48 protein-coding genes and 2 tRNA genes (1 of these 50 running past the window's edge) are annotated in these 57,671 nt (G+C 61.5%); 29 read left to right on the forward strand and 21 right to left on the reverse strand.

Annotation, left to right across the window (positions count from 1 at the left end; genetic code table 11):
* Together BJD99_RS00015 and BJD99_RS00020 are read left to right on the forward strand one after the other, a co-directional pair.
* On the forward strand, positions 1-352 hold a 352-nt coding region (locus BJD99_RS00015), incomplete at its 5' end, for an integrase core domain-containing protein (RefSeq protein ID WP_143541971.1).
* Between the two features lie 100 nt (positions 353-452).
* On the forward strand, positions 453-1,835 hold the full coding sequence (locus BJD99_RS00020) for a DUF4041 domain-containing protein (protein ID WP_084344559.1): 1,383 nt from the start codon (positions 453-455) through the stop codon (positions 1,833-1,835).
* Between the two features lie 1,183 nt (positions 1,836-3,018).
* On the opposite strand, the gene BJD99_RS00025 is transcribed toward BJD99_RS00020, so the two are convergent.
* Both BJD99_RS00025 and BJD99_RS00030 read right to left on the reverse strand, forming a co-directional pair.
* Positions 3,019-4,536 (reverse strand): acyl-CoA carboxylase subunit beta, encoded by a 1,518-nt coding sequence (locus tag BJD99_RS00025; protein WP_084344561.1) that lies wholly within the window; start codon positions 4,534-4,536, stop codon positions 3,019-3,021.
* Positions 4,537-6,192, reverse strand: coding sequence for a class I adenylate-forming enzyme family protein (locus BJD99_RS00030; protein WP_084344563.1), 1,656 nt, complete (start codon positions 6,190-6,192; stop codon positions 4,537-4,539).
* 134 nt (positions 6,193-6,326) lie between these two features.
* Between BJD99_RS00030 and BJD99_RS00035 the strand changes: the two genes are divergently transcribed.
* Complete coding sequence (locus BJD99_RS00035) at positions 6,327-7,019, forward strand: TetR/AcrR family transcriptional regulator (RefSeq protein ID WP_179142117.1); 693 nt, start codon at positions 6,327-6,329, stop codon at positions 7,017-7,019.
* Positions 7,020-7,278: 259 nt separating this feature from the next.
* Positions 7,279-7,620, forward strand: a complete 342-nt coding sequence (locus tag BJD99_RS00040; protein WP_256895239.1) for a helix-turn-helix domain-containing protein — start codon at positions 7,279-7,281, stop codon at positions 7,618-7,620.
* Between the two features lie 52 nt (positions 7,621-7,672).
* On the opposite strand, the gene BJD99_RS00045 is transcribed toward BJD99_RS00040, so the two are convergent.
* The gene (locus tag BJD99_RS00045; protein WP_306294073.1) at positions 7,673-8,026 is read right to left on the reverse strand and encodes a nitroreductase/quinone reductase family protein; all 354 of its coding nucleotides are present in this window, start codon (positions 8,024-8,026) and stop codon (positions 7,673-7,675) included.
* Positions 8,027-8,187: 161 nt separating this feature from the next.
* On the opposite strand from BJD99_RS00045, the gene BJD99_RS20830 reads away from it, so the two are divergent.
* Together BJD99_RS20830 and BJD99_RS00050 are read left to right on the forward strand one after the other, a co-directional pair.
* Complete coding sequence (locus BJD99_RS20830) at positions 8,188-8,334, forward strand: hypothetical protein (RefSeq protein WP_179142118.1); 147 nt, start codon at positions 8,188-8,190, stop codon at positions 8,332-8,334.
* A gap of 523 nt (positions 8,335-8,857) precedes the next feature.
* Entirely contained in the window at positions 8,858-10,216 is a 1,359-nt protein-coding gene (locus BJD99_RS00050) for an MCE family protein (RefSeq protein WP_084344569.1), read from the forward strand.
* Between the two features lie 122 nt (positions 10,217-10,338).
* Here the strand turns inward: BJD99_RS00050 and BJD99_RS00055 are convergent, their stop codons facing one another.
* From BJD99_RS00055 to BJD99_RS00065, 3 genes are all read right to left on the reverse strand, one after another.
* Complete coding sequence (locus BJD99_RS00055; RefSeq protein WP_143541972.1) at positions 10,339-10,716, reverse strand: hypothetical protein; 378 nt, start codon at positions 10,714-10,716, stop codon at positions 10,339-10,341.
* A gap of 279 nt (positions 10,717-10,995) precedes the next feature.
* Complete coding sequence (locus tag BJD99_RS00060) at positions 10,996-11,226, reverse strand: hypothetical protein (protein ID WP_084344573.1); 231 nt, start codon at positions 11,224-11,226, stop codon at positions 10,996-10,998.
* 262 nt (positions 11,227-11,488) lie between these two features.
* Entirely contained in the window at positions 11,489-11,878 is a 390-nt protein-coding gene (locus tag BJD99_RS00065; RefSeq protein ID WP_218775678.1) for a VOC family protein, read from the reverse strand.
* A gap of 159 nt (positions 11,879-12,037) precedes the next feature.
* Between BJD99_RS00065 and BJD99_RS00070 the strand changes: the two genes are divergently transcribed.
* Both BJD99_RS00070 and BJD99_RS00075 read left to right on the forward strand, forming a co-directional pair.
* The gene (locus BJD99_RS00070) at positions 12,038-12,598 is read left to right on the forward strand and encodes a dihydrofolate reductase family protein (protein WP_084344575.1); all 561 of its coding nucleotides are present in this window, start codon (positions 12,038-12,040) and stop codon (positions 12,596-12,598) included.
* A 135-nt stretch (positions 12,599-12,733) separates the two neighbouring features.
* Positions 12,734-13,762, forward strand: coding sequence for an LLM class flavin-dependent oxidoreductase (locus tag BJD99_RS00075; RefSeq protein WP_084344577.1), 1,029 nt, complete (start codon positions 12,734-12,736; stop codon positions 13,760-13,762).
* Between the two features lie 16 nt (positions 13,763-13,778).
* Here BJD99_RS00075 and BJD99_RS00080 read toward each other — a convergent pair whose 3' ends face one another.
* Positions 13,779-14,444 (reverse strand): phosphoribosyltransferase, encoded by a 666-nt coding sequence (locus BJD99_RS00080; RefSeq protein WP_084344579.1) that lies wholly within the window; start codon positions 14,442-14,444, stop codon positions 13,779-13,781.
* Positions 14,445-14,506: 62 nt separating this feature from the next.
* Positions 14,507-16,132 carry an acyl--CoA ligase family protein gene (locus BJD99_RS00085; protein WP_084344581.1) on the reverse strand — a complete coding sequence of 542 codons (1,626 nt, stop codon included), beginning with the start codon at positions 16,130-16,132 and terminating at the stop codon, positions 14,507-14,509.
* Between the two features lie 265 nt (positions 16,133-16,397).
* On the opposite strand from BJD99_RS00085, the gene BJD99_RS00090 reads away from it, so the two are divergent.
* The 6 genes from BJD99_RS00090 to BJD99_RS00115 all read left to right on the forward strand — a co-directional run bounded on the left by BJD99_RS00090 (position 16,398) and on the right by BJD99_RS00115 (position 25,239).
* Positions 16,398-17,282: a universal stress protein gene (locus BJD99_RS00090; protein ID WP_084344583.1), complete on the forward strand. Its 885-nt coding sequence runs from the start codon at positions 16,398-16,400 to the stop codon at positions 17,280-17,282.
* 96 nt (positions 17,283-17,378) lie between these two features.
* Positions 17,379-20,573 carry an HAD-IA family hydrolase gene (locus BJD99_RS00095; RefSeq protein WP_179142119.1) on the forward strand — a complete coding sequence of 1,065 codons (3,195 nt, stop codon included), beginning with the start codon at positions 17,379-17,381 and terminating at the stop codon, positions 20,571-20,573.
* A 127-nt stretch (positions 20,574-20,700) separates the two neighbouring features.
* Complete coding sequence (modA, locus tag BJD99_RS00100; RefSeq protein WP_256895165.1) at positions 20,701-21,513, forward strand: molybdate ABC transporter substrate-binding protein; 813 nt, start codon at positions 20,701-20,703, stop codon at positions 21,511-21,513.
* 161 nt (positions 21,514-21,674) lie between these two features.
* A complete protein-coding gene (locus BJD99_RS00105) occupies positions 21,675-22,307 on the forward strand; it encodes a TetR/AcrR family transcriptional regulator (RefSeq protein ID WP_256895166.1) in 633 nt (210 codons plus the stop codon).
* Between the two features lie 96 nt (positions 22,308-22,403).
* Entirely contained in the window at positions 22,404-23,849 is a 1,446-nt protein-coding gene (locus tag BJD99_RS00110; protein ID WP_084344589.1) for an NAD(P)/FAD-dependent oxidoreductase, read from the forward strand.
* 193 nt (positions 23,850-24,042) lie between these two features.
* Positions 24,043-25,239, forward strand: coding sequence for an Ig-like domain-containing protein (locus BJD99_RS00115; protein WP_084344816.1), 1,197 nt, complete (start codon positions 24,043-24,045; stop codon positions 25,237-25,239).
* A gap of 41 nt (positions 25,240-25,280) precedes the next feature.
* On the opposite strand, the gene BJD99_RS00120 is transcribed toward BJD99_RS00115, so the two are convergent.
* From BJD99_RS00120 to orn, 3 genes are all read right to left on the reverse strand, one after another.
* Positions 25,281-26,024: a M23 family metallopeptidase gene (locus BJD99_RS00120; RefSeq protein WP_084344591.1), complete on the reverse strand. Its 744-nt coding sequence runs from the start codon at positions 26,022-26,024 to the stop codon at positions 25,281-25,283.
* A 315-nt stretch (positions 26,025-26,339) separates the two neighbouring features.
* Positions 26,340-26,415 (reverse strand) — tRNA-His (locus BJD99_RS00125).
* 86 nt (positions 26,416-26,501) lie between these two features.
* Positions 26,502-27,104: an oligoribonuclease gene (orn, locus tag BJD99_RS00130; protein WP_084344818.1), complete on the reverse strand. Its 603-nt coding sequence runs from the start codon at positions 27,102-27,104 to the stop codon at positions 26,502-26,504.
* Positions 27,105-27,191: 87 nt separating this feature from the next.
* Here orn and BJD99_RS00135 point away from each other — a divergent pair, with 87 nt between their 5' ends.
* Positions 27,192-28,934, forward strand: a complete 1,743-nt coding sequence (locus tag BJD99_RS00135) for a helicase HerA-like domain-containing protein (protein WP_084344593.1) — start codon at positions 27,192-27,194, stop codon at positions 28,932-28,934.
* Between the two features lie 28 nt (positions 28,935-28,962).
* Here the strand turns inward: BJD99_RS00135 and cmrA are convergent, their stop codons facing one another.
* From cmrA to BJD99_RS00150, 3 genes are read right to left on the reverse strand one after another with little or no spacing between them, the layout of a single operon-like run.
* A complete protein-coding gene (cmrA, locus tag BJD99_RS00140; protein WP_084344595.1) occupies positions 28,963-29,766 on the reverse strand; it encodes a mycolate reductase in 804 nt (267 codons plus the stop codon).
* A 36-nt stretch (positions 29,767-29,802) separates the two neighbouring features.
* The gene (locus BJD99_RS00145) at positions 29,803-31,839 is read right to left on the reverse strand and encodes an NADPH-dependent 2,4-dienoyl-CoA reductase (RefSeq protein WP_256895174.1); all 2,037 of its coding nucleotides are present in this window, start codon (positions 31,837-31,839) and stop codon (positions 29,803-29,805) included.
* On the reverse strand, positions 31,836-32,363 hold the full coding sequence (locus tag BJD99_RS00150; protein WP_084344599.1) for a PadR family transcriptional regulator: 528 nt from the start codon (positions 32,361-32,363) through the stop codon (positions 31,836-31,838). Before BJD99_RS00150 ends, BJD99_RS00145 begins: the two co-directional genes overlap by 4 nt.
* Before the next feature lie 131 nt (positions 32,364-32,494).
* Between BJD99_RS00150 and BJD99_RS00155 the strand changes: the two genes are divergently transcribed.
* Complete coding sequence (locus BJD99_RS00155; RefSeq protein WP_084344601.1) at positions 32,495-33,817, forward strand: MFS transporter; 1,323 nt, start codon at positions 32,495-32,497, stop codon at positions 33,815-33,817.
* Here the strand turns inward: BJD99_RS00155 and BJD99_RS00160 are convergent.
* The gene (locus BJD99_RS00160; protein WP_084344603.1) at positions 33,814-34,638 is read right to left on the reverse strand and encodes an alpha/beta fold hydrolase; all 825 of its coding nucleotides are present in this window, start codon (positions 34,636-34,638) and stop codon (positions 33,814-33,816) included. The two genes, BJD99_RS00155 and BJD99_RS00160, sit on opposite strands and share 4 nt — an antisense overlap.
* Positions 34,635-35,276: a TetR family transcriptional regulator gene (locus BJD99_RS00165; RefSeq protein WP_084344820.1), complete on the reverse strand. Its 642-nt coding sequence runs from the start codon at positions 35,274-35,276 to the stop codon at positions 34,635-34,637. The genes BJD99_RS00160 and BJD99_RS00165 overlap by 4 nt, the downstream gene beginning before the upstream one ends.
* Positions 35,277-35,486: 210 nt before the next feature.
* On the opposite strand from BJD99_RS00165, the gene BJD99_RS00170 reads away from it, so the two are divergent.
* From BJD99_RS00170 to BJD99_RS00180, 3 genes are read left to right on the forward strand one after another with little or no spacing between them, the layout of a single operon-like run.
* A complete protein-coding gene (locus BJD99_RS00170) occupies positions 35,487-36,599 on the forward strand; it encodes a ferredoxin reductase (RefSeq protein ID WP_084344605.1) in 1,113 nt (370 codons plus the stop codon).
* A gap of 51 nt (positions 36,600-36,650) precedes the next feature.
* Complete coding sequence (locus BJD99_RS00175; RefSeq protein WP_084344607.1) at positions 36,651-37,835, forward strand: acyl-CoA desaturase; 1,185 nt, start codon at positions 36,651-36,653, stop codon at positions 37,833-37,835.
* 41 nt (positions 37,836-37,876) lie between these two features.
* Positions 37,877-38,104 carry a hypothetical protein gene (locus tag BJD99_RS00180; RefSeq protein WP_084344822.1) on the forward strand — a complete coding sequence of 76 codons (228 nt, stop codon included), beginning with the start codon at positions 37,877-37,879 and terminating at the stop codon, positions 38,102-38,104.
* On the opposite strand, the gene BJD99_RS00185 is transcribed toward BJD99_RS00180, so the two are convergent.
* From BJD99_RS00185 to BJD99_RS00195, 3 genes are all read right to left on the reverse strand, one after another.
* Positions 38,079-39,701, reverse strand: a complete 1,623-nt coding sequence (locus BJD99_RS00185) for an MFS transporter (protein ID WP_084344609.1) — start codon at positions 39,699-39,701, stop codon at positions 38,079-38,081. The genes BJD99_RS00180 and BJD99_RS00185 overlap by 26 nt on opposite strands.
* A gap of 136 nt (positions 39,702-39,837) precedes the next feature.
* Positions 39,838-40,980, reverse strand: coding sequence for a N(5)-(carboxyethyl)ornithine synthase (locus BJD99_RS00190; RefSeq protein WP_084344611.1), 1,143 nt, complete (start codon positions 40,978-40,980; stop codon positions 39,838-39,840).
* Between the two features lie 62 nt (positions 40,981-41,042).
* A tRNA-Arg gene (locus BJD99_RS00195) sits at positions 41,043-41,115 on the reverse strand.
* Between the two features lie 182 nt (positions 41,116-41,297).
* Here BJD99_RS00195 and BJD99_RS00200 point away from each other — a divergent pair.
* Complete coding sequence (locus tag BJD99_RS00200; RefSeq protein ID WP_084344613.1) at positions 41,298-43,367, forward strand: cytochrome c oxidase assembly protein; 2,070 nt, start codon at positions 41,298-41,300, stop codon at positions 43,365-43,367.
* Between the two features lie 12 nt (positions 43,368-43,379).
* On the opposite strand, the gene BJD99_RS00205 is transcribed toward BJD99_RS00200, so the two are convergent.
* On the reverse strand, positions 43,380-43,805 hold the full coding sequence (locus BJD99_RS00205; RefSeq protein WP_084344615.1) for a MarR family winged helix-turn-helix transcriptional regulator: 426 nt from the start codon (positions 43,803-43,805) through the stop codon (positions 43,380-43,382).
* A gap of 160 nt (positions 43,806-43,965) precedes the next feature.
* Between BJD99_RS00205 and BJD99_RS00210 the strand changes: the two genes are divergently transcribed.
* The 9 genes from BJD99_RS00210 to BJD99_RS00250 all read left to right on the forward strand — a co-directional run bounded on the left by BJD99_RS00210 (position 43,966) and on the right by BJD99_RS00250 (position 56,664).
* Positions 43,966-45,708, forward strand: coding sequence for an ABC transporter ATP-binding protein (locus BJD99_RS00210; protein WP_306294076.1), 1,743 nt, complete (start codon positions 43,966-43,968; stop codon positions 45,706-45,708).
* 50 nt (positions 45,709-45,758) lie between these two features.
* On the forward strand, positions 45,759-46,373 hold the full coding sequence (locus BJD99_RS00215; RefSeq protein ID WP_256895184.1) for a YigZ family protein: 615 nt from the start codon (positions 45,759-45,761) through the stop codon (positions 46,371-46,373).
* 194 nt (positions 46,374-46,567) lie between these two features.
* Complete coding sequence (locus tag BJD99_RS00220) at positions 46,568-47,053, forward strand: single-stranded DNA-binding protein (protein WP_084344824.1); 486 nt, start codon at positions 46,568-46,570, stop codon at positions 47,051-47,053.
* Positions 47,054-47,130: 77 nt separating this feature from the next.
* Positions 47,131-48,315, forward strand: a complete 1,185-nt coding sequence (locus BJD99_RS00225) for a lipase family protein (protein WP_256895188.1) — start codon at positions 47,131-47,133, stop codon at positions 48,313-48,315.
* A gap of 58 nt (positions 48,316-48,373) precedes the next feature.
* Positions 48,374-50,053 (forward strand): energy-dependent translational throttle protein EttA, encoded by a 1,680-nt coding sequence (gene ettA, locus BJD99_RS00230; protein ID WP_084344622.1) that lies wholly within the window; start codon positions 48,374-48,376, stop codon positions 50,051-50,053.
* Between the two features lie 3 nt (positions 50,054-50,056).
* Positions 50,057-50,491, forward strand: coding sequence for a thioesterase family protein (locus BJD99_RS00235; RefSeq protein WP_084344624.1), 435 nt, complete (start codon positions 50,057-50,059; stop codon positions 50,489-50,491).
* A 119-nt stretch (positions 50,492-50,610) separates the two neighbouring features.
* Complete coding sequence (locus BJD99_RS00240; RefSeq protein WP_084344626.1) at positions 50,611-55,467, forward strand: NAD-glutamate dehydrogenase; 4,857 nt, start codon at positions 50,611-50,613, stop codon at positions 55,465-55,467.
* Between the two features lie 53 nt (positions 55,468-55,520).
* Entirely contained in the window at positions 55,521-55,985 is a 465-nt protein-coding gene (locus BJD99_RS00245) for a thioesterase family protein (RefSeq protein WP_084344628.1), read from the forward strand.
* Complete coding sequence (locus BJD99_RS00250) at positions 55,978-56,664, forward strand: hypothetical protein (protein WP_084344630.1); 687 nt, start codon at positions 55,978-55,980, stop codon at positions 56,662-56,664. The genes BJD99_RS00245 and BJD99_RS00250 overlap by 8 nt, the downstream gene beginning before the upstream one ends.
* A gap of 31 nt (positions 56,665-56,695) precedes the next feature.
* Here BJD99_RS00250 and BJD99_RS00255 read toward each other — a convergent pair whose 3' ends face one another.
* Positions 56,696-57,671 carry the 3' portion of an alpha-amylase family glycosyl hydrolase gene (locus BJD99_RS00255; RefSeq protein ID WP_084344632.1) on the reverse strand. It continues 608 nt past the right edge of the window, so only the last 976 of its 1,584 coding nucleotides appear in the window; its start codon lies off the right edge, out of view — the gene reads right to left on this strand; its stop codon occupies positions 56,696-56,698.

Consider the following 57,671-nt stretch of genomic DNA (forward strand, 5'->3'; position numbering starts at 1 on the left):
GGCGTTCGCGCTGTGGGGAGGGCCGCCTCAAGTGCTGCGAATGGACAACGGACCGGAGTTCATATCGCATGTGCTGCAACAGTTCTGCCGGAATCGAATCGGAATCTCGTACATCCCGCCGGGCACACCATGGAACAACGGCCACATCGAATCCTTCAACAACCGACTACGAAAGGAATGCCTCAACCGCAATCACTGGACCAGCCTGCTCGAAGCGAGGGTCGTGATCGAAGACTTCAAAGACGACCACAACAATCGCCACCGGCACTCGTCCCTGGGCTACCTGACACCCGCCGAGTACGCTGCCCAATGCACCCACACGCACCAACCCGAGGGCTGCGAGATCGACTGACAACAATCACACCGTGGCTCTAGAACGCGGTGGTCCGACTATCGGGGACCTGCCACAGGGCTTGCGCGAAACCTTCCCGTCGGTCTGGTAGATATGTGCGATGACGACTCCCGCGGGTTGGTATCCGGATCCAGCAGGTCTGCCCCATCATCGTTGGTGGGACGGTTTTCAGTGGACGTCGGCGACCCAGGCGAGCGATCCGGTTTCGCCGGCGCCTCCGAACTCTGTTCTGGCGGGCGACACTCGTAGGTCGGTGTCGTTGTTCAATGGAAAGCGACGGGCGCAAGAACTGCAGGAGCAGGTCGATCGACTGTCTGCCGTGGTGGAACGGGCAGGACTTGGCCGGGTCGTCAGCGCTGATGCTGAACTGGCACGTATCCTGGAGGAAGTGTCAGCGCTCCGCGGTGAGCGCACGGCGTTGGCGGATCAGATCCGCGCTGCGCGTGAAGAACTCGTCGAGACGAAGGCGCAACAGGACTTGCAGTCGGTCGGTTACTACGCGTACCACCATCCGGCGGAGACATCGATTCAACTCAAGGACGAGCTTCTCCGGGTGCAGTCCGAGATCAAGGAGCGGATCAGAACGAAGGCCGCGATCTGGGCGACGACGAACTTTACCTTCAACAATTCGACTGCGCAGGGCCGGAAGTTTGTGACCGAGATGTGGCGGATCATGTTGCGCGCCTACAACGCCGAAGCAGAGAACTGTGTGAAGACAGTCAAAGCCGGCAATCTCGCAGCTGCGAGCCAGCGTCTGATGAAAGCTGCGGAGCAGATCGCGAAGCAGGGGCAGATGATCGATCTCCGGGTCACCGACGGCTACCACCGGCTCCGAGTGCGGGAGCTGGAACTGGCAGCGGATGTGCACATGAAGGTGCAGGAGGAAAAAGCTGCCGAGCGGGAGCGCCGCGAGGAACTACGCGAGCAACGCAAGGTGCAGCAAGAGTTGCAGGCGGCGCGGGCGAAGATCGAGAAGGAGCTCGCTCATTACAGCAACGCTGTCGCTGCCCTGGTCGCGAGTGGGGATGTCGAGGGTGCGGAACGGCTGCGGGTCAAGCTCGCTGACGCGCAGCGTGCGCTCGATGATGTCGATTATCGGGCCGCGAATATTCGGGCTGGGCATGTGTACGTGATCTCGAACATGGGTGCGTTCGGGATCAACATGGTCAAGATCGGAATGACGCGCCGGTTGGAGCCGATGGACCGGGTGCGTGAGCTCGGTGATGCGTCGGTTCCGTTCCGGTTCGATGTGCATGCTCTGTTTTTCGCGGACGATGCCGTGTCGGTGGAAGCGGAACTCCATAGGGTTTTCGCGGATCGGCGGGTGAACCAGGTCAATCAACGGCGTGAATTCTTCTATGCGAATCCAACCGAAGTGCTCGAGGCTTTGCGTCGGAATGTCGGAGAAGTCATCTCCTTCACCGAGGAGCCGGAAGCGGAGGAGTACTTGGTGAGTATCGGAAAGAAGTCGGGGTCGTTCTGAACCGATGCGGCCGTCACTGCTCATGCGTCGTTTGGGAGTCGAAAATAGAGAATGGGACGTTGCCGACGACGGCTTTAGGAACGACGGACCAAAAGGGTTTCACGTTAGCTCCGAATCGAAGAGACTTACGTCGCAGGGCGATAGCTAGCGGAATAGGGGGAGGCGATGATCGCGGTTTGTCGGTGTCACAGGATCCGCTGCCGCTCTCCTATGTAGTGTGATCGCTTGTCCGTTGCGTCCCACCGCGGTCCGTAGTCGTTCAGAGCAGTTCGTAGCGTTCGACAAGGGCGCAGTTCGGTGTCACGAGGGTGTCACAGGTCGGTACGTTCGGGGATGGATGGGTTCGGTCGGTGATGTACGAAAACTGTTGTGAACGAACAAATATCGAGCCCAGTGGAGTTCAGGTGAATCCACTTCTAGGGACTTAAAATCCGCACAGTGTCGGTTCGTGTCCGACTGGGGGCACCAGAGTTCATATGGATCCAGAATCTTGGACCAGAACAGCGCTTTTCGGGTGGCAGCGTGGATGCTGGTGGTCTTCTACGGATCTGAGTGGACAACCGAGACAGCGGATTTCGGATCCGCGTATTCGAGGTCGACGACCCTGGCCACTTCGCCGTATTTCACCAGGTCAGGGCAAGATTGACATGCGCAAGCAGGCTAGCAGCGGAGCCTCGGTGTCACACGGTTGTCACAACTACGCGCGTGCGAGTCCGCGGGAGTTCATCTTGAGCCGCCACCGTCTTCGATATTTGCTTAAAAATACTTTGCGGCAGGAAATCTCGTAGGCATTTCGGCTGCCCACTGGCAATTAGGTGCTCATCCCCCCAGATCCTGGAGATTGGCGACGAAAATTGCATCTACCGCACCATCGCCTCGAAAACCCAAGTTCAGCACAGTTTTCGCTCTGAAACTTGGCGGTGGCGTCCGCTAGGCTGCCGATATGGACAGCCGACCAGGAGAACAACTATGATCTGCGCGGCCAGCACCGCTCCGGTTCCCACTGTGGGGCGTTGCCAACTTGGTTGGAGTACAGTACATTTCGGGTGCAGCAGGGCATCACGCGGGGAGGCAGAGCAGGCAGCGAGGGTCTGTTCGGTGACTTGATCCCATACCCGGGTTCGGATGGCTGCTTCGGTGCGGCGAGTCGGTGGCGGTCAGCGGGTCGTGCATCCCATGCCGCTTAGACTATGTATCCGGTGTGACGGATGGGCTCGACTGCGCCGGTCCGTCGGCCACCGGCAACCCGCAACCCCGCCAGTAACGCGTTGCGTAGCTCACGCGGGTCAATGACATCGTCGTAGGTGAGCATCCCGGCAGCCCGCCACGGTCCCGATGCCTCGTTGTCGACCAACTCTCGGCGCGTTCGGTCATCATCGCGGGCAGTGCGGCCACCGACTTCTGCAGGAATCCCACCGAGCGTGACGCCTGGGAACGCGAGGTTCAAAGTTTGGTTGTCGTACGGGTTCATGCCCATCACGGAGCTGCCGAACCCGAAAGCTTTGCGAACCGTGACGTGGAACTTGGGCACCTGAAGACGGTGCTGGGCAGCGAACATTCGGCTACCGGCGCGCAGAATGCCCGCTCGTTCGGAGGCGCTGCCCGCCATGACTCCGGGGTTGTCGGCAAGGAAGATCACCGGCAGGTGGAACGCGCCGACCATCTCTATGAACCGGGCAGCTTTGTTCGCGGCACCGACGTCTATCGACCCAGCCAGGACCTTCGGCTGATTTGCCACGATCGCGACCGCATGGCCACCGATTCGGCCCAGTGCGGTGATGATCGACGTGGCGTGCGTCGGCTGAATTTCCAACAGTGTGTCCGCGTCGACGAGCAGTTCGAGTGCCGCGACCATGTCGTAGGGGCGCTTCGCGTTCGGGGGGATGAGATCGAGCAGGTTGTCGAGGCTGCGCTCGTCAACGTCGCAATTGCCCTCGGCAGGGCCCGCATGCGGTGGCAGTCCCCATGCATTGGTGGGAAAGTACGACAGATATCGTCGGGCCAAGGCCAATGCCGCTGAGTCCGTCGAAGCCACGTTGTGGGCTACGCCGCTGGTGTCTACGGCGACCTTCGGGCCGCCGAGCGAGTTCTTGTCGATCTGCTCTCCGGTCGAGGCTGCCACTAGCGGGGGTCCGGCGGTGAAGAGTGCACCGTGTCCGGCGACCATGACCACGAAATCCGACAATGGTGCCGTGAGTGCGCCGTGGCCGGCGGACGGCCCGGTCACGATCGCGACGGTCGGTACCAGCCCGGACAGCTCCGCGTGTAGCTGGAGGTCGTTGGGTGACGGCGGATGCGGTTGCAGCGCATTGGTGGCGCGGTGGCCGGCACCTTCGAGCATCATGATCAGCGGGACTCGTTCCTGTTTAGCAAGTCCGGCCAACCGCGCGCGTTTCGCTGCGGCCGCAAGTCCGATCGAGCCGCCGGCCACGGTGAAATCCTCGGCGCCGACAAGTACCGGACGGCCGTCGATCACTCCGCTGCCGGCGATGAACGCATCCGCCGGGACCTCGCCGGCCAACTGGCCGAGTTCGGTGAAGGTTCCGGAATCGACCACTGAGCGCACCCGATCGCGGGCATCCCGGCGGCCCGTCGAGCGATACTTGTCAACCTTGGCTGGGCCGCCCATTGCGGCCCCACGTCCCCGACGATCGTCGAGGTCGGTCAGTAGAGCTTTCCAGTCGTCACGGTTTTCGGACATTCAGAACACCACTTTCTTTCGCATCAATTTTCCGGTTGCGTTGCGCGGCAACGGATCTGTAGTGACACTCCACCGCGAAGGTATTTTGAAATAGGCAATCCGGTCCGCGCAAAATACGCGCAGTTGCACTTCGTCGACCGTCGTTCCCGGATGAGTCACGACAACCGCAACGACTTCTTGTCCGAGGTCCTCGTGCGGATTGCCGAGAACGCAGCACTCGGCAACTGCCGGGTGGTCCTCCAGGCACTGCTCGACCGCCACCGGATAGACGTTTTCCCCTCCTCGGATGATCAAGTCGGACCGGCGTGTAGTCAGTCGCAGTAGACCGTTTTCGATGACACCGATATCGCCTGTGCGCAACCACCGCCCCGGGGCGATCGCGTCGGCAGTGGCATCGGGGTTCTCCCAATAACTGTGCATCACCAGCGGGCTGCGTACGTAGATTTCGCCTTCATCGCCGTCTGGAAGCCTTTCACCCATCGGATCGCGAATCTCGAGTGTCACCGACGGGATGGGTCGACCCACTGTCGTCGGGTCTCGTTCGAGGTCATCGGTCAGCGCAAGGGTGATGCCTGTGCTGGTTTCTGTGAGGCCGTAGCTGTTCACCAGGGCTCGTCGCGCAAATAAGAATCGCGCACGCAACTGCGTGAGGAGGCCAGCCGAGGACGGCGCCGATCCGAGTGAGAATGCGCTCAGTGACGAGAGGTCGTACCGTTCGGAGTCGGTGAGCTGAAGGAGTCGGCTAGCCATCGTGGGTACCGCACCCCAGTTGGTGATGCGTTCACGTTCGATCAACTCGAGCACGCGACTCGCATCGAAGGCGCCTTGATAGGTAACCACAGTGTCACCGGTCACGAGTCGTGGAACTGCGAGGTTGTGCAATCCGGAGATGTGGAACAACGGATTGATCAACAGGTGACGCTTCGGCGCTCGCACAACAGGTTCCGAGGATTCCGACACAGCGGCTGCAACGGCCTCACCGTAGCTGAAGTAGTCGATCACGGCGATGAGATTTCGCTGTGAATGCACGACCCCCTTCGGCATACCCGTCGATCCGCTGGTGAAGACGATCACGGCGGGATCATCCTCATGCACGTCCGTGTGTGGAGGCTGCGCACCGACGTGGGCTGCTGCAAGCCTGGGAATGTCGTTCTCGAAGCTGAGCGTCGGGACTTCGAGGGTGATGTTCTCGAGCAACGCCATGCGTTTGGCATCGGCGACGACAAGAGAGGGTCGGGTGAGCGCGATTCCGTCGTCGAGTTCCCGAGCCACCCACCAGGAGTTCAGTCCTACGCACACGGCTCCGAGACATTGACTCGCCCAGAAGGTAAGCACCCACTCTGGAGTGTTCGCGCCGGCGATCGCGATCCGGTCGCCGCGGCGTATGCCATAGTGCTCTGACAGTTCGATGGCGAGCGAGGCGACCAGGGCGACGTGTTCGGCGAAAGTGATGCGGCGATCGCCGTGCACCAAGTATTCGCGGTCCCCGAACTTTCCTGACTCACCCAACAGCGCGCCGACGGATTTTGTTCGATTTCTCATCACGTGCATGACGGCGCCCAGCACGTCTTCCTCAACGAGCTCGAATGCGCCTTTCGGACCGAGAAGGCGCTCTGCCGCCAGTGCGGCCTGCGTCTGGACTGGTGCCACGGGCATTGGGGTTCCTCTCGATGGCCAAAGTTCGACGGACCACCACTCGCTCGAAGGGTTAGTTGGGTCACAGTCGCGACGATGCGTTAATATACACGTATATTAATTTTGGTCAAGGCCTTCGTTGCTACGCTCGCGATGTGAAGAAGGCAGATCAGTCGCGCCCAGCGCGCAAGCGTGGTGCCCCTCCGAAGGCCGAGCGCGTCGCAACGAGTGAAATCCTTGCGAGTGCAACTGAAATCGTCGTTGAGGACGGCTCCGAATCGCTGTCGATCCGGCGGTTGGCCGATCGGATCGGGATCTCGCCGATGGCGGTGTACAACCATTTTTCGTCGAAGGACGAGCTTCTGGGCGCTGTCATCGACGGGCTCATTGCCGCCATCCCCGCCGAGTATTCCCAAGCTGAAGATTGGGAGGGCAGCTTGCGTACCTTCGCGAGAACTATCCGAGTCGTAGCTCTCGAATCGCCTGAATGGATTCGGATTCTCCTGCAGACACGCACAACGTCCGCCGGACTCGACCGGATGGAGGCGACGCTACGTACGCTGCAGCAAAAGGGTCTCCCGGCCCAATATTCGGTCGCGGCATACAACGCTATTTACGTGTTCGCGTTCGGCTATGCGAATCTGGACGCGGCGCGAACCCGTCGAGCAGATGTGGCCCAAGACAGCTTTTGGTCCACAAACTTTTCCGGGCTGTCACCCACTAGATATCCGACACTCACCGCATCCGCACCCGAACTCGACAGCATCTCAGCGACCGTGGAATTCGAACGCGCCCTCGACAGGTTGATCAATTCTTTGGTCGCGGAGTATTCCCGGCCCACAACCTGATTGGGGACAAAAAATAGACATCGAACGGAACTCTCGAGTTGTCGAGATCGCCTGATCTGGAATGATCCAGTCCTGTCGACGTAGGCAATCTCAACTGATTGTTGCAACACAGTGCCACGACGTGTCGTCCTGAATCGCGCAGAAGTAGCCGCTGAGTTCCATGCCATGCGAGATTCGGGTGCTTCAGTGATCCAGGCATCCACCGCTTGCCGGCGTCAGCCGCACCACCGGCAAGCGGTGGATAGATCAGAAGGCCGGAATCGTCCGCGGGGCCAAACGGGCCCGGCCCGAACCCAGCGGACGATTCCTCTCGCAAGCCGAACGAGAGGAAATCGCGATCGGCACCGCGATGGGACTAACCCAAACCGACATCGCCGACCTGATCGGACGTCACAAATCCGTCGTCTCCCGCGAACTCAAACGCAACACCAACCTCGGCGGCACCTACCGATCAGTGTCCGCACACCAGCGAGCGGACACACGCGCCCGCCGACCCAAGGCCGCGAAACTCGCCGACCGCAACAGTGAGCTCCGCACCGAAGTGGTCAGTCGACTCCGCAAAAAGTGTTCAACACAACGGATCTCGCCGACACTGAATTAATGATGTCAGATGTGGCGAAGCCGAGTAACTGAATTCCGGTCCGGTTCATACTTCAGCGAAAGTTGCACGGACCGATATCGCAGTGGTCTGCAACGCTCGGAACGTCGCACCGACCAGCTTTGCAAGATAGGGATTCTCGGCAAAAGTGCGCGCCTGTGCGTAGACATCGTCGTCGGCGTCGAATTCTGCTGTCCGTCCGCCACGCCTCTCCTACCCAGAGGGCCACCGTGGAATCAGCTGTGATGTTCGCGCCCCAGCCCGAGCGGGTGCCGTGTTGGGAGATGAGCCACGCGCCGGCGTCGTCGAACGATGCGGAGATCGGTACTCGACGGGTCTTTCCGGTCTTTCGGCCAGTGGTCTCGTTGTCGGTCATGATCGCTACACGCACTCCGAGTCTAGTGAGCATTGCGACCGCTGGGTTCGCCAGATAGCGGCCGATCAGGCGCTCCCGAAGGCACTTTCGCGCAGACGCAGACGCAGACGCGATTGTATTGTTCGTCGATCTCCTACTGCGGAAGGCCCCGAGGCTGTTGCTCTCGGGTATTGTTCCGGCCGCTGATCTACGCCATGAAAGCCGCTTCGCTGGAAGGCTTTCAGCTCGCCTCGTACATCACAGTAGGTGCCTCGTTGGCGTGTGCACTTGCCGTCGGCTTCTTCTTGCCTTGGTCGCGGCCCGAAGGCGACGGTGTGCTGCTGGCATGGCGATCCAAGTAGTGAACCGCATCCTCGACTCTTTGGTAACGCCCAGGGCTAGGTGTGAGATCAACCCGGTCGGCTGATGGAACGACCTGCACCGCGCGACGCGGGCGCTGGATCCCACCGGGAAGGGTAAGGCACGACGTGCAATGAGTTGAAAGCCAGCGCTCAATGCGTTCGCGATCACCTTCGACAGACGCATCACCCCGAACGGTAACTAACCGGCGCCAAGGTCGGACCCACCGTTAATCTGGCACTCCCTTCAAGCGAGGTCCTTGCGGGATGCATGACGGTGTGGATCCCATTGCCCTTTGATCTCAGGCACAATCAAACATCCTGAAAGGACAGATCGGTCGATAGGCAGTCGGAAAGCGTGTCGGTGCGCGGTATCGCGACGCACACGGGGGTGAGCCCTGTTGCAACTCGGTTTCTTTGCTGGGCCGCATTGTGCTCTGCGTGATGGAGGGGACACCGCAGTCGGTGTTACTTTGGGTTACATTAAGATTTCGGTCATGAATGATTTCTCGGTAGGCGCTCTCGAATGATCGACTCTCCGTCGCTGCTCAAACGGCGCCTGCTTGGGCTCGCGTTGATGCTGATGATCATCTTGTTCGTGGGATGGTCGATCACCTCGTACAACAAGACGTTCAAGAAGGTCGTCAGTATCGATCTCGTGACCGATTCGGTCGGCAACGCCTTGCCGTCCAACGCAGACGTCAAGGTTCGTGGCCTCATCGTCGGTGAGGTGCGTTCGGCGTCCACCGAAGCCGGAGTCGTCACCGCACATGTGGCGATCGATCCGGACAAGGCGGAGTTGATCCCGTCGAACACCACAGCTCGGCTGCTTCCGAAGACGTTGTTCGGTGAGCGGTACGTATCGCTGATAGTCCCGCCAGGTGATACAGCGTCGCCGATTACCAACGGCACCGTGTTGAGGCAGGACGCCAGCGGCAATGCGATCGAGGTCGGGCAATTGCTCGACAATCTGCTTCCGTTGCTCGAAGCGATTCCGCCGCAGGACCTGGCGAGTACGCTCGGTGCGTTGACGCAGGGGTTGAGCGGGCGCGGTGAACAGCTCGGCTTCACGATCGACCGGCTGGAAAACATCTTCAAAGGCTTGAACACCGAACTCCCGAACATTCAGCAGGGTCTGCGTGGCCTCGCCGACTTCTCCGAGACCTATTCCGATGCGGCTCCGCAGCTGATCGACGCTCTCGACAATCTCAGCGTCACCGGAAACACGTTGGTAGAACAGCGTCCTGCGGTGGATACGTTGATTTCCTCGTTGACGTCGACCAGTTCGAGTACAGCCGATTTCCTCCAGGCCAACTCGTCGAATCTGATCAATATTGCTGCCGATTCGAGGGAGGCACTGGGATTGCTGGCAGAGTATTCGCCGTCGTTCGGATGCACATTCGCGCAGTTCGTTCCAATTGTGGCGCGCGCGCAGGAGGTCATCGGTGTCGGTGACGAATATCGAGGCATCAACGTCTCGATGCCGTTGGTCAACCCTAGAGGAAAATATCTGCCCAATCAGGATGAACCCCGATTGTTCGACGACCGTGGACCGCACTGTTACACCCCGGCGGACACTGTCGCGGGAGAGTTCTTCCCCCAGTACCCGGGTGGTTCGGCGAACGACGGTTCCTACCAGGTTCCATCGAGAAATTCAGGGCCGCAGGATGTTCCGGAGCTACCGTCCCCTCAGTACTCAGTAGTCCCCGAAGCAGCGAGGACAGGCGAGGTGACTGCCGCGAGTTACGAGGGTTCCGATTTCGAGCGCGACACCCTGGCCGTGATCTACGGCCAGGCAGGGGGAGTGGCCCCGGATGAGATTCCCTCGTGGACGACGACTTTGGGAGCACCGGCATTGAGGGGGAATCAAGTGTCTGTGAGGTGAGCGGAATGCCCATCGCCAGAGGTGAAGGCGGGAAGCAAACAGACGATACAAACTTTACTTCGGCATCTCGGGCGCCCTATTTCGCGACAGGATCGGCGATATGATCGCGCCTGCCGTCGCCGTCATTGCTCAGATATGAGAGCCGATATCGATCGAGCCACCGGAACCGTCCTGGGCGCGGTGGATCGGTTGGGCGCGTCGCCTCGCCGGCCCCCTGACCGGCGCCGCGGCGACGAAGCGTGATCGTCCATCACCTGCTCCTTGCGCAGGCCACGCAACGCCTCGATCCGCTGGTTGGGTACAAATACTCGCTCGGTCAGTGACAGGTCCCAGTTGCTGCCGCGGACGTCGGGTTGCAGACGACGTGACCGCTCCAGCAGGTAGATGACGGGGCCCGTGCGATCGAGATCGAGTGCACGGAGAGCAGCCCCCACCAGCGAGTTTGCTGGTTCGGCCCGCAACACCGGGCAGGGCAAGCTGCGGAACTCGAAGGATTGCACGCCGGTGTCTTGCCGTGAGGCCGGTTTATGGACTGGTTGACTTGTTCGCCGGGTGTGCCGGTACCGTCGATGATCTGGTTTCAGAAAATTTCGGACTTTCTGCCAGCGACTGCAGCTCTGATCGCTGCGCCACTTACGCCCTGTTCGATCAATCCTAGATCACAGCTGGGATGACAGGGTGGACAACGCGTTGCGTCACAGAGGGGAGTTCGGTCTGCTGATCACCGAGCGGATGGAAAGCTCGAAGCCCGCAAGTAGCTCGAGCCTTCCCGTCGCCAGTTAGGGGAAGAAGGCAATCGGCGGAGTTCCAGTGCCGCACGCCGTGTTTCCGATGGCGGCGGATCCGCACTGAGTGAAGGCGGCCAGGACAGTCGACCAGGCAGGAAGTGCACCATAGAACGGCCCGCCCATTTCGGCACTGCCGGTGCCTATCGGTGCTGCGATGGCTGCGGCGGGAGAGCCGAGCGCAACCGCTCCGGTGATGAGGAATACTGCGGCGAATCTTTCCATGTGAATAACCGATCGATTGGCGGATCACGCGACCCGATGCGCAGGCTATCTCACCATTCTCGCAGTTGGTGGATGACGCACGAGAAGCCCGCTACACGCAGCTATGCCCGTGATGATCACGCCCGGTCTGCCGAAGTTCCCAATGAGCCAATCGATTTCGCTCTCTCGCGACAGTGGAATGAACTTGGCTGGCCTGGGTCAAGGGTTGCCAAAGGGGGCGTCTGATCGAGAACGTGCAGCAGGCAAGGATGCTGGTGCCGCTCTACTCGAATGTCCAGGGAGCCAACACCACCAGCCACCCGTCCGGGTCCTCGAACAACACGGCACCGCGGTCCGTCCAATATGGGTTGGCGGCTACAACCGGGGTCTGACCGTGATCGGCGAAACGCTTGCATGCGGCCGCCAAGGCTTCCGGTCCACTGAGGTAGAGAACCAGCTGATTCTCAGGGTTCCGCTCAGGAATACGTGGAGATTCGCCGAACTGCAGTAACTCCATGTGAACGGGGGCGCCCGGCAAACCGAATACGACTCCGTCGTATCCGCTGTGATTTCGCCACTGCGCCAGAACCCGTAGTCCGACAATGTCGCGGTAGAAAACGAGTACCTCTTCGTAGTTGGCGGTGGGACGCGCAAAATCGAACTGCGCCGACATCAAGATGAGCGGGCCAGGGCGGAGCCATTTGCGTACTATCCCACGGGTCGTTGGCGAGCACAGGGGCAAACGATTTTCAGGCTGCGATGAAGAGTCGGTTGAGAACTGGCGATGTGCGGATCCCGATGAGTTTTGCCCGCCGGTGCAGTCTTCAGTTGCATGGGAAAACTCAGCTATAGCTTCAACGTATCGGTGGATGGGTATATCGCCGACGCCCAAGGCAGCATCGACTGGTCCGATCCGAGCGAAGAACTGCATCAATACTGGAACGATCTCGAGCGGGAGACTGCCTTGTCGTTCTATGGGCGGCGGCTCTACGAATTGATGTCCGCGTTCTGGCCGACCGCCGACAAGTCCCCGGACGCTAGCCCGACTATCGTCGACTTCGCCCACATCTGGTGCAACATGCCCAAGGTCGTGTTCTCGCGCACCCTGGAGTCCGTCGACTGGAACTCTCGCCTCGAACGCGGCGACCCGGTCGAGGTGGTGAGGAAGCTGAAAGCCGAAACCGACGGCAGGTTGGAGGTGGCCGGCGCGACCCTGGCTGCACCTATCGTGCAGGCGGGACTGGTGGACGAGTACCGGATCGTGATCTCGCCCATCGCAGTCGGCGGCGGAATACCGTTCTTTCCGACCCTGCCGTCCTGGATCTCGCTGCGACTGGTGGAGAACCGCACCTTCCCCGGAGGCGCGGTCTTGCTGCGCTACGAGGCGAAGTAGCTGAAAACTCCGTCGTCATCGGGTGAACCGTGCGACAACCGATCTGGCCCGCGACCCGGAACTCCTTCATCGGGAGTGGTTGAATCGTCTCCAATGCTGGGTGGATCCGTCCGCCCTGAATCGAGAGGTCGCATCATGCATGTTGGCGTTGACAGCTTCGTCTCCTCTGTGACAGATCCGACGGACGGTCGGGTGATCGGGCCGGCCGAGCGGATGGGGCACCTGCTGGAAGAAATCGCCCTTGCTGACCAGGTCGGGCTGTACTCGTTTGGGATCGGCGAGCATCACCGCAGCGAGTACTACGACTCGGCACCGTCGATCATTTTGGCCGCCGCGGCCGCTCGAACAGAACGGATCCGCCTCGGTAGTGCGGTCAAGGTGCTCAGCGCAGATGATCCTGTCCGGGTGTTCCAAGAGTTCGCCACTCTGGATCTGATTTCGAAGGGCCGGATCGACCTGGTCGTAGGACGCGGGTCCTTCACCGAGTCCTTTCCGCTGTTCGGGCTCGATTTCGCCGACTACGACTCTCTCTTTACCGAGAAGTTGGAACTATTACTGCAGATCCGCGACAACGTCGAGGTCACGTGGTCCGGTCGGCATCGCCCACCATTGGTCCAGCAGAGCATCTACCCCCGGCCGGTGCAGGATCCTTTGCCGATCTGGGTCGGCGTCGGTGGAACCCCTGAGTCGTTCGCGCGCGCAGGCATGCTGGGATTGCCTTTGATGATCGCGATCATCGGAGGTGAGCCGCGCCAGTTCGCCCCGCTCGTAGACCTGTACCGACGCGCAGGAGCCCAGGCCGGTCATGCCCCGGAGAAGCTGCAGGTGGGGCTGCACGTATTCGGCTTCGTCGCCGAGACCACGAAGGTGGCAGCAGACACAATTTTCCCCGGCTGGAACGAAATGTTCACCAAAATCTCCCGAGAGCGCGGTTTCGCCCGGCCGACCCGCCAGCAGTTCGACGCCACATCCGGGCCCGACGGTGCCTTCTTCATGGGAGACCCGCAGACGGTGGCCGAAAAGATCCTGCGGGTCGGGGAACAGTTGGGCGGCGTCGACCGGTTGTCGCTGCAGATGACGAACCCGCGGCTCGCCCATGGTGACTTGCTCCGCGGGATCGAGTTACTCGGCACCGAGGTCGCCCCTCTGGTGGCGAAAGCCTGACTTTCCGGGCCACACATCACTGATCGCGCTGATGTCGGGCGGACGCGTCGGCGAGGGTGGCGCGGACTTCGTCGTCGGTGGTTTGCTCGAATTGTGTGTACGACGCTCCCACCCCGAAGAACCGGGCAGGTGTGGAGACGCACACGAACTCGTCGACCAATTCTTGGAACAGACCGCGGCTCGACGCCGGAGCCACGGGAACGGCCGCAACGACGTGGGTGGCGCCGTAGCGATGCACAACCTCGAGCGCCACTCGCATGGTTGCTCCGGTAGCGACACCATCGTCGACGAGGATCACCGACCTCCCGTCGATCCGAGCAGGCGGTGCGTTTCCGCGGTAGAGCTGTTCACGACGCTTCAGCTCGCGGGTTTCGTCGGCGACCACCTGTTGCAGCTCAAGCGATTTCACCTTCTCGAAGCGGATCACGTCTTCGTTGATCACCATGGCTCCACCGCCGGCTATGGCTCCCATCGCCAGCTCGGGGTGCCTGGGTACGCCGAGCTTGCGGACGACGAGAACGTCCAACTGCGCGTGCAATGCCGTAGCGACTTCGGCGGCGACCGGAACTCCGCCTCGCGGCAAGGCGAGCACCAGCACGTCGTCGGGGAACTCATTGGGGTCGAGGAGGACCGACAACGCCTGCCCGGCGTCGGCTCGGTCGCGGAACGTTCTCGTCCCCATGCCGAACAGTTACCCACGGCATCGAGGCACAAACGCGTCGTACCCGCGGTTCTTTCCGGCGTTCAGGCCGTGGACTTCCTGAGCTCGAATTTCAGTATCTTGCCCGTCGGCGTACGGGGGAGGTCCAGTGGAAAAACGATCTCGTCGGGGACTTTGAACTTCGCGAGACGGCCGCGGGTGTACTCGATCAATTCTTCGGCGCTGACGTCGGCATCCTTCTTCTTGATCACGAATGCTTTGGGGCGTTCTCCCCACTTCGGGTGCGGGACGCCGATGACGGCGGCTTCCAGAACCGCTGGGTGGGACATGAGGGCTTGCTCGATCTCCACGGTCGAAATGTTCTCGCCGCCCGAAATGACGATGTCCTTGGCGCGATCTTTGACCTGGATGTAGCCGTCCGGGTGCATTACCCCGAGGTCGCCGCTGTGGAACCAGCCGCCCGCGAACGCTTCCGCTGTGGCTTTCGGATCCCGGTAATAACCGAGCATGACGTTGTTGCCACGAAGGACGATTTCACCCATCGTCTGTCCGTCGGCCGCGACGTCGTTCATTTCGGGATCGACGACGCGTGCGTCCTCGGCTTGAATCATCCCGACGCCCTGTCTGGACATCAGCTCGGCGCGCTCGTCGGACTTCAGGTCGCGCCAATCGTCCTGAACTTCGCAGATCGTGTACGGCCCGTAGACCTCGGTCAGCCCGTACACGTGGACGACGGTGATTCCGAGTCCTTCGAGTTTGGCGATGATGCTCGGCGCTGGTGGCGCTCCGGCGGTGGTGATGTGCAGGGCGTCCACGTGATGTGCTTGGGGTGCTTCGGCGATGGTCGAACAGACAACCGGCGCGCCGCACAGGTGCGTGACGCCGACATTGTCGATGGCATCCCACACTGCGTCGGCGCGAACCGCGCGCAGACAGACGTGGGTCGCGGCGGCCTGAGTGACGGCCCAGGGTGTGCACCATCCGTTGCAATGAAACATCGGGAGGGTCCACAGATACTTGGTCGAGCCGGTGAAACCGTTGTGGAACGTCTCGCCGAGCGAATTGAGGTAGGCGCCACGATGGGTGTACATCACGCCCTTGGGCTTGCCTGTGGTTCCGGAGGTGTAATTGATTGCTATGACTTGCTGTTCGTCCTCTACGCCCCACACCAACGGCGGTGCATCGACCAGGTTGCCGGCCTCGGCGAGAAGGTCTGAATACTGCCCGGTGACAACACCTTCCGGAACGGTGGGGGGAGCGATCGTGGAGTCGGGGATCTCGATTATTTCCTGCAGCGACGGCACTGCAGCGATGGCACCGGAGGCGGATCCGACCAACTCCGAATCGACGAACAAGATCTTGGTGCCGGAGTGGTCGAGGATGTAGTCGAGTTCGCTGCCTGTCAGGCGCGAGTTGAGTGCAACGAGGACGCCACCTGCCAGGGGAACGGCGAAGTGCGCAAACAGCATTTCCGGGGTGTTGGGACTGAGGTATGCGATGCGGTCGCCGGGCTCGATGCGGCTCGACAGGACGCGGGCGAGACGGTCGACCTCGTCACCGAATTGTTTGTAGGTATAGCGGCGGTCGCCGTGAATCACAGCCACCCGATTCGGGAATACGCTCGCCGAACGAGCCAAGAAACGCAACGGGCTCAACGGTGTGTTGTTGGCGGACGACAGTTCGGTGGACGACAGTGTCGAATCGAGCATCGGGTGAGACCTTTCGAAAAGCGATAGTCTTTCTGACGCGCACTACAGGTTACCGTTGACGCTATCCACAGCAGGGAGAACGCCGCTACCCCCGAAAGTGGGTATTGGGCGGTGTACAAGAGGGATCGTGAAATCCGTCGTCGACGGTTTCCGCAACGCCGATACATCAAAGGACTTTGTGCTCTCGTCTGCGTAACTCACCCGTGCAATCGTGGTGATCATAGGCGGTGAGTCGCCGCACCCTTTTATCTGTCGGGAGGCTGACATGGTCTTGGCGAATCATCAGGAAATCGTTGTCGGAGTTGATGGTTCACCCACCAGTATGGCCGCGGCTCTGTGGGCCGCAGCCATGGCGGACCGTTTGGATTCTCCGCTGCACATCGCGTGCGCGGTGCAGGAACCGACGTTCTACATGGCCGAGTCCGTCATGGTGATACCCGAGGAAGTGTGGGAGCAGCAGCGTCGTACCGCCGAGGAGATTGTCGACGAGGCAGCGAAAGCCATCCTCGAGCGACATCCGTACCTCAGCGTGGCCACACATGTCGACGCTGTGCCGCCCGCTGAAATGCTGGTCGACCTGTCGGCTTCGGCACGGTTGATGGTGGTCGGTAGCTCCGGGACAGGCCTTGTGCTGTCGACTTTGCTGGGAAGCACCGCCAAGGTGGTGGCCGACACGGCAGCGTGCCCTGTCGTCGTGTGGCGTGAAGGTACTGGAGACCCGAACTCGCCGATCGTGGTCGGAATCGACGGCAGCGCCACGAGTGCCGCTGCGATAGCGATGGCCTTCGAAATAGCCTCGCGGCTGGAGGTGCCACTCATTGCTGCGCATGTGTGGAGTGCTGCATCCCAGGCGGGAGGCGTCACATTGCCGCTCCTCATCGACTGGGCGGCCATCGAAAAGGAGGAGTCGGTCCTCCTCGCCGAAAGCCTCGCGGGGTGGGTGGCGAAGTACCCGGACGTCGTAGTCGAACGTGTTCTCCGACAGAGCAACCCCGCGCACACTCTCGTCGACCTGTCCGAGCACGCCCAACTCGTTGTGGTGGGAAGCAGAGGACGAGGTCCGGTGCGAAGCGCCCTACTGGGATCTACCAGTAGCAATCTCACACACCACGCGCGCTGCCCAGTCATGATCTGCCGCGTGCACTCGTGAAACCTCGTGGTGCATCTCCGTTGGTATTCCGCGCGGAAAAAGCAGGCACCCCATAGAGTTCCGCATGGCGACCGTCGATTCGGGCATCGAGTCGCCGTGAGAATCCAGGGACGCCGGATCGATGCTGTGTTGTTCGATCTGGACGGGGTCGTCACCGACACGGCCGGGATTCACGAGCGGGCATGGAAAAGCATGTTCGACGCAGTGCTCGCTGCGGCTGGACAGGGGGATCGCCCGTTCACGCACGAGGACTACCGGGTCTATATCGATGGGCGGGATCGACTCGATGCTGTTCGCGGATTCACGCGCGCACGTGGTCTGGCTCTCCCCGAGACTCACAACCCCGAGACTCCCCACAGTGATATGGCACTGGGGAGCATTCGCGCGTTGGCTGATCGAAAGAATGAAGACTATCTCCGCACGTTGACCTCCGAAGGTGTTCGTACGATTCCTGGAACGATCGATGTGCTTCGTCAACTGCGGCTTGCAGGCATTCCGACAGCAGTGGTGTCGGCCAGCAGGAACGCGGGGGAGGTGATGGCCCTTGCCGGCGTCGGGGGACTGTTCGATGTGCGGGTCGACGGCACCGATGCACTGCGTCGAGGCCTGGCAGGTAAGCCCGCGCCGGACTTGTTTCTCGAAGCAGCCCGCAGGCTCGGAGTTGCACCCGAGTTTTCTGCCGTCGTGGAGGATGCGGTGGCCGGTATTCAAGGCGCGCAAGCCGGAAAGTTCGGACTGATCATCGGACTTCAACGGGCATCTGCGGCAGTCGAGTTGGATGCGGAGGTGGTTGTCGGCGATCTCACTGAACTCGATATCGACATCGGTTCGGACAGTCCCGCTGAATACAACGGTGCTTGTGAGTTGTGTTCCACCGACGCGGAATCGAAGTGGGTGTTGCATTACCGCGGCGCGATAGCCTCGAATGAGGGAATCCGTGAGAGCCTCTGCACCCTGGGGAATGGATACTTCGCGACCCGTGGTGCCCTGCCCGAGACAAGCGCCGACGGCGTGCACTACCCGGGTACGTATCTCGCCGGATGCTACAACAGACTCACCTCGACGATCAGCGGCGTCGACTACGAGGACGAATCAATTGTCAATTGGCCGAACTGGCTGGGCACCACATTCAATATCGACGACGGTGAATGGCTCAGCAGCGACAAGCATCTTCTGCAACACCACCACATCGCCTTGGATATGAGAGAAGGCGTTCTTCGACGCGAAAGCCTCCTCGAAGATTCGCAAGGACGTCGCACCTGGCTTCGGCAGATACGGTTCGTGTCCATGGCATCGCCGCACCTGGCGGCGCTCGATACCAGACTCGAGCCGGAGAACTACACCGGAACGATCACCGTGCGCGCGACCTTGGACGGCGATGTCACCAACGGCAACGTAGCCGAGTTTCGTGCTTTGAACAACGCTCACCTGACTGAATGCGAAACAGGTTCTGCGGCAAAGAATCAGGTATGGCTCCAGGCGCATACTCGGCAATCGCGGATCGCACTCACGCTCGCTGCCCGAATGGATTCTGCCGCTCCAGTCCTCGGCGCAACCAGCACCCCGACGAGCGTCTTTCAGGAAACCTCGGCTGACGTCACACAAGCCGTCGGCGTGCAAGTAGCATCGATCGTCGCACTGTATTGCTCCCGTGATCGAGCCATCTCCGATCCGCTCAGCGCTGCACTGTCGTGCCTCGACGAATCGGGATCTTTCCCCGCGCTTCTCGACGACCACCGACGGCAATGGAAACGGTTGTGGCATCGATACGATCTCGAGGTCGAATGCTCCGACGACGAGACCGTCCGAGCGGTTCGACTTCAGCTCTTTCATGTCGTCCAGTGCCTGTCTCCGCACACTGTGGATCTCGACGTCGGGATTCCGGCGCGCGGCCTTCATGGGGAGGCCTATCGCGGGCACATTTTCTGGGACGAGTTGTTCGTACTGCCGCTACTGAATCTGCGCATTCCAGAGTTGTCGAGATCTCTGTTGCTCTATCGCTATCGACGACTGTCCGAGGCGAAGCGCCGGGCACGTGAAATCGGCTGTAGCGGTGCCTTGTTCCCGTGGCAGAGTGGCAGCGACGGTCGCGAGGAGACGCCGCACGTGCTGTTCAATCCACGATCAGGACGATGGATGCCCGATCACTCCAATCGGCAATTCCATGTCGGTTTGTCGGTTGCCTACAACGCGTGGCACTACTGGGAAGTGACAGCAGACTTCGGTTTCCTGGCCTCGTACGGAGCCGAGATGTTGGTCGAAAATGCACGATTCTGGACCAGCCTTGCAGTGTGGGACGCCGACGACGATCGGTTCGATATTCGGGGCGTCATGGGACCCGACGAATTCCACGATGGATACCCCGGTCATCCCGGTGAGGGAATCGACAATTCGACCTACGTGAACGTGATGGCCTCGTGGAGCATTCGACGCGCGCTGGACGCTTATGCAATCGTCGGGCGTGACGGCGGTGTCGGCCTGTGGACTGGGCTCGATGTCAGCTCGTCGGAACTTCACGCATGGCACAACCTGGCATGCAGGCTGCGCGTGGAGTTTCTCGACAACGGATTGCTTGCACAATTTCATGGGTACGGGGAACTCCGCGAACTCGACCTCGATGACTACCGACAACGGTACGGAAACATCGGCCGGCTCGATCTGATCCTCGAAGCCGAGAATGATTCCTGCGCTCACTACAAGGTGTCCAAGCAGGCCGATGTTCTGATGCTGCTGTACCTGTTCACCGCGGAGGAGCTCACCGAACTGCTTTCGGGGATGGGGTACGACTTCGAGCCGAGCACGATTCCGGCAACCGTCGACTACTACCTTGCTCGAACGACCCATGGTTCGACTTTGAGCAGAGTCGCGCACTCCTGGGTGCTCGCACGAGGTAACCGTCGAGACTCCTGGGACATGCTGCGGGAGTCGTGCACGGCCGATCTTGCCGACAGTCAACAGGGAACGACCCGGGAGGGAATCCACCTGGGCGCAATGGCGGGCAGTGTGGACATCCTGCAGCGCTGCTATACCGGAATCGAAGTGCGAGGCGACACCCTGAGGCTCCATCCGCAATTGCCGATCGAGCTGCAATCACTCGAACTCGATCTCCGCTATCGCGACCACTGGGTTCATATTCGGTGCGACGGTGCAGCGACCACTGTCACGACGAACCCCAGCAGTGCACCGGCGATTCGGATCAGCATCGACGGGCATGAATTTGTGATGAACGGTGGTGAATCGGTTTCTACCACTGCCGCCCTCATCTCGGAAACAGCGAAAGCTGTGACGTGAAGTGCTCTGGCCAATCTACGTCTGCGAAGCAACCCCAAGCTTTTCTCCGCGGATGCTGCTCTAAGGTAGGTGTTGGTCCGCGTATGCGCATTGGCGGACTATGAACAAGCCTATCGAGGGAGCGAAAGTGAAGAAGAGTTACGGGCGACTCGGAACAGTCCTCGCCATGTCTGCATTACTGGCTGCGGGCTGCTCGAGTGGTGGTGGTGATTCCACGGCGCCGGAGTCTGGATCCACTGCTTCAGATCCGGCAGGGCAGGACATCAGCGGTGACCTCACCGTCTTCGCAGCAGCGTCGCTGAAGGCGACCTTCACTCAACTCGGCACCATGTTCGAAGCAGCCCATCCCGGGGCCGACGTTGCGTTCAACTTTGCCGGTTCCTCGGATCTGGTCACGCAGTTGACGCAGGGCGCACCGGGAGACGTTTTTGCTTCCGCGGATACCGCAAACATGACCAAGGCGCTCGATGCGAACCTGATCTCCGGCGACCCCGAGAACTTCGCGACGAACACGCTGATCATCGTCACCCCGCCCGGGAATCCGAAGGGCATCGCTTCCTTCGCCGACCTCGCAGACAAGGACAACAAAGTTGTCGTCTGTGCACCTCAGGTGCCATGTGGCGCTGCGACTACGAAGGTGGAGAAGGCGACCGGAGTAGACATTGCCCCGGTGAGCGAGGAGTCGTCCGTCACCGACGTCCTCGGCAAGGTCACCTCCGGTCAGGCCGACGCAGGTCTGGTCTACGTGACCGACGCGTCGGGCGCGGGTGAGAAGGTCACCTCGGTCGCCTTCGAAGAGTCGTCCGGTGCAGTCAACACGTACCCGATTGCGGTGCTGTCGGATTCGCAGAACAGTGCGGCGGCGAAGGCGTTCGAAGCCCTGGTCATGAGCGCCGAGGGGCAAGAGGTTTTGGCTGACGCTGGATTCGCTGCGCCCTGACGACAGTGAGATCGCAAGCAATCGAGACTACAGTCGCGCGGGTGACCTACTCCGGTAAGACACGTGCTTGAATATTGGTAGTGGGGTAGTTCACTCGAAGGTGTGTCCGGTTCGAAAAGCAATGGTAGCGAAGGGTAGACCCCGAGATGACGAGTAGCGGCGTGCGTTCAGCGCGCACGGCGGGGACGCGTGAGTCGATCTTGCTGATGGCAGAACGACTGTATGCCGAGCATGGACTTCATTCGGTGTCCAACAGGCAGGTGAGCGAGGCTGCGGGGCAAGGCAACAACGCGGCGGTCGGATACCACTTCGGTACGAAGGCGGACCTCGTACGCGCGATCGTCGAACGCCACTCGGGCGTGATCGAGGAGAATCGGACCACGCTCGTGCTTCGAAACGGGGATTCGGAAAGGCTTCGAGATTGGGTCTCGTGCCTCATCGCGCCGTACACCGATCACTTGGCGACGTTGGGCCAACCCAGCTGGTATGCACGATGCGCAGTCCAAATCATGACCGATCCGACGCTGCGGCCACTGATGTACGAAACGGCAGGGGTTTCTTCCTCGTTGAGGAAGACCCTCGTCGGCCTTCATCGATGCCTACCGGATCTGCCGGCTGAGGTGCGCCGAGCGCGTAGTGACATGGCCCGAAATATGATGATGCATATCTGCGCCGAGAAAGAACTCGAATTCGCACAGCATCCCGAGCGTCCACCGAACTGGGCCGACTGCGGAACCGATCTGATCGACGCCACGGTGGGCATCTGGCAGGCCCCGGTATCGCCGCGACGCTGACAGAATGAAAAGCGACACGTCGAAGTTCCCGGATCCGGGGGAGCCCGAACCACACGATGGAGTTCTTGCCATGACTATGCTCGCGAACATTTCCTGATGACCACGACAGTCGACGTCCTCATCATCGGCGCAGGCCTGTCCGGAATCGGTGCCGCGCATCATCTTCGGTCCACCCTGCCACACAAGAGCTATGCCGTTCTCGAGAGTCGTGGGGCGATCGGCGGAACGTGGGATCTGTTCAGGTATCCGGGGATTCGATCCGACTCGGACATGTACACCCTCGGCTACAACTTTCGCCCCTGGGTGGGCGACAAATCCATCGCCGACGGCGCATCCATCCGCGAGTACATCGAGGACACGGCGCGTGAAGCGGGTATCGACCGACACATTCGGTTTCATCACACAGTGGTGTCGGCCGAATGGTCCACTGCGACCTCGACATGGACGGTCGAGGCGAAGGTGGGTGAATCAGGCGAAGTTGCCGTGTTCACCGCCTCGTTCTTGATGTGTTGCAGCGGATACTACGACTACAGCAAGGGGTTCACGCCGGATTTCGAGGGCCTCGAAGACTTCGGCGGAACCGTCGTGCATCCGCAGTTGTGGCCGGAGGATTTGGACTACGCCGGCAAGAAGATCGTCGTGATCGGTAGCGGTGCCACGGCTATCACCCTGGCGCCGACCCTTGCCCGTGACGCCGAGCACGTGACGCTGCTCCAGCGCTCACCCAGCTACATCATGTCGTTGCCGTCGAAGGATCCGATTGCGCTGGCGTTGCGCAAGTACTTGCCGTCACGTGTGGCCTATGGGGTCACTCGAATGAAGAACGCCGTCACCTCGATCGGGATGTACGTGCTGTGTCAGCGCTACCCGAATTTCATGAAGGGACGGATTCGCAAGCTTCAGGAGGGCTGGTTGCCCGAAGGCTACGATCTCGACACCCACTTCACACCGAAATACGATCCCTGGGATCAACGGCTCTGCCTCGTTCCCGACAGTGATCTGTTCACGGCCATCGGAGAGGGAAAGGTAGACGTCGTCACCGACCACATCGAGCGCTTCACCGAGAACGGGATCGCGCTGACGTCCGGGGAGAATCTCGACGCCGACATCGTCATCACTGCGACGGGTCTCAATCTCGTCGCCCTCGGCAACGTCGCCCTGCGGGTCGACGGCAAGCAGATCGACATCACCGAGTCGATGGCCTACAAGGGCATGATGCTCACCGATGTGCCGAACTTCGCCTTCGTCATCGGGTACACCAATGCCTCCTGGACGCTCAAGGCCGATCTGGTGTGCGACTACATCGTGCGGCTCCTCGCACACATGGACGCCAACGGCTACCGGGAGGTCCGCCTCGAACGTGATGCAACCGTCGGGGAGGAACCGTTTCTGGATTTCGCTGCCGGCTACGTTCTGCGTTCGGTCGACACCTTTCCCAAGCAAGGTTCGGTTGCACCGTGGCGCCTGCGGATGAACTATTTCAGAGACCTTCCCTCGTTGCGTTACGGCACACTCGTCGACGACAACATGCGAATGCGCTGACTGGTGATTCGTCACCGATCTCACCGGTGCGATCGGTGAGGTAACACGAAGCCGATACCGCGCGATTGGTATTCGAACGTTACTCGAGCTGCGGCATTTCGATTGGATAGCCAAGCTGTGACCTGGAAGCATTCAATTGTGTCTGCCGGGCCGAGTACGTGCCCCGAATCGGTGTGTGGAAGTGGAGCGTGTGATGAGGTTCTCTCGCGGAATTGGGACCGCCGCGGTCTCGATGTTGACTGCAACTATCGTCCTGTCCGGATGCACGACGTCGAACACAGGTTCGACGGACGCACTCGCTCCGATCGACTCCAACCCGATTGCCGAACTCATGAAGCCCAAGGTGAGCTCCAGCGTGGCCGATGGTGCAGTCGGATTCTCTCCCGCAGATCCGGTGACCGTCTCTGTCGCCGACGGCAAGCTCGCGAACGTCACGGTGATGGATTCGGACGGCGTGCCGATCGAAGGCGTCCTTTCTGCCGACGGCCTGACCTGGTCCAACACCGAGCAGCTCCAGTACAGCAGCCGTTATCGCGTGCAAGCAGATGCGTACGGAATCGGTGGTGCGACCCGCACGGTCAACAACTTCACGACCAATCAGCCCGGCAACTTCACCAAGGCATACGTATTGCCGAACGAGGGTGCGGTCGTCGGAATCGGTCAGCCCGTCGCGGTGCAGTTCGACGAGCCGATCGCCGACAAGCTCGCTGCGCAGAACGCCATCCAAGTCACGACGACGCCTCCCGTCGAAGGCGCGTTCTATTGGGTCAACAGCAAAGAGGTTCGGTGGCGTCCGCAGAACTACTGGGCGTCCGGCACTCGCATCGATGTCGCCGTCAACGTCTTCGGCCGTGATCTCGGTGACGGCATCTACGGCCAGGAGAACTCGTCGACGTCGTTCACGATCGGTGACGCCGTGGTCGCGACCGCAGACGACAACACCAAGCAGGTCACTTTCTCGGTCAACGGACAGAACGTCATGACGATGCCCACCTCGATGGGGAAGGACAGTACCCCCACCGACAACGGCGTTTACATCATCGGCGACCGATTCGATCACCTGGTCATGGACTCGTCGACCTATGGAGTGCCGGTGAATTCGTCTTCCGGTTACCGCACGCCCGTCGACTGGGCGACCCGTATGTCCTACAGCGGTATCTTCTTCCACTCTGCGCCCTGGTCAGTGGGCCAACAGGGGAGCTCCAACACCAGTCACGGTTGCCTCAACCTCAGTCCCGCGAACGCGAAGTGGGTCTACGACAACACCAAGCGTGGAGACATCGTCGTCGTGCAGAACACGCTCGGCGGCACACTGTCCGGTACCGACGGGCTCGGCGACTGGAACATCCCCTGGGGTGACTGGAAGGCCGGCAACGCCAACTCCATGTGACAGGGGCGCCCTTGACCAGGCGTCACCCCCACCCGATGGGCTCAGCGTGCATCCAGGCTTTGGTACCTCGCTGGATCTACTCCCAGCGTTTTCAGGTAGCCGACCGGTTCGATGCTCGAGCCGTTGTTTCTGACCTCGTAATGAAGATGGGGTCCGGTCGAGTTACCGGTGCTGCCGACCTCACCGATCTGATCGCCGGGCGCAACGGTGTCGCCGACGCCGACGTTCATCGCGGATTGATGCCCGTAATAGGTCACCGTGTTTCCGCTCTTGACCCGCACGAGATTGCCGTAACCGTCTCCCGCGTCACCTGCTTGTTCGACGGTTCCGCCGTTCACGGCGTAGATCGGGGTGCCCGACGGGGCAGCGAAGTCCACACCCTGGTGGAATTGGCCACCGTTGCCGGTCGGGTTGTTCCTGCTGCCGTAGTTGGAAGAGAGTTCGTAGCTGCGCGCGGGCAATGGCAGCATCGCCCCGCCCAAGCCGACCGACGGCGGCGCGAGAACGACTTCAGGAGCGGACGGCGTGCTCGCATCGGGTGCGGGCCCGAAGTCGGAATCGAGAATCACCGCAGCGACCTCGTTGATCAGCACGCCGGTGGCGTCGAGGACGGCTGAGAGGATTGCTGCTCGCTGCTGAGCGTCGGGTTGAGGGATGGGGAGTACAGGCAGGTCGATGGTCGGCTGCGCCGTGGCCACGGCCGGATCGATCAGACCTGCGGAACCGATGCACAACGCCGCCGACAACACCGAACCCGCGATCGCTCTGTGAACTTTTCGACCCACTGCAACTGCCTCCTAGTCTCTGCCCGGCTGGTATTCCCTGATGGGCTTCGAACGACGGGTGGCGCGTTTCGGGGGCGCGTCGAATCAACGGTGCAAGTCACAGCTTTCACGTTGGTACTTTTCTTCCCCAAAAGTGCCATTTGCAACCGTACGTCACATGAACCCCATGCGACACTCGAAAGTTGAATTACAACAACGTAATTCGCTACTCGTTCGATGCACTTCCGCCGCGACTTCGTGACGTGCGCCGAGAGCAGGGGTGCAGAACGCACAAGAAAGCCGGCCTCCGTGTGGAGACCGGCTTTCTTGCTTCTATGGGGTGAGTGACGGGACTCGAACCCGCGACACCCAGGATCACAACCTGGTGCTCTACCAGCTGAACTACACCCACCATAGCTACCGGACCGAACCCTCGCGGGTTCTGTTTCAGCAGCGATGACAATACTAGCGGTTCGAATCGTTGGTTGCCAATCGGTATCAGGACTGCGTGTCGAGTCCCTCTACAACTGCAGCAATATCGCTGGTAGAGGGCCCAGGAGGCGCCACGAACACGGTCTGGCGGTAGTACTTCAGTTCCTTGATGGACTCTTCGATGTCTGCCAACGCGCGGTGGGCCAGACCTTTGGTCGGCTGACCGAAGTAGATGCGCGGGTACCACCGACGGGCGAGTTCCTTTATAGAACTGACATCGATCATTCGGTAGTGGAGGTAGGTATCGAGGTCACCCATATCGCGTGCGATGAAGCCGCGATCGGTGCCGATCGAATTTCCGGCCAAGGGCACTGTCCCGGCAACGGGGACATGCTCGCGGATGTACGCGAGTACCTGACGCTGCGCCTCTTCCAGCGTGACCGAAGATGCACGCACCTCCTCGGTCAATCCGGATTTGGCATGCATCTTCTTCACCACGTCCGGCATCCCGGCCAGCGCGTCGTCGTCGGCATGAATGACGATGTCGACACCGTCGCCCAGTACGTTCAATTCGCTGTCGGTGACGAGCGCCGCAATCTCGATGAGCTTGTCCTTCGACAAGTCCAGCCCGGTCATTTCACAATCGATCCACACAAGTTTGTCCTGCACCAGACACACCCTAGTGCGGGCCTCGTCACCACTAAGGTTTGCGGTGGTGATCAACTGCGAGATGAGCTGTGTCAAGGAGGACGGAAGATGACGGTCGATCCGAATTCGGCGGGCGGTGGGTTGCCGTCGACGCCTGCAGAGAAGGCGAAGGCAGCCAAAGCCGTCGCACTCGAAGCAGCCCGAATCGCTCGCGAGGCTGCCGCAGCAGCGGATGCCGCCGAAAAGGAAGCGATCGACGCGGAGGCAGCAGCAGGCGCGACCGGGACATCCCCGTCGGGGGGCGTGACCTCCTCGATCGCGGCGGGCTACGCATCGCACGGCGCAGTGCTCGAGCTGGGATCGGTGATGCTCGACGGCGTCAGCGACCCGTCCGCTCGCATCGCGATTCCTCTGGCGACACTCAATCGTCATGGCCTTGTCGCCGGCGCCACGGGTACCGGCAAGACGAAGACCCTTCAGGGCATCGCCGAACAGCTCTCCGCCGCGGGAGTTCCAGTGGTGATGGCCGACGTGAAAGGTGATCTCTCGGGATTGTCGGCACCGGGAGCAGACAACGAGAAGATACGCAGCCGTGCCGTCGACTGCGGGGAATCGGACTGGATACCCACCGGCTACCCCGTGGAGTTCCTCTCCCTCGGAACCGGTGGCATCGGTGTCCCGGTCCGTGCAACGATCACAGCTTTCGGGCCGATCTTGCTCAGTAAAGTGCTGGAACTGAACAAGACTCAGGAGTCCACCCTGGGGCTCATTTTTCACTGGGCCGACAAACAGGGGTTGGCGCTGCTCGATCTCAAGGATCTGCGATCGGTCATCACACACCTCACCTCGGCCGAAGGCAAGGCCGATCTGAAGGGCATCGGTGGAGTCTCGACGGCGACTGCCGGAGTCATCCTGCGCGAGCTCGTCAATCTCGAGGCCGACGGCGGCGACACCTTCTTCGGTGAACCCGAACTTCAGACCGAGGACCTGCTGCGTGTCGACGGCGACGGCAAAGGGATTGTGACCCTGTTCGAACTGGGTGCCCAGGCGTCGCGACCGGTCATGTTCTCCACATTTTTGATGTGGGTTCTCGCCGACTTGTTCCAGACGTTGCCCGAAGTGGGGGACATCGACAAGCCCAAACTGGTCTTTATTTTCGACGAGGCGCACCTGCTGTTTGCCGACGCGTCCAAGGCGTTCCTCGAACAGGTCGAACAGACCGTCAAGCTGATCAGATCCAAGGGTGTCGGCGTGATCTTCTGCACCCAACTACCGACGGACATTCCCAACGAGGTCCTGTCTCAGCTCGGGGCACGAATTCAGCATGCGTTGCGCGCGTTCACACCAGACGATCAGAAGGCTTTGAACAAGACTGTCCGGACCTATCCCACCACCGACGTCTACGACCTCGAGAAGGCCCTCACTTCACTCGGTACCGGCGAAGCGATTGTGACTGTGCTTTCCGAGAAAGGTGCCCCGACGCCGGTGGCATGGACAAAGATTCGTCCACCGCGTTCACTGATGGACACTATCGGCAACGACGCGATCTCGGCCTCCGCCGCAGCCAGCACGCTGAGCTCGAAATACGGTGCGACGATCGACCGCGACTCCGCCTACGAACGCTTGCAAGCGCGCGTGTCCGACGCCCCGAACACGGACCCGGTCCTGGACATACCGCCGCTCCCGGTGGACCTACCGGACTTGCCGCGCGTGGAACCGCAAGGGCCGTCGGCTGCCGAGCGCATCATGGACAATCCGGCGGTGAAGAGCTTCCTACGATCTGCGGCGTCCGCGGCAGGCCGCGAGATATCGCGGAGCATCTTCGGTACCGGGCGGCGGCGTAAGCGCTGACGTCCGGCATCGTTGTCGGCGCTGCCCTCTACCCGCCGAGCTTCTTGTAGAAGCCTCCGATGATCGGAGCGGAAATAGCACGAGGGCTGTATTGGCCTGCAACGGACATGGCCTTGCTGAGGACTCCCGGCACTACGCGCATTTTGTTCGTGGCGAGCGAATCGAGCGACAACTTCGCGGTGTAGGTGCTGTCGATCCACAGGAAATCCGGGACGAGCTTGTCGACGATGGACGCGTCGGCGGGATCGGGTGTTTCGGTGCGGACGGGTCCGGGGGCCAGAAGCGTGACGTGCACTCCGCTGTCCTTGAGTTCGAGGCGCAGGGATTCGGAGAACGTGTTGACGAAGGCCTTCGAGGCCGCATAGGTGGCGTTGTTCGGTATTGCCATGTTGCCCGCGGCTGAACCGGTCATGAGAATCCCGCCGCTTCCGCGCGCGATCATTCCGGGCAGGACGGCGAGCGTAAGATCATGCACCGCAACGGTGTTGAGCTCGACCTGATCGCGCTCGTACTGAGGGTCCAGCTGCGCAAGAGGGCCGAATGTCGCTATTCCTGCGTTGTTGCACAGGATGCTGATCGGCCGTCCGGACAGCTCGGTCGACAGGGACGCACGAGCAACACGATCCGCGAGATCGACGACGCGAACCTCGACCGTCACGCCGTGATCGGCGCGAAGTTTCGTTGCGAGGGCTTCGAGCAACTCACCCCGACGAGCAACGACGACAAGCGAGTGCCCTCGCCTCGCCAACTCGGTGGCCAGGGCCTCTCCGATTCCGGAGGAGGCGCCGGTGACGACGGCGCGGGCATCAGGGGAAGGACTGGGCAGGCTCACGGTGAGACAGGCTAGCGCAGCGACGTCCTCGCCCGATCAGATACTCATCGCAAGCCGGGTGGCCTGCTCGATTGCGCGTTTGGCGTCGAGTTCGGTGGCGAGGTCCGCGCCCCCGATGACGTGCGTCTTCATAGCCGATGCGGCCAATTCGTCTACCAGGTCACGGACTGACTCCTGGCCTGCGCAGACAACGATGGAATCCACCTCGAGAATGCGAGGCCGTTCGTGCTTCTCACCGAAGGAAATATGTAGCCCGTCGTCGTCGATACGTTCGTAGTTGACGCCCGAGAGTTCGTGCACGCCCTTGGCCTTCAATGCTGCGCGGTGGACCCAGCCGGTCGTCTTGCCCAGTCCGGCCCCGATCTTTCCGCTCTTACGTTGCAGCAGATACACCTCGCGGGGAGACGCGGCCGGAATCGGGGTCGTCAGCGCACCGGGCGCGGCCTCGGGTTCGGTCACGCCCCACTCCTGCTTCCACTCCTTCACATCGAGCGTCGGCGAAGCGTCGGTGGTCAGGAACTCCGATATGTCGACGCCGATACCGCCTGCACCGATCACGGCCACCCTCTTACCGACGGGCATGCCCTCTTCGACGACCTCGGCGTAGGACAGGACCGACGGATGGTCGATGCCCGGGATGGACGGGATTCGCGGGACCACGCCGGTGGCTATGACCACGTCGTCGTAGCCACCGGCGAGGAGTTCGGCTCCGGTGACTGTGCGGCCGAGGTGTATCGCAACGTTCTGCTCGTGGAGTGAGGTGGTGAAGTACCGAATCGTCTCGGCGAACTCTTCTTTGCCGGGGATGAGCGCGGCGATGCCGAATTGCCCGCCGAGTTGCGGGCGTGACTCGAAGAGACTGACTTCGTGGCCACGTCGCGCCGATTCGAGAGCCGCGGACAACCCTGCGGGCCCGGCCCCGACGACGGCGATTTTCTTCGTCCTTCGTGCGGGGAGCAACTGCAATTCGACCTCGCGCCCGGCTCGGGGATTGACCAGGCACGAGACTGTCTTGCGAGCGAACGCGTGGTCGAGGCACGCTTGGTTGCACGCGATGCACGTGTTGATGCTGCCGGGAGCGTCGGCTTCGGCCTTGCGCACCCAGAACGGGTCGGCGAGCATCGGCCTGGCCATCGAGATCAGCTCGGCGTCCCCGCGCGCGAGAATCGCTTCGGCTGTCTCCGGCATGTTGATGCGATTGGATGCGGCCACCGGGATTCCGACGTGTTTGTCGAGTTTTCCCGTGATGTCGACGAATGCGGCGCGCGGTACCGAGGTGACAATGGTCGGGACCCGCGATTCGTGCCATCCGATATCGGTACTGATCATGTCGACGCCGACCCGCTCGAGCTCCTGCGCGAGTGCGACGATGTCGTCCCAGCTCTGCCCGCGCTCGACCAGATCGGCCATCGACAGGCGGAACACGACCAGGAAGTCCGCACCCACTGCAGCGCGTATCTTCTTTGCTATCTCCACAGCAATCCGTCGGCGATTCTCCGGGCTGCCGCCCCATTCGTCGCCGCGACGATTGGTTCGCTCGGAGAGGAACTGGTTGATGAAATAGCCTTCGCCGCCCATGATTTCGACCCCGTCGTACCCCGCCGACTGTGCCAGTCTCGCGCAGCGTACGTAGTTGCGGATCTGCCATCGAACCCCGCGAGAGGATAGTCTTCTCGGTCGAAATGGGTTGATAGGAGCCTTGATCGACGACGCCGATACGGAGAAGGGCTGGTAAGAATAGCGGCCGGCGTGCAGGATTTGCAGGGCGATCTTCCCACCTTCACGATGCACTGCGTCGGTGATGCGTCGGTGCCGTCGGGCTTCGATCCGGTTGGTGAGTTTGGCCCCGAACGGCAACAGCCAGCCGGTTCGGTTCGGTGCATATCCACCGGTGATGATCAGTGCGACGCCACCTCTGGCGCGCTCGGCGAAATACTCGGCGAGCCGGGCGGTGTCGCGACCGCGGTCCTCGAGCCCGGTATGCATCGATCCCATGATGACGCGGTTCTTCAACGTCGTCGTGCCGACCTTCAACGGAGACAACAGGATTGGATACCGACCGGTTGTGCTCACAGCTTCTCCAACACTTCTTCGCACCATTCGGCAAAGCCTTCCTCGACTCGAATTCCACCGCGGAGCACCAGGTACTGGTGCAAGGCCGCTCCGGCAAGACCTGCAGGAGCGGGAAAATCACGTTTTTCGATCAATCGATACAACTGCAGGCGCTCGAGATGCACGTCGCGATGGCGTCGTACCTCCACCTTCAATGCCGCGATGTCACCGAGGGCGGCGCCGCGGATCTTCACAGCCAACTCGTCTCGGAGAACCGCCGGGTCGGTCGGCTCGGCGATCCACCTGTCGAGTTCCGCCTTACCTTCGGCACTGACGGAATAGACCTTCTTGTCAGGTCGTCCTTGCTGAGCCACCGCGGTGCATACCACCCAACCGGCGCCGTCCATTCGCGTCAGTACTCGGTAGATCTGCTGATGCGTCGCACTCCAGAAGAAGCCGATCGACTTGTCGAATCGGCGCGCGAGTTCGTACCCCGACCCCGACAGCTCGGTGAGGGAAACGAGGAGTGCGTGTTCGAGTGCCACGCAGCAAAGTATGTATGCAACGAAGTGCTTATGCAACTAGGTGCATAACGGGCGCTCTCGGTCGGAAGTCGCACGTCGACTCGATACCCGAGTGGGACGCCCGACGAGGATTGCTCGCCTAGGCTTCCGCTATGAGTGAACAGGCGAATGCCGCCGTCGTCGGCGTCGCGACGACCCAAAAGCAGGTATTCGCCTGGGGGATATGGGATTGGGGATCGGCCGCGTTCAATGCCGTGATCCTGACCTTCGTGTTCTCGGTCTACCTGACCGACGCGGTCGGCGATGACTTGCCGGGTTCCATTTCGGCGACGTCGTGGTTCAGTTGGTCGATCGGCCTGGCTGGGGTCGTCATTGCCGTCCTGGCCCCGATCTCCGGGCAGCGGTTCGACGCCCGAGGGCGAAGAAAGCGGTCCCTCGGAATCCTGACAGGTCTGACCGTCCTCAGCATGGTGGGCCTGTTCTTCGTGAAGGACGACTACCACTATCTGTGGCTCGGTTTGGTACTGCTGGCTTTCGGTTCGATTCTCTTCGAACTTGCCAGCGTTCCGTACAACTCGATGCTTCGCCAGGTCTCGACGCCGCAGAACATCGGCCGGGTCTCCGGATTCGGTTGGTCCATGGGTTATTTCGGTGGCATCGTGCTGCTGCTGATCTGCTACTTCGGTTTCATCACCGGCGACGGAGACACTCGAGGACTGTTCGGTCTGACGACCGACGGCGGGCTGAACATCCGTTTCGTTGCCCTTCTTGCGGCCGTATGGTTCGCCGTATCGGCCATTCCGGTTTTCCTGGCGGTGCCGGAACTGCCGCCGACGGGTGCAGATCCGGACGCCGCCAAGGCAGGAATTGCCGAGTCCTACAAGGTGCTGTTTCGGGATCTCGGCGAACTGTGGACGGTGGATCGGCGCAGTGTCTATTTTCTTGCCGCAAGTGCGTTGTTCCGGGACGGTCTGGCCGGGGTCTTCACCTTCGGTGCGGTTCTCGCAGTGAGCGTGTACGGCATCGGGACGGCCGATGTGTTGTTGTTCGGCGTCGCGGCCAACGTGGTCGCCGGACTCGGGGCGATCAGTGCTGGACGGTTCGACGACAGGGTAGGCCCGAAAACGGTCATCGTCGTCTCGCTCGCGTCGATGATCTTCGCGGGCGTCGTGCTGCTCTTCGTGTCCGGGCCATTGATGTTCTGGGTTTTCGGTCTCGTCCTGTGCCTGTTCGTCGGACCAGCGCAGTCTTCCTCCCGCACATACCTGGCGCGACTGGCCCCGCCAGGGCGGGAAGGACAATTCTTCGGCCTCTACGCTACGACGGGCCGAGCAGTGTCGTTCCTTGCGCCGACCTTGTTCGGACTCTTCGTATGGCTATTCGACTCGGACCGTGCGGGGATCGGTGGTCTGCTCGTGGTTCTCGCGCTCGGCCTCGGGGCGCTACTGGCAGTGAAGGCGCCGGACAAGGTCTAACTAGAGACGATGCGTGCACGGATCTCGTCCGCGAGCCGCTCGGGAGCTTCCTCGGGTACCCAGTGCGAGATGCCGTCCAGTTCGACGAAGGTGTAGTCGGCGTCGACGAACTCTGCGCAACGTTCCGCCGCGGCGCGGCCGATCGCAGAATCGTGATTGCTCCACACATATGTGGTGGGGACCTGGACGGATTCGAGACGACCGAAGTCGCTCGTCATCGCGCGGTACCAATTGAGGGCTGCAGTCAGAGCGCCCGGTCCGCTGAGGTGCTCGACATAGCTGTCGACAGCACAGCTGCTGCCGAACATGGCACGCAATCGAGCGGCGTCGTGCTCCAGGAGTACTTGTTCGGCTTTTCCCTCGATGCGAAGCAATTGCATATAGCTCGAGCGCGCCTTCTGATCCTCGTCTTCGCGCAGAGCCCAACCGAACGCGGCCGTGTGCGGCACCGAGACCGCAGTGAGGGAACGTACGCGCTCGGGATGTCGGGCGGCCAGCTGCCATGCCACGGCCGCACCCCAGTCGTGGCCGACGATGTGTGCCGACTCGAGATCGACCGCGTCGAGCAACCCGAGAACATCGGCGACAAGTTTGTCCGAGGTGTATTCCGCGACATCCGACGGCCTCGCTCCGGGGGAGTACCCGCGCTGGTCGGGGGCGAGTGTCCGGATGCCAGCGGTGTGCAGGCGAGGGGTTACCTCTTTCCAGGAGAGCGATGACTGCGGAAACCCATGCAGCAGGACGACAGGTGTTCCATCGTCGGGACCCTCGACCCGGACGTCGAAGACGAGGTCGTCGATCGTGATGGTCTCCATGGTCATCGGTTTCCTTCCGCTCGGTGTCGCGGATTCCACGATCCCATGCCGAGCACGATGAGCCGGACTTGCTGCTCGGTGCGGCGCACCAGTTCTTGTTCTTTCTGGCTGCCTGGGCGGTCGATCTCCAACAGGCCTACCGTCGCGGTCAACATAGTGGAGACGATAAGGTCCGCGGCCATCTCCAAGTCGGCAACATCCCAGGTCGAAAGACCTGGCATGCGGGCGAGGTCGACGGTCAGCTCGCTGACGAACATCCGCAGTTCGGTCGCGAATGCTTGTCGTACTGCGGTGACGCCGCCGTATCGTTCGCGCGAGAGGAACCGGAACTGCTCCTCGTGGCTGCGCATCTGCCTAACCAGGATCGCGAACGACTCGGCCGCATTCTTGACGCTCGGATCCTTCCGCGCATCGCGCAACATCTGTCGCAGCATTCGCATCGAATCCTCTACCAGGGCGACACCCAAATCGTCCATCGATGCGAAGTGGCGATAGAACGCAGTCGGAACGATCCCCGCAGATCGAGCAACCTCACGCAGACTCACGCTTGCGAAGGAGCGATCTCTCAGCAGTTCGAGAGTGCCGTCCATGAGCGCCTGCTTGGTGCGTTCCTTGCGTTCGGCTCGGGTGCCCGGTTCCGTCACGGGTTCGAGTTTATGACTGTCCACTGAGCGAGTACTCCCGGTCCTGAGCTCGACTGGCGCGGTAGCTGTGATGTACGTCATATCTTTGACGGTTTGTTCGTGCCGTCACATTGACGTTGACAGCTCGGGGTGCGGATCTGCCACACTGATTCTAGTGCACAGCCGTACACTGAAACGGTTCCGCCGTTTCGACCGCTATCGGGAGGCGAGATGACACTTCATCAGAAATCGCGAAGACCGCGACTGCCGGGCACCTTCTCTCTGTTGTCCTTGTTCGAGGCGATGGCGACACCGCACGCCCTCGATCGCTATCTCGAACTGGTCGACCCGATGACCACGGTCCGCGATCTTCGAGCTGAAATCACCGCGGTACATCGCTCCACCCGTGACACAGTGACCTTGACGATGCGCCCGACGCAGCAATGGCGTGGGTTCGAGGCAGGTCAATTCGTGCAGGTCGGGGTCGTCATCGACGGTGTCCGCCACACTCGCTGCTACTCGCCGAGCTGCTCCCAGTATCGCGATGACGGTCGAATCGAACTGACTGTGAAGGCGCATCCGGAGGGGCTGGTTTCCCAGTATCTGCATTCGAACGCGCGTGAGGGGCTGGTTGTCAGTCTTTCTCAGGCGGACGGGACATTTCATCTCCCGCGGCCTCGGCCGGCCGGCGTGCTTCTCATCAGCGGCGGCAGCGGAATCACCCCCGTGCTGTCGATGTTGAGGACGCTGCTGGACGAGGGGTACAGCGGCGACCTCACCTTTTTGCACTACGCGTACACCGAAAGCGACGTCTCTCATCGACGTGAACTCGACGCCATTGCAGCAGCACACGAGAACATTGGCATCGTGTTCGCTTACACCGATCAGGAGCAAGGCGGCGATCTGAACGGCTTCTTCGGCGCCGAGCACCTCAGATCCGCCGCACCGTGGTACGCCGGCGCCGAGACGTACATGTGCGGCCCGCCCGGACTGATGCGTGGCGTCGAAAACGTGTATGCCGACCTGGGTCTCACCGAACGCCTCCACCTCGAAGAATTTGCGCCACCCTTGGCCGTCGTCACCGGCGACGTCGGAGGCGAGGTGTCCTTCACCGAGAGCGGCAAGGTCGGTGACAACTCCGGTCTGACACTGCTCGAGCAGGCCGAAGAGGTGGGCCTGACCCCCGCATACGGATGTCGGATGGGGATTTGCTTCACCTGCACCTCGGTCAAGACATCCGGATGTACCCAGAACATCAAAACCGGTGAGACGGACAGTGAACCGGACAAGAAGATCCAGCTGTGCGTCTCGGTGCCAGTCGGTGATGTCGCCATCGAGATCTGAGCTGTTCACCGCGCATGCCGCTACACATCGATCCGAAACGGAGAGTGTTCAATGTTCGGAATTCCATCACCATCGTTGTCCCTGTTGCCATTCATGAGTACTTCGGACTCGCCCCACCAGCAACCCGTGCCCACAACGCTCTCCTACGCACAAGTCCAAGAGCTCGGCCGCGAGCTGGACGAGATGCGAGCTCGCACCGTCGCGAAGCTCGGTAGCGAGGACCGGGAGTACATCTACAAGGTCATCAAGGCGCAGCGCGGGCTCGAAATCACTGGCCGCGCCCTGATGTATCTACCGTTCCTGCCGCCGGCATGGCTGGCCGGAGTCGGTGCACTGGGGCTGTCGAAGATTCTCGACAACATGGAGATCGGGCACAACGTCATGCACGGTCAGTACGACTGGATGCGTGAGCCGGAGTTCAACTCACAGGTCTTCGAATGGGACACGGTATGCCCGGCCGATCAGTGGAAGCACTCGCACAACTACATGCACCACACCTTCACCAATATCGTCGGCAAGGACCGCGATATCGGATACAGCCTGCTTCGCATGGACGAGGGGCAGAAGTGGAATCCGTACTATCTCGGTAACCCGGTGTATGCGTTCTTCCTGATGCTGCTCTTCGAATGGGGCGTGATGCTCCACGATCTGGAGATCGAGAACGTTGTCCAGGGCAAGCGCAAGTGGCACGACGTCAAGCCCTTGCTTGCGGGCATGTGGCGTAAAGCGGGCAAACAGGTCCTCAAGGACTACGTCATCTTCCCAGCGCTGAGCGGGCCATTCTTTGCCTCCACGGTCGTGGGCAACCTCGGGGCGAACCTGATGCGGAACCTGTGGACCTACTCGATCATCTTCTGTGGACACTTTCCCACCGGGGTACAGACCTTCACCGAGGACGAGACGTCCGACGAGTCGCAGGGTGAGTGGTACGTCCGTCAGATGCTCGGGTCCGCGAACATCGAGGGCAGTCCGCTGTTCCACATCATGTCCGGCAATCTGTCGCACCAGATCGAGCACCACCTTTTCCCCGATCTACCTGCGCACCGATACCCGGAGTTGGCCCCGGAGGTCGAAGCGCTCTGCGAAAAGTACGGACTCCCGTACAACTCCGGTGGGTTCTTCAACCAGATCGGGTCCGTCTGGGGCAAGATTTTCAAGCTCGCTCTGCCCAATTCACTCACCGGTTCGAAACCGACAGTCGGTGTTATCGTCGAGCGCAAGAAGGTCGCTGCATAGTGACCGGAGTCGAATCTCGACCGAATCAGGGGTGGCCAGAGGTGGTAGGGAAGTTCGAGCGCAACAAGGACACAGTTCAAGAATTGACGGAGTCCGCAGCCACGCACGTCGGCAAGATCGCGGTCATCATCGCCGGGGCAGTGCGCGATGTGACTCGCGAGATCGGCGACTGGGTATCCGACGGTGTCGAAATGCGTGAGGCTGCACGCAAGGCCCGAGATGATTCACCGGGCGGCACCGTCATCAACGGAGAGTTCGAGAGCCGCTGAGGGTCGCCTCCCTACGTGAGACCTGAAGTACACGTAGGGAGGCGACCAGGCCGAAGACGAGGAATACGAGCGCGGCAAACAATGCCCACTGAGTCGCGGAAGCGAAAGCCTCGGACAACTGCCGGACGATCTCGTCGGGAGCGTGGCTTTCGCGCAATCCGCTGATCGCGCCACCCGCGGATTCTCGAGTGGCATCGGCGAACTTCTCCGCCGGACCTTCGATCCCGCCGAGATAGTGGGCCAGCCCCACCGACAGCACGGCGCCGACTACCGCAGAACCGAGCGCCGAGCCAACTTGCCGGACGGTGCTCTGCGTGGCAGAACCTTGCCCCGACAGGTCCACCGGGATATCGGCCAGGACGGTGCTGGTGAGTTGCGCGGATGCCAGGCCGAGGCCCACGCCGTAGATCACCAGCACAGCTCCGATCGTGACGGGGGAGGTGTCTGCGCTGAGGACCACAGCGAGGACCAGCACGCCGATGATCTCGAGCGCGACGCCGACAACGACCGTGCCGGCCGCGCCGATCAGGGCAGCCAGGTGCCGTGCCATGGTGCCGGAGAGAAATGCGCCGGCTGCCATTGTCGCGAGTACGAACCCCGCTCCGAGGGTGCCGAGACCGATGGCGTTGATAAGGAACAGTGGCAGCGCGAAGATCAGGCCGAACTCGCCGACCGCAATCATCATCGCGGCTACGTTCCCCCAGCTGAAGGTGGGGGTGAAGAAGATGTGCAGATCCAGCAGCGCCGACCGAGCGACCCTGGCACGGTGTCGTTCCCAGAAGACGAACAGCGTCAGCGCGACGGCGGCTACGAGCAACAAGACCGGCACGATCGAGATGGGCTTGTCCGTCGACCATGTCATGCCGAAAAGACTCAGGTCTTGGATGGGCTGCCACCAACCGAGGGAACTGCCTTCGATTATCGCGAAGACCAGCGCACCGAAACCGATCGCGCTGAGCAACAGCCCATCCATGTCGAAGCCGGGGCGGTTGTCACTGGAGCGGGTCTCTGGGACGACGACCACCGCCGCGATTATCAAGACAACGCCGATGGGGACGTTGACGTAGAAGATCCATTGCCAGCTGAACGTGCTGGTGAGCCAGCCTCCGAGCAGCGGACCGATTGCGGCGGCGCCGGCCATGACCGCACCCCAGACACCGAACGCGGCGGCCCGATCCTTGCCTCGAAAAGTCGCGTTGACCGTAGAAAGTGTGGATGGAAGTATGCACGCTCCGCCGACGCCCTGAAGTGCACGCGCTGAGATGAGCATCTCCGCGCTGCCGGACTTCGCGGCCCACAAGCTGCCGGCCAGAAACAGAGCGATACCGACGATAAAAATGTTGCGCCTGCCCAGGCGGTCACCAAGATTGCCGGTGGTCAGCAGTAGTGCGGCGAACACAATCGAGTAGAGCGAGTTCACCCACTGTGCGTCGGTGATATTCAGGCCCAGGTCGTCGATGATCGTCGGGAGGGAGACTGCGACGATCGTGCCGTCCATGACGACCATCGCCAGGCCCAACGCGAGGACGACGAGCCCCCACCACTTCGATACGCGTGGAGCAGCAGGCGCCGCAACGGCCGTTTCGCTTTTCTTCACGGTGTCACACTATGTCTCGCAGCAATAGCCGCGCATCAACCGAAAGTTGTAACCCTGACGCGCGTTCGACGTGGTTGGGGCTCGACACCACGACCACACCTCCCGCGCATCGGTCCGCGAAGATCGCGGGAAAAGGCTACACAGCGGGGTGTGGGTACTCCGGACTGCGATGTTGGAACGCAAGGATGTTGGGGTTGGCAATTACGCCCTCGCGAATCTCGATTGCCTTCCTTATCGTTTCGTCACTGTCCCACGACGTCGGCCCGTCCAAGACGATACGAAGATAGGGGAGAAGCGATTCGCTGACTTCCCAGGTAGCAGAGTCCCAAAGATAAGACGGACTGTGGTCGACTGCGTAGTACCGGACGTTGTCGCCGACGGTGAACATGGGTTCGGTGAACGATGTCGGCCGGGCCCATTCGAACCCCATTCCCTCGTCGCACGACACGTCGACAACGAGCGTTCCCGGATTGATCGACGGTAAGTCGTCGTTCATCAGGAATGTCAACGGCGCGTTGGTGTCCTGCAGTACGCAGTTGACGATGATGTCGTGATCGCCGAGGAACCCGGACAGTGGCACCCTGCCGGTTTCGGTCAGGGCGCGGCTGCGGCGCGGATTGTTGCCGTCCAAGTCGAAATTGACGATGCGTGCGGAATGAATGGGTGAACTGACAGCGGTTACTCCGCGCTGGGTGAGGACGTCCACATCGTGAATGCCATGCGCGTTGAGTGCCGTGACAGCGCCGCGAGCAGTTGCTCCGAAACCTATGACTGCGGCGCGAAGTCGGCGGCCGTAGTCCCCGGTGACCCCGACGAGCTGCATCGCATGAAGGACGGAGCAGTATCCGGCGAGCTCATTGTTCTTGTGGAAGACGTGAAGGTTGAACCAACCCTCCGAGGTCCAATGATTCATCGCCTCGAACGCGATGAGGGTGAGCTTCCGATCGATAGCGATCTGCGTCAACTTCTCGTCCTGCACGCAGTGCGGCCACCCCCATAGAACTTGACCGTGTCGCAGCGTCTCGAGGTCCTCGGCAAGTGGCTTGGGGAGCAGAATCACGTCGCATTCGGCGACGAGTTCTTCACGAGTACGAATGCCTGCGACGAGAGTGTCGAGATGGGCGTCGGAGATTCCGAACGGCTCGCCGTACCCAGCCTCGAAGTACATTCGAGCTCTGAGGTCGGCGGCGATGCGATCGAGGTGGAGTGGGTGGATCGGAAGTCGGCGTTCGTTCGGCTTACTCGACCGTGACGTGACGCCGAGGGTGAGCTGGTGCACTGTGGCCCCTTCGGTTGACCTCAGTCAACCACAATCCGACATGCTCACTCCGCGTCTGAAAGTGCCCCCGGCAGGATTCGAACCTGCGACCAATGGATTAGAAGGCCATTGCTCTATCCCCTGAGCTACGGAGGCGTGGCGCGGACAGCGGAAAAGGCATCCGTCCGAGCACGGTGCATGAGTCTACATTCCGTGTAGCAACGTGATCCGCATGGAGGGGTTTGCCTCGTGGTGCAGGCCACACGATCTACGACGGCTCGTAGGAGTTGCGGGCGCTGGCTTTCCCGCCGCGGCATGGACCTCCTACTCTGGAGGGCATGGCAGCACCGGAAGTGGATCGGACCGAAACCTCGAGCACGGCTGGAGCCGACGCTGATAGTGGGGCCAGGTCCAAAGATTCCCCGGGGTCGGCGACGACGTCCGTGTTCGTTGCCGCAGGCGCGATAGCCGGCATTGTCGCGGCGCTGGTGGTGACCCTGTCTGCATCGGACGCGTTGGTCCTGCTCGGCATCCCGGATCCAGGCCCGGCCACGGTCTACGGACTTCCTGCGGTACGCGCGATCGGTGAGGTCGCTGTGTCCATTGCCATCGGCTCCTTCTTGCTCGCGGCGTTCTTGGTTCCGCCGCAGAAGAACGGGGTGCTCGACGTCGGTGGCTATCGGGCGGTCCGCACTGGATCTGTGGCAGCGATCGTCTGGGCCGCGTGCGCACTGGTGCTCGTTCCGCTGACCCTGTCCGATACTTCGGGTCAACCGTTCACCACGGCGATCCAACCGAGCAACCTGTGGGTCGCGCTCGAACAGGTCGAGATCGCCAGTGCATGGCGCTGGACGGCGATCCTGGCGGTGCTCCTGGCAATCGCATCGCGGGCAGTGTTGAAGTGGTCGTGGACACCGCTACTTCTCGTGTTTGCGCTCGGTACGTTGATGCCGATCGCTGCCACCGGCCATTCGTCTTCGGGCGGATCGCACGACTATGCAACCAACAGCCTGATCCTGCATCTCGTTGCGGCGACGCTCTGGGCGGGCGGACTTTTCGCAGTATTGACTCACGCACGGCGTAAGGGCGCGCACACCGACGTCGCGACTCGAAGGTTCTCGACGATCGCAACCGTGTGTTTCGTGGTGATGGCCGTCAGTGGTGTCATCAACGCACTCGTTCGAGTATCGGTCTCGAACCTGTTCGATTCGACGTACGGCCTGCTGGTCCTCGGGAAGATCACGGCGTTGACGGTGCTTGGATTCTTCGGGTGGATCCAGCGGCGTAGGTCGCTTCCCGCTCTGGCTGCCGATCCCGAGTCTCGTGGAGCGCTCATCCGATTCGCGGGCGGTGAGGTACTCGTCTTCGCTGCGACGATCGGCCTTGCCGTCGGACTCGGTCGCACACCTCCGCCTGCGGACATCGATCCGAATCTTTCGCTTACCGAGGCCGCGCTGGGTTACAACCTGGGCGGACCACCGACCTTCGCGCGTCTGGCATTCGACTGGCGATTCGATCTGATCTTCGGTACCGCGTCGATACTGCTCGCCGTGATGTATCTGCTCGGCGTCCGTCGGCTGCGGAAACGAGGAGACACGTGGCCGATGGGCCGCACTGTTGCGTTCATGCTCGGCTGCCTGACCTTGTTGATCGCAACGTCTTCCGGGGTCGGCAAGTACTCGTCTGCGGTATTCAGTGTGCACATGGGTGGGCACATGGCGCTGTCGATGCTTGCCCCGGTTCTGCTGGCGCTCGGTGGCGCGCTGACACTGGCGTTACGCGCTCTGCCGGCAGCAGGGAAAAACGGAATTCCTGGGTTGCGGGAATGGCTGTTGATCGGTCTGCACAGCAAAGTCTCCCGATTCCTCACCCAACCGATAGTTGCCGCAGTGCTGTTCGTCGGCGGCTTCTACGTGCTCTACCTAGGTGGGATCTTCGGTGCTGTCCTCGACAACCACACAGCTCACTTGTTGATGAACGCACACTTCATCCTCAGCGGCTACCTCTTCTACTGGGTGGTCATCGGAGTCGATCCGTCGCCGAGGCCGATTCAACCCATCACCAAGCTCGCGATGGTGTTCGGGTCGCTGCCGTTCCACGCGTTCTTCGGTGTGGCGCTGATGAGCCAGGCCACGGTGATGGGTGGCTGGTTCTACCGCTCCCTCGGACTCGACTGGAACGCAGATCTGCTCGGCGACCAGCAATTGGGCGGCGGCATAGCCTGGGCGACGGGCGAAATACCGCTCGTCCTCGTCATGCTCTCGCTGCTCATCCAGTGGTCCCGCAGTGACACCCGAAACGCGACGCGTTCCGATCGTGCCGCCGAACGCGATCACGACGCCGATCTGGCGGCCCACAACGCCATGTTCGCCGAGCTCGCGAAGCGTGATCGCGAAAGCGGACTCTGATTTTTCTCGAGCTCACCAGGCCGCGGTGATCTTGTCGAGGATCCGAGCCAACTGCTCGCGTTCTTCGGCATCGAGCGTGTCGAACAGTTCGGTGGCGACAGCCCGACGTGCGGAGTCGATCGCGCCGAGCTGGGTGCGCCCGGAGTCTGTCAAAGAGACCAGTACGGCGCGTCGGTCCTGCGGGTCCGGTTCACGGATCACCAGCGCCGCGGCTTCGAGCGAGTCGACGATGTCCGTCGCCGAGCGTGCCACGATGCGCAACCGGTCGGCGAGAGCGCGTAAGCGCATCGGCTGCCCTTCGCGGGCAAGGACGTGAAGGGCGCGAGATTGCGACGGATTCAGACCGAACGGCTCGAGCGCATTCATGTGGGTGTGGCGTATCCGCCGTGCGACTGCCATGAACGAATCGGCGATGGTCGGGCTGTCTCCCGTAGGCATGACCGAAGCATAGCCTCATTGCCGACAACCTCATAATGAGGTAGCCTCTGCATTATGTCGTTCATCGAACCTGGAGGTCTTCTTGGTACGCCCACTCACGAAATCTGCGGTAACCGCTCCTGACACCGGGCCGCTCACCGATCCAGCCCCCGTCGGCCGCGTGCTCGCACTCTTCCGTCCCTACCGAGCACGTATCGCTGTCGTCACCGCGATCATCGTCTTCAGTGCAGTCATCGCACTGGCCTCACCTCTACTTCTCCGCGAATTGCTCGACCATGCCATTCCTGATCGCGACGTCACCCTCGTCACGCTGATCGCCGTCGGCATGATCGCAGTCGCCATCGTCACCAACACGCTCGGCGTCGTGCAGACCTGGATGTCCAACGGCGTCGGCCAGAAGCTCATGCACGACCTGCGTGTCTCCGTCTACGCACATTTGCAGAAGCAGTCACTCGGCTTCTTCGCCCGTACCCGCACCGGCGAAGTGCAGTCTCGGATCGCCAACGACATCGGTGGAATGCAATCCGTTGTCACCAATACCGCGACGTCGATAGCCCAGAACGCCACCACCGTGGCAGCGACCGTCGTCGCACTATTTCTCCTCGACTGGCGTCTGGCGCTGTTTTCGCTGGTGATCCTGCCCGTCTTCGTCCGAATAGCACGTCGTATCGGCAACGAGCGCCGAAAGATCTCGGTCACCAGACAGAGACTGCTCGGAGAACTCTCCGTGCAGATCGAAGAATCCCTGTCTGTCAGTGGCATTCTGCTCGGCAAGACCACCGGATCCGCGCACGTGCTGACCGATCGGTTCGCCAGCCGGTCCGACGAAGTCGCCGATGTCGAACTCAAAGCGATGATGGCCGGTAAATGGCGAATGGCCAGCATGCAGATCAGCTTCGCGATCATGCCCGCCCTCGTGTACTGGTTCGCCGGCGTGACCATTGGAAACGGAAGCGCACTGACCGTGGGCACGCTCGTCGCGTTCACCACGTTGCAGACCCAACTCTTCCGACCGACCATGCAGCTGCTCGGCACGGGTGTCGAAGTGCAGAGCTCGTTGGCGTTGTTCGGCCGGGTATTCGAGTATCTCGACCTGCCGATCGACATCGCCGAACCGAAGGACCCCAAGGTTCTGTCGAGACAGGACGTACGCGGCGACGTCGCATTCGACCATGTGAGCTTCTCCTACACCGAGGCCTCACAGCCGACATTGACCGACATCGACGTCGAGGTCCCAGCAGGGAGCACATTGGCCCTGGTCGGATCGACAGGCTCGGGTAAAACCACACTCGGGTACCTCGCTGCGAGGCTTCACGACCCGACGTCCGGACGGATCACCATCGACGGCGTCGACCTTCGGGATCTGCAGACCACGACCGTGGCCGAACTCGTCGGCGTCGTATCGCAGGAGACGTACCTGTTCCATGCGTCGATCCGCGAGAATCTCCGGTTCGCCAAACCTGAGGCAACCGATGCCGAGATCGAACACGCGGCCCGGATAGCCCAGATCCACGACTTCATCACCGCACTGGACGAGGGATACGACACGCTGGTGGGGGAGCGTGGATACCGATTCTCCGGTGGGGAGAAGCAGCGACTCGCCATCGCCAGGACCGTCCTGCGCAACCCGCCGATTCTCGTACTCGACGAGGCGACCAGCGCGCTCGACACTCGGACCGAGCGTGCGCTACAAGACGCCCTCGACGAACTCATGGCGGGACGCACCACGATCCTCATCGCGCACCGGCTCTCGACCGTACGATCCGCGGACCGCATCGCAGTTCTCGGCAGCGGTCGAATCCTCGAATCCGGTACCCACGACGAGCTGATGGCATCGGAGAGTCACTATGCCGAACTCGTCCACGCATCGAAAGCCGCGAACTCGGAGCAAATTGCGGCGTAACCCGTCCGCGACCCCCGACTGCGAAGGCGAGGAATGCATTGTTTTTCACTGTGGAACGTCGCGTCGACGCCCTGATCGAGGTCAAACGATCGAAATTCCTCGCGGTGGTCGAACGCGCAGCGTCGGAAGAAGCAGCGCGAGCAGTGATCGCTACAGCCCGTTCGGCCAATCCTGTTGCTCGACATCACTGTTCGGCATTCATCGTCGGTGACGTGCCGGGCAATCTGATCCTTCGGACGAACGACGACGGGGAACCGAGCGGTACTGCGGGTGGCCCGATGCTCGACGTCCTCCTCGGGCGTGAGATGACCAATGTCGTTGCCGTCGTGACTCGTTGGTTCGGTGGCGTCAAACTCGGCACCGGCGGGCTGGCCCGGGCCTACGGAGATGCGGTCACGCACGCACTCGAGAACGCCCGACTCCTGCGGCGCGAGCGCCGTGAACTGTTGCAGGTCCAACTGGACTACACAGAGGTCGGCCGAGTCGAATCGGAACTTCGGGTGCGGGGCATCGGCATCGTGTCCATCGACTATCGCTCTCGCGCGGTGATGACGGTTCAAGTCGAGGACGTCGACGCCGTGATCGGCATGCTGGCCGGGCTGACCGGCGGAACGGCCCGTCCCGAGGTCGTCGGGCACACATATGCAGAGTCCGCGCTCCTCTAACACGCTCGACCGACACACTGACGCCCGAAACCCCGTCGTAAACGGCTGTTGTCCACAACCCGGGCACCTATCCACAGATGTCGATTCCCACCACATTTCGCCCGCAGCTCACGGCAAAGTCGGTGTCCTCGGATCGGCGCCCGCCGAACCGGATCGTCGAACAGACAGATGACCGAACAGCAAGGGGACGGACGATGTACGAGGCGCAATGTGCGGTTGTAGGGACAGTCATCACCAATCCGATCAAGAGACAGACAGCGTCCGGTGACGAAGTACTGAACTTCCGGATGGCCAGCAATGTGCGACGGCAGGACCGAGCTACCGGTGAATGGGGCGACGGCGGCACGCTCTATCTCGGTGTCACCTGCTGGCGACGGCTCGTCAAGGGCGTCGGCGGATCGCTGATGAAGGGCGACCCGGTGGTGGCCTACGGACAGCTCAGGACGAACGAATACACCACCCGAGACGGCGCCGAACGGTCCGACCTCGAGATGACGGCCAGCGCCGTCGGCCCTGACCTCGCCCGCTGCATCGTCACGATCGAGCGCGCACGACCCGTGGCGGTACCGCAGGAGGAACCGGACGAGACACACGACGAAGGAATCGACACCTTCGACGAGCACGAAGACCTCGACGAAGATGCCGTTTCCGAGCCGATCGAACACGCCGCGGCGGTGTAGCCGAACATCACCCGTGTCGGGCCCGAGCGAAACCCATTCGGGCCCGACAGTTCGTCGTCGATCGCTATCGTTACCGCATGCGGACCGACACACGAGCGTGGACGCGACTGGTATTTCCTATGTTGCTCTCGATCCTGCTGGGCATCGGCGCCGGGGGAGTCGCAACTGCGGACCCGGGGAGGACACAGAATATCGTCGACACCGCGCCGGGAACGGTGGACTTCGTTCAGCCGCTCGCCGCGGAAGCCGGGCTGCCCGGCACAGCCCGAGCCCACCTCCTCACCTACTGGACCATGGGGCCGACGGGTGCGCCCGCGCTCAGTTCAGGAACCGTGTTCGTACCGAACGGTCGAGCCCCCGCTGGTGGATGGCCGGTCATCTCGTGGGCACACGGAACCGTCGGTGTCGGAGATCGCTGCGCGCCGTCGCGCAATCCGTATGAGGGCCGCCAGCTGCAGTATCTGAGCCACTGGATCTCCGAGGGATATGCCGTCGTTGCAACCGACTACGCGGGCCTGGGTACCCCCGGGCCGCACGCCTACCTCGAGAAGACATCGGCCGCACGCAGCGTCATCGACATCGTTCGTGCAGCACGGTCCGTCGAATCGGCACTGTCGGATCGATGGTTGGCGATCGGGCAGTCCCAGGGCGGCCACGCAGTACTGCAAGCCGCTCATATCGCGACGAGTTATGCGCCCGAACTCGACTATCGCGGAGTCGTGGCCACGGGAGCGCCGTCGAACCTCGAGTATGCGTTTCAAGTCGGTGGGCCGTGGATTCCGGACCTCGGTTTGGACGGGTTGAACGTGTTCGCCGCTTACGTCCTCGCGGGGCTACGTGAATCGAGGCCCGATCTCGATGTCGACAGCTACCTGACGGACTTCGGGCGCTCCGAAGTAGACAACGTCGAGGCGAACTGCCCGGGGGACCTGCGGCTGCACCACGCATCAGTGGGTGCGATGCTCTCGCGTCCGGTGGCGGGAACCGAGATGTTCGACGCTTTGTCGGAGTATCTCTCGGTACCGGTCGAAGGCTACGACAGGCCGATCTTCCTCGCTCAGGGACTGATCGACACCATGGTGCCTTCCCCGCTGTCGGTTCCACTGGTCGCCGGACTCATCGCGCACGGCGAGGACGTCACGTACGTTCCGTACCTGTATTCGGGCGGTGAATTCGTCGGCCACGAAGGGTCGATGATCGCCTCCATGATCGACTCGACGCCTTTCGTGCACCGTCTGCTCGACCATGCACGAATGGGCTAGCTTCCTCTCGGATCGGGCGATGGTGCCCAGACCCGTTCGCACCGATAGGCTTGCGCACATGGCGGAATTCATTTACACCATGAAGAAGGTGCGCAAGGCGCACGGCGACAAGGTCATCCTCGACGACGTAACGATGAGCTTCTACCCAGGAGCGAAGATCGGCGTCGTCGGCCCCAACGGTGCCGGCAAGTCCAGCATCCTCAAGATCATGGCCGGGATCGACCAGCCCGGCAACGGTGAGGCGTTCCTAGCTCCCGGGGCTTCGGTCGGCATCCTCATGCAGGAGCCGGTTCTCGACGACACCAAGACTGTCCGTGAAAACGTCGAGGATGGCCTCGGCGAGACGATGGTGCAGCTCAAGCGCTACAACGAGATCGCCGAGCTCATGGCGACCGACTACTCCGACGAACTCATGGAGGAGATGGGCGAGCTGCAGGAAAAGCTCGACCACGCTGACGCCTGGGAAATCGACTCTCAGCTCGAGCAGGCGATGGATGCTCTCCGTTGCCCGCCGCCCGAGTCGCCCGTCACCAACCTTTCCGGTGGTGAGAAGCGTCGCGTTGCGCTGTGCAAGCTACTGCTCAGCAAGCCCGATCTGCTCCTCCTCGACGAACCTACCAACCACCTCGACGCCGAGTCGGTTCTGTGGCTGGAGCAGCATCTCGCTGCATATCCCGGCGCTATCCTCGCCGTCACTCACGATCGTTACTTCCTCGATCATGTGGCGCAGTGGATCTGTGAGGTCGACCGCGGCCGCCTCTACCCGTACGAGGGCAACTACTCCACGTACCTGGAGCAGAAGGCCGCTCGCCTCGAGGTTTCCGGCAAGAAGGACCAGAAGCTACAAAAGCGACTCAAGGACGAACTGGCCTGGGTCCGCTCCGGCGCCAAGGCTCGTCAGGCGAAGAGCAAAGCTCGTCTGGATCGCTACGAAGAGATGGCCATCGAGGCGGAGAAGACTCGTAAGCTCGACTTCGACGAGATCCAGATTCCGGCCCCTCCGCGGCTGGGCGACGTCGTGGTCGAGGTCAAGAACCTCGACAAGGGCTTCGACGGTCGCGTGCTGATCAAGGACCTCTCGTTCACGCTTCCGCGTAACGGAATCGTCGGCGTCATCGGCCCCAACGGTGTCGGTAAGACGACGCTGTTCAAGACCATCGTCGGTCTCGAAGAGCCGGACGGCGGTGAGGTGAAGATCGGTCAGACGGTCAAGCTGAGCTACGTCGACCAGAACCGCAGCGGCATCGACCCGAAGAAGACGGTCTGGGAGACCGTGTCCGACGGACTCGACTTCATCGTGGTCGGCCAGACCGAATTCCCTTCGCGCGCCTACATCAGCTCGTTCGGATTCAAGGGTCACGATCAGCAGAAGGCGGCCGGAGTTCTCTCCGGTGGTGAGCGCAACCGGCTGAACCTGGCAATGACGCTCAAGCAGGGCGGCAACTTGATCCTGCTCGATGAGCCGACCAACGACCTCGACGTCGAGACGCTCGGTTCGCTGGAGAACGCTCTCGAAGAGTTCCCCGGTTGCGCCGTCGTGATCTCGCACGATCGCTGGTTCCTGGACCGGACCTGCACGCACATCCTGGCCTGGGAAGGCGGCTTCGGTGACAACGAGGCGGCTTGGTACTGGTACGAAGGCAACTTCGAAGGCTACGAGGCCAACAAGATCGAGCGACTCGGCGCCGACGCCGCGCGTCCGCACCGCGTCACGCACCGCAAACTGACAAGGGACTGACGCTTGTCCGGGAAAACCTTCGAGTACAACCTTCAGGTTCGCTGGAGCGACTCGGATCGACTCGGGCACGTCAACAACACGCGATTCGTCGAATATCTGCAAGAAGCCCGCGCGCACTTCCTCACTGAGTGCATGCAGGCTGCGGAAGGGGCGCGGGGAGGGTCGGTCGTGAGGAAACTTACGGTCGACTTCCTGCGCCCGATCTTCGACGACTCTGGGCCGTTGCAGATCGAGGTGTCGATCTCCCGTATCGGCCGAACCTCTTTCGCCATTCGGCATCTCGTTCGTGACGTCGAGGGCGCCCTGTGTGCCGATGCGGAAGCTGTCATGGTCATGTTCGACCTGAAGGAACAGGCTCCACGTCCGATAACGGATCGGGAGCGGGCCGTATTCAGCGACTACCTCGACGCGCCCGAAGATCGGTTCGAATCCGAGTAGGTCACTCCGAATCCGATTAGCCCACAAGGGCACCGCCTCGACTTGTTCCCCGATAGGCTCGTGTTGCGGGGCGGCTGTACGGCCGCGCCGGCGATCCTCACAAGGGAGTGGTTCAACACATGCCTGACGCGGCGGGAACAACGGACATCGACTGGTCGAGCGGACTGCCCGCAGAGTTGGTGACTACCTTGTCCGAAGTGAAGGCAGTTTATTTCGCGCACGTCGACACCGATGAGCGCACCGGCCCCGCTGCCGAGGCCGAGGACGCGATCGTCCGTATGCATCTGCAGTTGGCGGCGTGCAGAACTCCCGGGGACGCGAAGATTCGCCTGCACCGCGTCGGCGGGGACGCTACGGGCCGAGCAATTGGGCCTTCGTTGCAGATCGTGACCGACGACATGCCTCTGCTGGTCGAATCAGTTATGTCGCGACTGTCTCGACTCGATGTCGACGTCACCGACATGGTCCACCCCATAGTGGGTGTCGTCAGAGACAACGATGGAAATCTGATCCGTGTGGGACCAGCCAACGACAGTGTCGGCGGGGCCCAGCGGGAGTCCTGGATGCACATTGCGCTGCATCAATCGACGCCCGGCGCTCTTCTCGACGTGCTGGAGGACGAGATCGCCGTCGTTCTCGACGACGTCCGTGTGGTCATCGCCGACACCGAAGCGATGCGTGGGCTTCAAGCTTCGGTGGCCCGTACCCTCGCCGACTCGGCCGAAGGGCATGACGACGAACGCTCAACCGAGCTTCGAGACGCAGCGAATCTGCTCGGATGGTTGGCCGAAGGTCACTACACACTGCTCGGCTATCGCCGCTACGACGTGCAACCAGCGCCGGACGGATCGCTGCTGACCCGGTCCGTCTCCGGGAGTGGACTTGGGGTGTTGCGTCAGGATCATGCGCTGGATCGGGAGTCGCCCGATATCAGTGAACGTACCGACCTTCTGACTCTCACACAGGGTTCGAGCCCGGCGACGGTGCATCGCGCCGTGTACCCGTACTTCGTCACGGTGATGGATCGTTCGGCTCCAGAGCTCGGCGAGCATCGCTTCATGGGTGTCTTCACCGTGACGGCGTTGCACGAGAGCGTGCTCGACATTCCCGTCATCGAGCGCCGCGTGCGTTCGATCATCGACCGGGCCGGCTACGATCTCGACTCGTACTCCGGCCAAGCGATGCTCGAAGTGTTGCAATCGATGCCGCGATCGGAGCTGTTCGCCTCCGGCACGGAAGCGCTGTTCGAGAATGCGACTGCGGTGCTCGCTATCGGACGTCGCCGCAAGGTCAAGGTATTTCTACGTGAGGACTCCAACTGCGCTTTCGTTTCGGCGTTGGTCTACCTTCCGCGTGATCGCTACACGACGAGAGTTCGCCTGGCCGTTCAAGATTGCCTGTTGCGCGAACTCGTGGGCTCGGGCATCGACTACACCGCGCGAGTCACCGAGTCCGATATGGCCCTGTTGCACGTCACTATTCGGCGCGAGGATCGGAACCAGGTCGGCACTGATCTCTCTCGAGACAATGTTGCTCGTATCGAGTCACTTCTCACCGAGACGATCAAGACGTGGGAGGACGGGCTTGCGCAAGCGATCCTGGACGACACCAGTGTCGACGCTATCTCGGCAAGTCGGTACACCGATTCGTTCCCAGAGGCCTACAAGCAGGATTTCGGGCCCGAACGTGCCGTGTTCGATATCGCGCGGCTCGAATCTCTTACTGACGGATCGATCGACATGCAGCTCTATCGCAACTCCGATTCCGCAGTCGGAAGCTGGCGGTTCAGTTTGTATATCGGTGGGCGTGGTGTCTCGTTGAGTCAGGTCTTGCCGATCCTGCAGAGTCTCGGAGTCGAGGTCGACGACGAGCGTCCGTACCCGATCGGTCGTCCGGATGAACTGCAATGCTGGATATACGATTTCGGAGTCTCTGCCTCGCGAGAGATGCTGCGTGCAGCGATCGACAGTGATTTGGACTCCGACCTTCCGAGCGCAGGAGCGCTCGATGAAGAAAGCCGGGTGCAGCTGAGATTCACAGACGCATTCACTGCGGTGTGGAACGGAAAGGCCGAGGCAGACCGATTCAACGAACTCGTCATGCGCGCTGGACTGAACTGGCGGCAGGCGTACATCCTGCGTGCGTATGCAAAGTACCTGCGGCAGGCCAACTTTCCTTACAGTCAGTTCAATATCGAGGGTGTTCTACTCTCTCATCCGCGGACCGCGCTCTTGCTGGTGACATTGTTCGAGTCTCAATTCGACCCCGAAGGTGCTGCAGAGGAACAGTCAACCGAACTCGACAAAGAATTGCGGGTACTCATCGATCAGGTGGTGAGTCTCGACGCCGACCGGATCCTCCGTGGAATCTTCGAATTGATCCGTGCGACAGTGCGAACCAATTTCTACGTAGTCGATTCCGTCGGCGCACCACGCGAATTTCTGTCCCTCAAGTTCGATCCTCGCTTCATTGCCGAGCTGCCGAAACCGAAGCCGAGGTTCGAAATCTTCGTGTACTCCCCGAGAGTCGAGGGTGTACATCTGCGATTCGGCGCGGTGGCCCGTGGGGGGCTTCGCTGGTCCGATCGACGTGAAGATTATCGCACCGAAGTGCTTGGACTGGCCAAGGCACAGATGGTGAAGAACGCTGTCATCGTGCCGGTCGGCGCCAAAGGTGGCTTCGTCGTCAAGCGCCCGCCGGTAGCGACTGGAGATGCGGCCACGGACCGGACAGCGACGACCGAGGAGGGGCGGGCGTGCTATCGGCTGTTCATCGCCGGTCTACTCGATGTGACCGACAATCTCGATCGGGCGACGGGCGCAGTTCTTCCGCCGGACCGCGTCGTACGTCGCGACGGTGACGACACGTACCTCGTGGTGGCAGCGGACAAGGGGACCGCCTCGTTCTCCGATCTTGCGAATGCGGTTGCCGGTGAGTACGACTTCTGGCTCGGGGACGCGTTCGCGTCGGGCGGATCGGCAGGCTACGACCACAAGGCGATGGGCATCACCGCACGGGGCGCATGGGAAAGCGTCAAACGTCATTTCCGAGAAATCGGCATCGATACGCAGACAGAGGATTTCACGGTCGTCGGCATCGGAGACATGAGCGGTGACGTGTTCGGAAACGGCATGCTGCTCAGCAAACACATCGGCCTGCTCGCCGCGTTCGATCATCGACACATCTTTCTCGACCCAAACCCGGATCGCGCGGCCGCATTCGCCGAACGTGCCCGACTGTTCGACCTTCCTCGATCGTCCTGGGCCGATTACGATTCGGCACTGATCAGCGACGGCGGTGGCGTGTGGGAACGTACGGTCAAGTCGGTGCCGGTCAGTCCTGCGGCCCGCGTGGCTCTCGGCCTCGACGAGTCGACAACCGAATTGGCGCCACCGGACCTGATCCGCGCAATCCTGAAAGCTCCCGCAGACCTGCTGTGGAACGGTGGAATCGGCACCTACATCAAGGCATCCACCGAGTCGAACTCCGATGTCGGTGACAAGTCCAACGACGCAATCCGGGTGGACGGTAGCGCGATCAGGGCCACCATCGTCGGTGAGGGCGGCAATCTCGGGGCAACCTCGCTCGGACGCATCGAGTACGACATCGCCGGTGGCCGGATCAACACCGACGCGGTGGACAACTCGGCAGGCGTCGATTGTTCCGATCATGAGGTCAACATCAAGATTCTTCTCGATTCGGCTATCGCCGACGGCACCCTCGACCCCGCCGACCGCGACGACCTGCTGGCGTCCATGACCGAGGAGGTGAGCAGGCTGGTGCTGTGGGACAACATCATGCAGAACGAGCTTCTCGGAACCTCCCGCTCGGATGCGCCTGCGCTGCTCACGGTGCACCGACGTGTCATCGAGGACCTCGAGGTGCGCAGCGGATTGGATCGCGAACTCGAGGTACTGCCGTCGGATATCGACATTCGAAAGCGTGCGCAGGACGGGCGAGGTCTGACCTCGCCCGAGCTCGCAACGTTGATGGCCCACGTCAAGCTGGTCCTGGAGAGCGATCTGCTTGCCAGTGAATTGCCGGACAGTGACGTGTTCGCGCCGAGGCTGCCCAAGTATTTTCCGGAGCCGTTACGTGAGAAGTACTCCAACGCGATTACCTCTCATCCGCTGCGGCGCCAACTGGTGGCGACGACGTTGACCAACGAGACCGTCGACCGGGGAGGGATCAGTTTCGTCTATCGACTTGCCGAGGACACCGGGGCGAACGGTACCGATGCGGTGCGCGCATTCGCCGCCGCGACGGAGATCTTCGACCTCGAGGAGCTCTGGCAGGAGATTCGTTCGGCCGACATGTCGACTGCATCGTCCGATGAACTGCTGCTCGAATCCAGACGCGTGCTGGACCGCGTTGCCAGGTGGCTGCTCATCAACCGGCCCCAGCCACTTGCCGTCGGTGCCGAGATCAGCAGGTATGCCTCCAAGGTCCGTTCCCTGAGGAGCCGGGTAGCTGGTTGGATCGACGGGCACCAGGTGCGGGATCTGAACGATCGAGTGGCGGATTCGGTCGAACGGGGCACACCGAAGGAATTGGCGAATTCGGTCTATCAACTGCTGGACGTGTTCTGTTTGCTCGACATCATCGATGTCGCCGACATCACCGAACACGACCTTTCCGAAGTCGCGGAGTTGTACTACGCGTTGGATGCGCACATCGGCATCGATTGGCTGCTGACGTCGGTGTCGAAACTGCCACGTGGCGATCGCTGGCATTCGTTGGCCCGGTTGGCCTTACGCGACGATTTCTACTCCTCACTGCGAGCGATCACCAAAGAGGTCGTACTGGGTGGAGAGCCGCACGAGAGCGCTGCCGAGAAGATCGCAGAATGGGAGGCGATGAATTCATCCAGGCTGACCCGGACACGAACAGCGCTTGCCGAGATCGCGGACTCGGGCACGCTGGATCTTGCCTCACTGTCGGTGGCAGCCCGTCAGGTTCGCAGCATGGTTCCCTGAGCGTTACCGATCGTCCCTGAAACCAGACACCGATACAAGAGAGAGAAACCGACTTGACTGTGCCCAAGAATCATCTGTCGAACGAGCTGGAACCCAAGCAACGAATCGGGTTCCACACCAGCGTCGAGGTTCGTTGGTCGGATATGGATGCCTACCAACACATCAACCATGCCCGCATGGTGACGCTCCTCGAGGAGGCACGTATTCCGTGGCTGCTGGTCGACGGTAAACCTACGGCAAACCTGCGTCACGGTGCTGTCATTGCGGACTTGCATGTTCGATACCGGGGTCAACTACGTCACGAGGACGGCCCGCTGGACGTGTTCATGTGGGTGGACAAGGTCCGAGCGGTGGATTTCGTTGCAGGTTACGAGGTTCGGGCGAAGGGCAAGTCTCTCGACACACCCGCCGCGATCGTTGCGTCGACGCAAATAGCGGCATTCGACATGGATACTCAGGGGCTGCGGAGATTCACAGCCGAAGAGCGGACGTATCTGGAGAGCTGGCAACGTGTTTGAGCGTGTCCTCACTATTCCTGATCCCGTCGAACGCAAGAACCTCGTAGCCTTCCTGGAGAAGGCGGTTCGGCTCGACGAGGCTGCTGTCGTTCGTATGAGAACCCGTGCCGGCGGCCGTGTATCAGTATGGGCTGCAACCGGATTCGATGCACTCGCGGTGAGGGTCATCACGGGAACGATCGTGCCCGACGACACCTCGGCCGCTGCCGATCAACTCGTTGCTGCCCTGGAATCGGCATCCGACGGGGTAGTGGATCCTGGCTTCTCGATGGACTCGGCCTGGCGCGGTGCACTGCCCCCGGACAGCGGTTTTCAGCATGTGGACGACGTTCCGGCACGCGTCCTGATCGACCTTGCTCAGCGGGGTGCAGCCCTGGCCAAGGAGCACGGGAGCAGTCACGGTCCACCGGTATCGCTCCTGGACCAGGAAGTACTGCACGTCGACGGCCCGGGCGGTGATGTGTCGATCGCTATGCGTACGGTGTTCGCTCTTACCGCAATGGGTTTCGTTCCCCATGCGGGTGTGGAACCGTTGACCGTCGACGTCGACCTCACCAGTATCGACGTCGACGAGCTCGTGCGCGTGCGGACCACCAAGGTGTGGTTGCGTCTCGATGCACGCTACGGATCGGTCTTCTGTAGACGCGGGAATCCGTTGTCGCTCAGCGTCGAACGCTGACTTCTGACGGATCAGCCCATTACCAGCGCCGTCAGACGAGCCACGCAGCGGCATCGGCGGGGAGCTGGCCGTCGACGAGCGGCGCGCTCGACATCAGCAGCTCACCGGGTGGAAGTGGAATGGCGGCATCGGTCGCATTGAGGGCGCAGATGAGTCCTCCTTGCCGGCGGAACGCGAGGCAGCCGGGAGGGCTCCCGTACCAATCGACTCCGCTTCCAGAGAATTCGGGTCGCAGCTCACGAAGCTCGAATGCTGTCCGGTAGAAGTTGAGCATCGAATCGACGTCTTCCAACTGTTCCTCGACGGTCAACGGCGCCCAATCGGGTGGAATGGGCAGCCACGTATCCGAGGAGGTGCTGAAACCGAACGGGGGCGCCGGGGACTCCCAGGGCAACGGCACGCGGCAACCGTCGCGGCCCCGTTCTGCATGCCCGGAGCGTTCCCAGACGGGATCTTGAAGAACATCTTCCGGTAGGACGGCGTTCGGTAATCCGAGTTCGGATCCGTTGTAGACGAACACCGTTCCGGGGAGTGCCAACTCCAGGAGCAGCATCGCCCGGGCTCGCCCTGTCCCTCGGATTCCGCCGCCGTATCGGGTCACTTCGCGCTCGATGTCGTGGTTGGACAGCGTCCACGTAGGTGTTCCGTCGACTCGGGCGACCGCGGCGAGCGAGTTGGTGACGGCATCGCGAATTGTTGCGGCATCGAAATCGGCCTCGGCCAAGCGGAAGTTGAATCCGAGATGCAGTTCGTCCGGTCGGAGGTAGTCGCCGAACCTTTCGTTGTCCTGGACCCAGATCTCCCCGATAGTGACCCTGTTCGGGTATTCGTCCATCACTTTGCGGATGCCGCGGTGAATCTCGTGGACACCCTCGTTGTTGAATCGAGGATCGTCGTCGTCGTTCTTCATCAGGGTGTTCAACTCGAGGTTCATGTCGTGCAATTCGGCAGGCTTGGCCATACCGTGCGCGACATCGATGCGGAAACCGTCGACACCTCTATCGAGC

The organism is Rhodococcus sp. 1163 (genome assembly GCF_002091985.1).
In the GTDB taxonomy this organism is placed as follows: Bacteria; Actinomycetota; Actinomycetes; order Mycobacteriales; family Mycobacteriaceae; genus Rhodococcoides.

What these genes read in the sequence shown, in the direction of transcription:
- BJD99_RS00020 (WP_084344559.1), top strand. Translation starts at nt 453, where the DNA reads ATGACGACTCCCGCGGGTTGGTATCCGGATCCAGCAGGTCTGCCCCAT.
- BJD99_RS00025 (WP_084344561.1), bottom strand. Translation starts at nt 4,536, where the DNA reads ATGTCCGAAAACCGTGACGACTGGAAAGCTCTACTGACCGACCTCGAC.
- BJD99_RS00030 (WP_084344563.1), bottom strand. Translation starts at nt 6,192, where the DNA reads ATGCCCGTGGCACCAGTCCAGACGCAGGCCGCACTGGCGGCAGAGCGC.
- BJD99_RS00045 (WP_306294073.1), bottom strand. Translation starts at nt 8,026, where the DNA reads ATGCTCACTAGACTCGGAGTGCGTGTAGCGATCATGACCGACAACGAG.
- BJD99_RS20830 (WP_179142118.1), top strand. Translation starts at nt 8,188, where the DNA reads ATGAAAGCCGCTTCGCTGGAAGGCTTTCAGCTCGCCTCGTACATCACA.
- BJD99_RS00050 (WP_084344569.1), top strand. Translation starts at nt 8,858, where the DNA reads ATGATCGACTCTCCGTCGCTGCTCAAACGGCGCCTGCTTGGGCTCGCG.
- BJD99_RS00060 (WP_084344573.1), bottom strand. Translation starts at nt 11,226, where the DNA reads ATGGAAAGATTCGCCGCAGTATTCCTCATCACCGGAGCGGTTGCGCTC.
- BJD99_RS00065 (WP_218775678.1), bottom strand. Translation starts at nt 11,878, where the DNA reads ATGTCGGCGCAGTTCGATTTTGCGCGTCCCACCGCCAACTACGAAGAG.
- BJD99_RS00070 (WP_084344575.1), top strand. Translation starts at nt 12,038, where the DNA reads ATGGGAAAACTCAGCTATAGCTTCAACGTATCGGTGGATGGGTATATC.
- BJD99_RS00075 (WP_084344577.1), top strand. Translation starts at nt 12,734, where the DNA reads ATGCATGTTGGCGTTGACAGCTTCGTCTCCTCTGTGACAGATCCGACG.
- BJD99_RS00080 (WP_084344579.1), bottom strand. Translation starts at nt 14,444, where the DNA reads ATGGGGACGAGAACGTTCCGCGACCGAGCCGACGCCGGGCAGGCGTTG.
- BJD99_RS00085 (WP_084344581.1), bottom strand. Translation starts at nt 16,132, where the DNA reads ATGCTCGATTCGACACTGTCGTCCACCGAACTGTCGTCCGCCAACAAC.
- BJD99_RS00090 (WP_084344583.1), top strand. Translation starts at nt 16,398, where the DNA reads ATGGTCTTGGCGAATCATCAGGAAATCGTTGTCGGAGTTGATGGTTCA.
- BJD99_RS00110 (WP_084344589.1), top strand. Translation starts at nt 22,404, where the DNA reads ATGACCACGACAGTCGACGTCCTCATCATCGGCGCAGGCCTGTCCGGA.
- BJD99_RS00115 (WP_084344816.1), top strand. Translation starts at nt 24,043, where the DNA reads ATGAGGTTCTCTCGCGGAATTGGGACCGCCGCGGTCTCGATGTTGACT.
- BJD99_RS00135 (WP_084344593.1), top strand. Translation starts at nt 27,192, where the DNA reads ATGACGGTCGATCCGAATTCGGCGGGCGGTGGGTTGCCGTCGACGCCT.
- BJD99_RS00155 (WP_084344601.1), top strand. Translation starts at nt 32,495, where the DNA reads ATGAGTGAACAGGCGAATGCCGCCGTCGTCGGCGTCGCGACGACCCAA.
- BJD99_RS00160 (WP_084344603.1), bottom strand. Translation starts at nt 34,638, where the DNA reads ATGACCATGGAGACCATCACGATCGACGACCTCGTCTTCGACGTCCGG.
- BJD99_RS00170 (WP_084344605.1), top strand. Translation starts at nt 35,487, where the DNA reads ATGACACTTCATCAGAAATCGCGAAGACCGCGACTGCCGGGCACCTTC.
- BJD99_RS00175 (WP_084344607.1), top strand. Translation starts at nt 36,651, where the DNA reads ATGTTCGGAATTCCATCACCATCGTTGTCCCTGTTGCCATTCATGAGT.
- BJD99_RS00200 (WP_084344613.1), top strand. Translation starts at nt 41,298, where the DNA reads ATGGCAGCACCGGAAGTGGATCGGACCGAAACCTCGAGCACGGCTGGA.
- BJD99_RS00205 (WP_084344615.1), bottom strand. Translation starts at nt 43,805, where the DNA reads ATGCCTACGGGAGACAGCCCGACCATCGCCGATTCGTTCATGGCAGTC.
- BJD99_RS00220 (WP_084344824.1), top strand. Translation starts at nt 46,568, where the DNA reads ATGTACGAGGCGCAATGTGCGGTTGTAGGGACAGTCATCACCAATCCG.
- BJD99_RS00225 (WP_256895188.1), top strand. Translation starts at nt 47,131, where the DNA reads ATGCGGACCGACACACGAGCGTGGACGCGACTGGTATTTCCTATGTTG.
- ettA (WP_084344622.1), top strand. Translation starts at nt 48,374, where the DNA reads ATGGCGGAATTCATTTACACCATGAAGAAGGTGCGCAAGGCGCACGGC.
- BJD99_RS00240 (WP_084344626.1), top strand. Translation starts at nt 50,611, where the DNA reads ATGCCTGACGCGGCGGGAACAACGGACATCGACTGGTCGAGCGGACTG.